General features: G+C 40.2%; 52 protein-coding genes and 1 pseudogene. 1 reads left to right on the plus strand and 52 read right to left on the minus strand.

Translation table 11 applies throughout. From position 1 onward, the window contains the following. Positions 1–324 precede the first annotated feature (324 nt). The 52 genes and pseudogenes from J0N78_RS11940 to prfA all read right to left on the minus strand — a co-directional run bounded on the left by J0N78_RS11940 (position 325) and on the right by prfA (position 55,478). Positions 325–990, minus strand: coding sequence for a 3'-5' exonuclease (locus J0N78_RS11940; protein WP_209123331.1), 666 nt, complete (start codon positions 988–990; stop codon positions 325–327). A gap of 856 nt (positions 991–1,846) precedes the next feature. Next, positions 1,847–2,812 (minus strand): agmatinase, encoded by a 966-nt coding sequence (gene speB / locus J0N78_RS11945; RefSeq protein ID WP_209123332.1) that lies wholly within the window; start codon positions 2,810–2,812, stop codon positions 1,847–1,849. Positions 2,813–2,825: 13 nt separating this feature from the next. Beyond that, positions 2,826–4,151, minus strand: a complete 1,326-nt coding sequence (locus tag J0N78_RS11950; RefSeq protein WP_209123333.1) for an aspartate aminotransferase family protein — start codon at positions 4,149–4,151, stop codon at positions 2,826–2,828. A gap of 27 nt (positions 4,152–4,178) precedes the next feature. Next, positions 4,179–5,546, minus strand: coding sequence for a YjiH family protein (locus J0N78_RS11955; protein WP_209123520.1), 1,368 nt, complete (start codon positions 5,544–5,546; stop codon positions 4,179–4,181). Positions 5,547–5,666: 120 nt separating this feature from the next. Further along, positions 5,667–7,025, minus strand: a complete 1,359-nt coding sequence (locus tag J0N78_RS11960) for a sigma-54 interaction domain-containing protein (RefSeq protein ID WP_209123334.1) — start codon at positions 7,023–7,025, stop codon at positions 5,667–5,669. A gap of 506 nt (positions 7,026–7,531) precedes the next feature. Beyond that, positions 7,532–8,209, minus strand: a complete 678-nt coding sequence (locus tag J0N78_RS11965) for a class D sortase (protein ID WP_374193907.1) — start codon at positions 8,207–8,209, stop codon at positions 7,532–7,534. Continuing rightward, positions 8,202–9,206 carry a processed acidic surface protein gene (locus J0N78_RS11970; RefSeq protein ID WP_209123335.1) on the minus strand — a complete coding sequence of 335 codons (1,005 nt, stop codon included), beginning with the start codon at positions 9,204–9,206 and terminating at the stop codon, positions 8,202–8,204. Before J0N78_RS11970 ends, J0N78_RS11965 begins: the two co-directional genes overlap by 8 nt. Positions 9,207–9,697: 491 nt before the next feature. Then, positions 9,698–11,632 carry a DUF294 nucleotidyltransferase-like domain-containing protein gene (locus J0N78_RS11975; protein ID WP_209123336.1) on the minus strand — a complete coding sequence of 645 codons (1,935 nt, stop codon included), beginning with the start codon at positions 11,630–11,632 and terminating at the stop codon, positions 9,698–9,700. After that, a complete protein-coding gene (locus J0N78_RS11980) occupies positions 11,613–13,274 on the minus strand; it encodes a sodium:solute symporter family protein (protein WP_209123337.1) in 1,662 nt (553 codons plus the stop codon). Before J0N78_RS11980 ends, J0N78_RS11975 begins: the two co-directional genes overlap by 20 nt. A gap of 484 nt (positions 13,275–13,758) precedes the next feature. After that, positions 13,759–14,061, minus strand: coding sequence for a DUF4212 domain-containing protein (locus J0N78_RS11985; protein WP_209123338.1), 303 nt, complete (start codon positions 14,059–14,061; stop codon positions 13,759–13,761). Between the two features lie 394 nt (positions 14,062–14,455). Next, on the minus strand, positions 14,456–14,632 hold the full coding sequence (locus tag J0N78_RS11990; protein ID WP_209123339.1) for a hypothetical protein: 177 nt from the start codon (positions 14,630–14,632) through the stop codon (positions 14,456–14,458). A gap of 738 nt (positions 14,633–15,370) precedes the next feature. Further along, entirely contained in the window at positions 15,371–16,198 is an 828-nt protein-coding gene (gene spoIIQ, locus J0N78_RS11995; protein WP_209123340.1) for a stage II sporulation protein SpoIIQ, read from the minus strand. Positions 16,199–16,478: 280 nt separating this feature from the next. Beyond that, complete coding sequence (locus J0N78_RS12000) at positions 16,479–17,117, minus strand: HD-GYP domain-containing protein (protein ID WP_209123341.1); 639 nt, start codon at positions 17,115–17,117, stop codon at positions 16,479–16,481. 320 nt (positions 17,118–17,437) lie between these two features. After that, a complete protein-coding gene (gene spoIID, locus J0N78_RS12005; RefSeq protein ID WP_209123342.1) occupies positions 17,438–18,463 on the minus strand; it encodes a stage II sporulation protein D in 1,026 nt (341 codons plus the stop codon). A 402-nt stretch (positions 18,464–18,865) separates the two neighbouring features. After that, entirely contained in the window at positions 18,866–20,191 is a 1,326-nt protein-coding gene (gene murA / locus J0N78_RS12010; protein ID WP_209123343.1) for a UDP-N-acetylglucosamine 1-carboxyvinyltransferase, read from the minus strand. A 41-nt stretch (positions 20,192–20,232) separates the two neighbouring features. Further along, positions 20,233–20,958 carry a YwmB family TATA-box binding protein gene (locus J0N78_RS12015; protein ID WP_209123344.1) on the minus strand — a complete coding sequence of 242 codons (726 nt, stop codon included), beginning with the start codon at positions 20,956–20,958 and terminating at the stop codon, positions 20,233–20,235. Between the two features lie 109 nt (positions 20,959–21,067). Then, positions 21,068–21,298: a DUF1146 family protein gene (locus J0N78_RS12020; RefSeq protein WP_209123345.1), complete on the minus strand. Its 231-nt coding sequence runs from the start codon at positions 21,296–21,298 to the stop codon at positions 21,068–21,070. Between the two features lie 700 nt (positions 21,299–21,998). Then, entirely contained in the window at positions 21,999–23,501 is a 1,503-nt protein-coding gene (gene nuoN, locus J0N78_RS12025) for an NADH-quinone oxidoreductase subunit NuoN (RefSeq protein ID WP_209123346.1), read from the minus strand. Between the two features lie 6 nt (positions 23,502–23,507). Beyond that, positions 23,508–25,019 (minus strand): complex I subunit 4 family protein, encoded by a 1,512-nt coding sequence (locus J0N78_RS12030; protein WP_209123347.1) that lies wholly within the window; start codon positions 25,017–25,019, stop codon positions 23,508–23,510. Further along, positions 25,016–26,887, minus strand: coding sequence for an NADH-quinone oxidoreductase subunit L (nuoL, locus tag J0N78_RS12035; RefSeq protein ID WP_209123348.1), 1,872 nt, complete (start codon positions 26,885–26,887; stop codon positions 25,016–25,018). Before nuoL ends, J0N78_RS12030 begins: the two co-directional genes overlap by 4 nt. Positions 26,888–26,906: 19 nt before the next feature. After that, the gene (gene nuoK, locus J0N78_RS12040) at positions 26,907–27,221 is read right to left on the minus strand and encodes an NADH-quinone oxidoreductase subunit NuoK (RefSeq protein WP_209123349.1); all 315 of its coding nucleotides are present in this window, start codon (positions 27,219–27,221) and stop codon (positions 26,907–26,909) included. Further along, a complete protein-coding gene (locus J0N78_RS12045; protein ID WP_209123350.1) occupies positions 27,218–27,730 on the minus strand; it encodes an NADH-quinone oxidoreductase subunit J in 513 nt (170 codons plus the stop codon). Before J0N78_RS12045 ends, nuoK begins: the two co-directional genes overlap by 4 nt. After that, complete coding sequence (gene nuoI, locus J0N78_RS12050) at positions 27,727–28,152, minus strand: NADH-quinone oxidoreductase subunit NuoI (RefSeq protein ID WP_209123351.1); 426 nt, start codon at positions 28,150–28,152, stop codon at positions 27,727–27,729. Before nuoI ends, J0N78_RS12045 begins: the two co-directional genes overlap by 4 nt. A 111-nt stretch (positions 28,153–28,263) precedes the next feature. Continuing rightward, positions 28,264–29,265 (minus strand): NADH-quinone oxidoreductase subunit NuoH, encoded by a 1,002-nt coding sequence (gene nuoH, locus J0N78_RS12055; RefSeq protein WP_209123352.1) that lies wholly within the window; start codon positions 29,263–29,265, stop codon positions 28,264–28,266. Then, positions 29,265–30,365: an NADH-quinone oxidoreductase subunit D gene (locus J0N78_RS12060; protein WP_209123353.1), complete on the minus strand. Its 1,101-nt coding sequence runs from the start codon at positions 30,363–30,365 to the stop codon at positions 29,265–29,267. The genes nuoH and J0N78_RS12060 overlap by 1 nt, the downstream gene beginning before the upstream one ends. A gap of 3 nt (positions 30,366–30,368) precedes the next feature. Continuing rightward, positions 30,369–31,238, minus strand: a pseudogene (locus J0N78_RS12065) (NADH-quinone oxidoreductase subunit C); the annotation flags it as partial. Beyond that, the gene (locus J0N78_RS12070) at positions 31,220–31,738 is read right to left on the minus strand and encodes a NuoB/complex I 20 kDa subunit family protein (protein WP_209123355.1); all 519 of its coding nucleotides are present in this window, start codon (positions 31,736–31,738) and stop codon (positions 31,220–31,222) included. The gene J0N78_RS12070 and the pseudogene J0N78_RS12065, both read right to left, overlap by 19 nt. Next, on the minus strand, positions 31,729–32,106 hold the full coding sequence (locus J0N78_RS12075) for an NADH-quinone oxidoreductase subunit A (RefSeq protein WP_209123356.1): 378 nt from the start codon (positions 32,104–32,106) through the stop codon (positions 31,729–31,731). Before J0N78_RS12075 ends, J0N78_RS12070 begins: the two co-directional genes overlap by 10 nt. Before the next feature lie 938 nt (positions 32,107–33,044). After that, on the minus strand, positions 33,045–33,449 hold the full coding sequence (locus J0N78_RS12080) for a F0F1 ATP synthase subunit epsilon (protein WP_209123357.1): 405 nt from the start codon (positions 33,447–33,449) through the stop codon (positions 33,045–33,047). Between the two features lie 100 nt (positions 33,450–33,549). Next, positions 33,550–34,962 carry a F0F1 ATP synthase subunit beta gene (gene atpD / locus J0N78_RS12085; RefSeq protein ID WP_209123358.1) on the minus strand — a complete coding sequence of 471 codons (1,413 nt, stop codon included), beginning with the start codon at positions 34,960–34,962 and terminating at the stop codon, positions 33,550–33,552. Between the two features lie 179 nt (positions 34,963–35,141). Beyond that, the gene (locus tag J0N78_RS12090; RefSeq protein WP_209123359.1) at positions 35,142–35,999 is read right to left on the minus strand and encodes a F0F1 ATP synthase subunit gamma; all 858 of its coding nucleotides are present in this window, start codon (positions 35,997–35,999) and stop codon (positions 35,142–35,144) included. Between the two features lie 60 nt (positions 36,000–36,059). Further along, positions 36,060–37,568, minus strand: a complete 1,509-nt coding sequence (atpA, locus tag J0N78_RS12095) for a F0F1 ATP synthase subunit alpha (RefSeq protein WP_209123360.1) — start codon at positions 37,566–37,568, stop codon at positions 36,060–36,062. A gap of 21 nt (positions 37,569–37,589) precedes the next feature. Further along, positions 37,590–38,138 (minus strand): F0F1 ATP synthase subunit delta, encoded by a 549-nt coding sequence (locus J0N78_RS12100; RefSeq protein ID WP_209123361.1) that lies wholly within the window; start codon positions 38,136–38,138, stop codon positions 37,590–37,592. After that, complete coding sequence (gene atpF / locus J0N78_RS12105; protein ID WP_209123522.1) at positions 38,120–38,584, minus strand: F0F1 ATP synthase subunit B; 465 nt, start codon at positions 38,582–38,584, stop codon at positions 38,120–38,122. The genes J0N78_RS12100 and atpF overlap by 19 nt, the downstream gene beginning before the upstream one ends. A 143-nt stretch (positions 38,585–38,727) precedes the next feature. After that, positions 38,728–38,940 carry a F0F1 ATP synthase subunit C gene (gene atpE, locus J0N78_RS12110; RefSeq protein ID WP_209123362.1) on the minus strand — a complete coding sequence of 71 codons (213 nt, stop codon included), beginning with the start codon at positions 38,938–38,940 and terminating at the stop codon, positions 38,728–38,730. 104 nt (positions 38,941–39,044) lie between these two features. After that, positions 39,045–39,758: a F0F1 ATP synthase subunit A gene (gene atpB / locus J0N78_RS12115; protein ID WP_209123363.1), complete on the minus strand. Its 714-nt coding sequence runs from the start codon at positions 39,756–39,758 to the stop codon at positions 39,045–39,047. Positions 39,759–39,764: 6 nt separating this feature from the next. Beyond that, positions 39,765–40,148, minus strand: a complete 384-nt coding sequence (locus tag J0N78_RS12120; RefSeq protein ID WP_209123364.1) for an ATP synthase subunit I — start codon at positions 40,146–40,148, stop codon at positions 39,765–39,767. Further along, entirely contained in the window at positions 40,145–40,375 is a 231-nt protein-coding gene (locus J0N78_RS12125; RefSeq protein ID WP_209123365.1) for an AtpZ/AtpI family protein, read from the minus strand. Before J0N78_RS12125 ends, J0N78_RS12120 begins: the two co-directional genes overlap by 4 nt. A 385-nt stretch (positions 40,376–40,760) precedes the next feature. Continuing rightward, positions 40,761–43,046: a S8 family serine peptidase gene (locus J0N78_RS12130; RefSeq protein WP_209123366.1), complete on the minus strand. Its 2,286-nt coding sequence runs from the start codon at positions 43,044–43,046 to the stop codon at positions 40,761–40,763. Between the two features lie 688 nt (positions 43,047–43,734). Then, positions 43,735–44,880 carry a non-hydrolyzing UDP-N-acetylglucosamine 2-epimerase gene (wecB, locus tag J0N78_RS12135; RefSeq protein WP_209123367.1) on the minus strand — a complete coding sequence of 382 codons (1,146 nt, stop codon included), beginning with the start codon at positions 44,878–44,880 and terminating at the stop codon, positions 43,735–43,737. Between the two features lie 22 nt (positions 44,881–44,902). Next, a complete protein-coding gene (gene upp / locus J0N78_RS12140; RefSeq protein WP_209123368.1) occupies positions 44,903–45,532 on the minus strand; it encodes a uracil phosphoribosyltransferase in 630 nt (209 codons plus the stop codon). Positions 45,533–45,750: 218 nt separating this feature from the next. Beyond that, positions 45,751–46,992 (minus strand): serine hydroxymethyltransferase, encoded by a 1,242-nt coding sequence (glyA, locus tag J0N78_RS12145; RefSeq protein WP_209123369.1) that lies wholly within the window; start codon positions 46,990–46,992, stop codon positions 45,751–45,753. Positions 46,993–47,179: 187 nt separating this feature from the next. Beyond that, complete coding sequence (locus tag J0N78_RS12150; RefSeq protein ID WP_209123370.1) at positions 47,180–47,755, minus strand: TIGR01440 family protein; 576 nt, start codon at positions 47,753–47,755, stop codon at positions 47,180–47,182. 21 nt (positions 47,756–47,776) lie between these two features. Then, entirely contained in the window at positions 47,777–48,217 is a 441-nt protein-coding gene (rpiB, locus tag J0N78_RS12155) for a ribose 5-phosphate isomerase B (RefSeq protein ID WP_209123371.1), read from the minus strand. A gap of 35 nt (positions 48,218–48,252) precedes the next feature. Next, positions 48,253–49,548, minus strand: coding sequence for a methyl-accepting chemotaxis protein (locus tag J0N78_RS12160; RefSeq protein WP_209123372.1), 1,296 nt, complete (start codon positions 49,546–49,548; stop codon positions 48,253–48,255). Between the two features lie 50 nt (positions 49,549–49,598). Then, complete coding sequence (locus J0N78_RS12165) at positions 49,599–50,042, minus strand: low molecular weight protein arginine phosphatase (protein WP_209123373.1); 444 nt, start codon at positions 50,040–50,042, stop codon at positions 49,599–49,601. Between the two features lie 119 nt (positions 50,043–50,161). Continuing rightward, positions 50,162–50,674, minus strand: coding sequence for a manganese efflux pump MntP (locus tag J0N78_RS12170; protein ID WP_209123523.1), 513 nt, complete (start codon positions 50,672–50,674; stop codon positions 50,162–50,164). Between the two features lie 234 nt (positions 50,675–50,908). Beyond that, positions 50,909–51,952 carry an L-threonylcarbamoyladenylate synthase gene (locus J0N78_RS12175; protein WP_209123374.1) on the minus strand — a complete coding sequence of 348 codons (1,044 nt, stop codon included), beginning with the start codon at positions 51,950–51,952 and terminating at the stop codon, positions 50,909–50,911. Between the two features lie 341 nt (positions 51,953–52,293). Continuing rightward, complete coding sequence (locus tag J0N78_RS12180) at positions 52,294–52,731, minus strand: GNAT family N-acetyltransferase (protein ID WP_209123375.1); 438 nt, start codon at positions 52,729–52,731, stop codon at positions 52,294–52,296. Between the two features lie 89 nt (positions 52,732–52,820). After that, positions 52,821–53,450, minus strand: a complete 630-nt coding sequence (gene spoIIR / locus J0N78_RS12185; protein WP_209123376.1) for a stage II sporulation protein R — start codon at positions 53,448–53,450, stop codon at positions 52,821–52,823. 92 nt (positions 53,451–53,542) lie between these two features. Then, a complete protein-coding gene (gene prmC / locus J0N78_RS12190; RefSeq protein WP_209123524.1) occupies positions 53,543–54,394 on the minus strand; it encodes a peptide chain release factor N(5)-glutamine methyltransferase in 852 nt (283 codons plus the stop codon). A gap of 13 nt (positions 54,395–54,407) precedes the next feature. Further along, positions 54,408–55,478, minus strand: coding sequence for a peptide chain release factor 1 (prfA, locus tag J0N78_RS12195; RefSeq protein ID WP_209123377.1), 1,071 nt, complete (start codon positions 55,476–55,478; stop codon positions 54,408–54,410). Between the two features lie 296 nt (positions 55,479–55,774). Here prfA and J0N78_RS12200 point away from each other — a divergent pair, with 296 nt between their 5' ends. Continuing rightward, on the plus strand, positions 55,775–57,121 hold the full coding sequence (locus J0N78_RS12200; RefSeq protein ID WP_209123378.1) for an FAD-dependent oxidoreductase: 1,347 nt from the start codon (positions 55,775–55,777) through the stop codon (positions 57,119–57,121). Positions 57,122–57,671 lie beyond the last annotated feature (550 nt).

Genomic DNA, 57,671 nt, shown 5'->3' on the forward strand with positions numbered 1-57,671 from the left:
ACAAGAAAAGCGGAAGCGTCCGTTTAGCGGCGTATGGACTGGAGCCCCACCGTATGAGATAAAGGAAACACATCGAACGGTAGTGAGGCGATGTTGACTTATCGTAAGGAGGGGGAGCGAAGTCCACTAGACGCTGGGCGCTGCAGCTAGACAAGAAAAGCGGAAGGTGTCTGCTTATCGGCGACAAGCGCTGGAGGACCAGCAATTAGTGTCCTGCTTTTGGACACGTTTAATGGACCGAAGCGACCTCGAGCCGATGACACCTGCAGCTAGACAAGAAAAGCGGAAGCCCCCGTTTAACGGCGTATGGACTGGGGCCCACCGTTAAAATTGGAGGACGCGATTGCGATTGTTTGCGTCAGTGACTTGAACAAGATCGGCAAGCGTCGTCTTCCCGCGCTCTTCTAACAGGCGGAGAAGCTCAACAAAAAGGTAGGCTGTCGTTAACGCATCACCGATTGCACTGTGGCGCTCATAAATATTTGTGCCAAACGACCTAGCATAATGCTCTAAATCACGCATATCCCAGGACGGACATAAATACCCTAGCATGTCGAGGGTATCGATATATAGTGGCTGCTCAAATGTATACTTCGACCGTTGTAATTCCTTGCGTATGACCATGACATCAAAGCTTAAGTAATGTCCGACCCAGCCGCCACTCTTTGTATTCTCAATGAATTGAAAAAAGGATTCGATCGCTTCCATCGAGCTCGGTGCTTCGTCCACATGGTGTTGAGCGATTCCCGTCAATTCAGTGATTTCAGGTGGGATGTCTCTTTCTGGATTTACATATGTTTGAAATTGATTGTCAGTTACCATTAACCCTTTTACCTGTACAGCGCCAATTTCAATGACGCGGTCCTTGGCTCCAACGGCAAACCCGGTTGTTTCCGTATCAAACACGGTAAAAGAAAGGTCGCGTAACGGTGTATCGAGCGAAGGCTGTTGGTCTAGCTGGTAATGCAATAACTTCTTTTTCCAGAACATAAACAATCTCCCCTTATTTATATCTACTTTTCTATTAATCTTATTGAAATGTTAACTTCCTTTAGACATCCTTCAACATGAATGCTCAGTTTCTTAATCTACTCTTATATGAAGATAGTCAGTTTCATAGCTTTTTTACTGGAGCAAATATTTTTTGAGGTAGTTTTGAAGTAATTATTTCCATAGCAATGTTTTTGTGTTATGCGACAATGATAATGATTACATTTTACCGAATTTTCTAACTCTTTTCCACTGTAAAACACTATATTTTATTAATTCTATCCCCATAAAGGCGGGGTATCTCAAAAGGGAAAAACGCCCCTTTACCCCCATTTCTTTATCCATTAGTTTCGATTAAAAATAACTAGTTTTTTCTCCATCATTTCTTCAATTGCATATTTTAGCCCTCCTCTTCCTATTCCGCTTTCTTTGCTCTATTTTCAACTTAGTCTCATTTATTTTTAAGTTTAGGTCATTTATTTTCAACTTTACCCGACTTATTTTCAAGTTCGCCTCATTTATTTTCAACTTTTCACCATTTAAAGATTTCTCGACAAAAAGATACAAATTTCGCAATCTGGACCAAGTAAGAAAGTGTGCTTTTGACTAACGCAATCGAAGTTGAAGCGACCTCGAGTGGATAGGTGCTTGTCTAGACATCATATAAAAAGTGATACTACCTTATCTTTAAACAAAAAATACCACAGCCATTATAACTGTGGTACGTAAAATTTATATTTGCTTATCTTTTCTACTACGTAAATAAAGCCTCTAAAGTCTCTCTTATGCTCTAAGGGAATTTACCGATCATTGAGTACTATATATGCTCTGTGCCCCCTCAAACCTTACTACTCTACTACTTACTAGCCATTTCTAGCGCAGCACGCTTTTTCAGCGCAACTAAACTAATCATTTCAAAAGCAACGGCAGAGGCAAGGCCCGCTGTAATTTCTGTCGGGTCAAATGCAGGCAGAACTTCAACTAAATCAAAACCTACAATATTCAAACCTTTTAAACTACGAACATACTCTAGTGCTTCATGACTCGTCGGTCCTGCAACTTCTGGTGTACCTGTCCCTGGTGCATATGCTGGATCTACAAAATCGATATCGAAGGTTACAAATACGGGACTTTCTCCCCCAACGCGTTCATGAATCCGTTTGATGACATTTTCTTGACCAAGCTTTCTCATTTCACTCATTGTTATGACTTCAAAACCGAGGTCGCGTGCATCTTGAATACAATCTGGGCCATACAACGGACCGCGCATCCCAATCTGAATCGAATGAGCTGTATCAATCAAGCCCTCTTCTACGGCTCTACGAAAAGGAGTACCGTGCATATATTTTTCTCCATAATAATTATCCCATGTATCCCCATGTGCATCAAAATGAACTAAAGATATCGGTCCGTACTTTCTAGCAAAAGCCCGTAAGTTCCCTAATGAAATCGAATGGTCTCCGCCGATTATTATCGGGGTAATTCCTTTTTCTACGATTGGCATCAGTCCTTCAACCATGTTGTCATATGTCCGGTGTATATTACCTGGCACTACATCAATATCGCCATAGTCAACTCCAGAACAGTAGTCAAAAATATTAATATCCTGGTCTGGATTATATGGACGAAGAAGAACAGAGGCGTTTCGTACATGCTGCGGGCCGTACCGTGTTCCTACACGGTTTGATGCAGCCGTATCAAACGGTACACCAACAATTACAAAATCTACATCTTCAGTTGTTTGGATATTCTCTAATCTCATAAATGTCCGTACCCCTGTAAAGCGTGGAGATAGAGAGGAATCTTTTGGCTGATATTTCATATTACAAAACTCCTTACCCTTTTATTAAGTATTCATTTTTATAGGTGCTAATTGCCTTATCTAGCATCTTTATCCCTGTATCCACTTGTTCTTTCGTTACACTTAATGGCGGGATCATTCGAATGACTTCTCCTTCATTACCACAAAGATAAAACAATACCCCTTCCTGAAGCGCTAAGTCTAATATACGTAAAACCGCTTCTCCATCAGGTTCTCCTGTTCGCGGATTAATGATCTCAATTCCTATCATTAAACCCACACTGCGAATACTGCCAATTAAATCATGCTTTTGTTTCAATGCTTCTAGTTTCTCTCTAGCATAAGCTCCAACTTCTCTAGTGTTACGCAACAGATCTTCTTCCTTCATTACCTCTAACGTTGCTAATGCAGCTGCACAAGCAATAGGGTTACCTCCAAAAGTAGTACCATGGCTGCCAAGCGGCCACTGCTGCATTAATCGATGATTAGCAACCGTTGCACTAAGCGGTAATCCAGAGGCAATCCCTTTAGCAATCGCCATAATATCAGGTGTTACATCAAACGTTTCTGCAGCAAACCAATGTCCAGTTCTGCCAAAACCTGTTTGGACTTCATCAAAAATTAATAGAATTTGATGCTGATCACAAATTTCTCTTACTTTTTTCAGCCATGATTTTGGAGGAATAATATATCCGCCTTCTCCTAGGACGGGCTCTAAAATAACACAAGCAACTTCCTCTGGTGATACATGATGCTTAAATAGATTTTTAAAGTCTTGTTCAAGCTGTTGAACGGCTTCCTCTTCTACTACTATTCCGTTTGTCTTTTTCAACTTACTAGGGTTAAAATAAGGAACTTGATAGGTTAGTCCATTCGGCTGTAAAAATTTACGATACTTACTTTTTGAAGTGCTTACGCTAAGCGAGCCTTGCGTTCTTCCATGAAAGCAACCCGTAAAGGAAACAACATAAGGTCTTTTTGTAACGAACTTCGCTAATTTCAGTGCCCCTTCAATGGCCTCGGTTCCACTATTTGCAAAAAAGAAACAATCCAAGTTTCCTGGTAAAATATCAGCTAGTTCATCGGCCAATCTTAAAATAGATTCATATTGAATAACACCGATCGGGCCGTGAACAAGGGTGTCGGCCGCATCCTTAATGGCTTGGACCACCTTTGGATGACGATGACCTACATTTGTTACAGCGATTCCAGATGTAAAATCTAAATATTTTTTCCCATCCAAACCCCAGTAGTAACACCCTTCTTCTTTAACTACAGGTAAATTCGGATGGTCCTTTGCCATACTAGGCGCTAATCTGGTAGATAATTTTTTGGTTAGATGACCCCAATTCTCTGACATTCTTCTCTACTCCCCTTTTCTATTGTTTTAGAAGAAAAAAAAGTGTGCCATGAAGACGATGATCGGCAAAGTAATAATCGTACGTTGTAGGAAGACGATAAATAAGTCAAGCAAGCTTAAAGGAATTTTTGAGCGTAATAATAAAATACCAATTTCAGACATATACACTAGTTGGGTTAATGAAATAGCAGCGATGACAAATCGTGTTAATTCACTTTCTATCCCACTACCAACGACAGCCGGTAAGAACATATCCGCAAAACCAACAAGCATTGCAGGAGCTGCCTGTGCTGCTTCAGGAATTCGCAGTAACTCTAAGATCGGTATAAATGGATACGAGATAAAATTAAAAATCGGTGTAAATTCTGCAATGACTAATGCAATCGTTCCAAGTGCCATAACTAACGGAATTAGCCCAAACCAAATATCAAGCACGTTTTGGAAGCCTTGTTTCACAACAAATCCAGCACTCTTTACTTCGGATGCCTTAGATACTGCTTTTTCATAGGCCCACCTTCTCCGAGACACACCTTCTGGTACCTCTTCAGAAATTTGCTTTCCTACTGGCTCGTAATACGTATCCTCCTTACGAGATAGCGGCGGAATTCTGGGACAAATAATGGCTGCAATCAGACCTGCAACAATAACAGTGAAGTAAAATTGTACAAACATGTGATCTAATCCGATAAAGCTTATAACAACTAAGCTAAATGCAATCGATGCGACAGAGAAGTTCGTAGCAATAACTGCTGCTTCACGCTTTGTATAATATCCTTCTTCATATTGCTTCGTTGTAATCAAAACTCCAACTGTACCACTACCCATCCAAGATGCAGCCGCATCAATCGATGAACGACCTGGAAGCTTAAATAGAGGTCTCATCACTTTCCTTACTGTCGTTCCTATAAAGTCCATAAGCCCAAACTGTAATAATAATGGCATGAGAAGACCAGCAAATAAGAACCAAGTCGTTAATACAGGTACTAAGTCATAAAGCACGACACCACCCGTATAATCGTCCCAAATAAAACCCGGCCCGAATCCGTATAGCACCATTAAAGCAAACAAAGCACCTAACACTCGCATAGAAAGCCAAAATGCCCCAACATCAAACAAGCTATTGAAAAAATCTGAATCCTTGATCCATGTTGGCTTTGCAAGTTTTGCAACTACTGATAAAACAACAGATAAGACTAAGACAACAGTCATAAACTGTGGTATAAAAGGTGCAAACACGCCTAAAAAGAGCTCTGCTAATATACCTACTCCAATTGTCCATTTGCCATCATAGGGAACAGGAACTAAAAAAAGAAATAGACCGAATAAGGAAGGAATGATAAATTTCATCTTATTAATGGTCGTCATTACTTCCTGCTGTTCAACTACAAATTCCATTTGTTTCTTTTTAGCCTCCAAATTCAACACCTCACCTTTTTTATAATCAGCCACGTACAAGTGTCATTCTTAGATGCAATACGCTTACTATTTATCAATGCAATTCCTGTGCCATTTTCGTTATATTTTATATTTTTTGAGTTTTCTTACTACTGAAGGTTGACTAATTCCTAAAGCTTTGGCAATTTGTACTGTCGTCTTATATTCTTTTTTAGCTTGTTTTAACATTTGCTTTTCCACCTCATCCATCACTTCTTTTAAAGTTTGTTTCGATGGATCAACAATCGGTTTATGCTTATAGGATTCTGGTAAATCATCAATAGTAATAATGCGAGAAGCTGAAGTAACGACTAACCTTTCAATCAAATTAATTAATTCTCTGATGTTCCCCTTCCACGGATGCATAAATAGTTGCTGTTTGACGGCATCATCCAGTACTCGCTCTCTATTGTATTTACTTGAAAAGTGTTGAACAAAATGCTCGATCAAAGGTAAAATATCGGACGTTCTTTCTCGCAATGCCGGAATGTAGATTGGTACAACATTTAGCCGAAAATATAGGTCCTCCCGAAATCCTCTCTCTTCGACTAGTTTCTCTAATGCACGATTGGTTGCCGCTATTAACCGGAAATCAACCGTCCTTTGTTTAGTTCCTCCAATCCGGTAAAATTGCTTTTCTTGAATGAATTTCAATACTTTTACCTGTAGTGGCAATGATAGCTCTCCGATTTCATCTAAAAATAAAGTTCCACCTTCTGCAAGCTCTGCTAAGCCTGGCTTTCCTTTCTTATTTGCACTCGTAAACGCACCAGCTTCATAACCGAAAAATTCCGATTCAAATAGTGATTCTGGTATCGCCCCGCAGTTCACTTCAATAAAAGGCTTGTCCTTTCTCGGACTTTCTTTGTGTATCATTTTAGCTAGGTGCGTTTTACCAACACCAGACTCGCCAAGTAGAAGGACATTAACATCGACCTCTGCTACTTGTTTTGCAATAGAAATACACTTTTTCATTTTGTGGGAGTTGCCAATAAAACCCTCACTATTCAATTGTTGATTTCTCAGTATTTCTAACTCATTTTTTACTCGTTCCATTTCCCCTTCCATTTCCATTAAATAATTTCTCATCTTATCCATTTCCGTAATATCGTGTGAGTAAGAAGCAATTCTCCATACGTTCCCGTCATCATCAAACACAGGAACTCCAGTAATCAATAGCTTTCTCCCCTTGTTTGTCGTTTGAATGACATTGACTCTGTCCCTCTTCTCTATAACCAACGGAGTTACAATCGGTGTAAAGACCCCTTCCTTTTCAAAATCATAAACGGATAAACCAACGATGTCCCGATCCTCTACCCCATATAAAGCTTTTGTGACTTCACTCACTTTCAAAATGATCCCTTTATTATCAGTTACTAATAAATCATCTTTTAAGGCTCGAAGAATTAATTCGCTTTCATTAAGCTCCCACTCTTTCAAATAAAAAACCTCCTACTATTTATTTTTGAATATGAATATTCAATAAAATTAGAATTATCAATATGTTTGTTGAATATTATAATACTATTCCATTTTAAATACATTATTTATTTTTGAATAGATTAGAAGAGCCAATTATTTATGTGTCTACATAATTGGGAAATCAAAAAAAAAAAACGCTTGTGACTCCCTAGGCGAAGGCACATGCGTTTGCATATATCGGTCTAATTTGATATATATCAGTCTAATTTCAAATTTATCGGTCTAATTCCGATTTTATCAGTCTAACTCCGATTTTATCGGTCTAATTTCAAATTTATCAGTCTAATTCCGATTTTATCAGTCTAATTTCAAATTTATCGGTCTAATTCCGATTTTATCGGTCTAATTTCAAATTTATCAGTCTAATTCCGATTTTATCAGTCTAATTTCAAATTTATCGGTCTAACTCCGATTTTATCAGTCGAACTCAATTGGTAAGAAGCTATACGCATAATCTTCCACCACTAACCCACTTGCGGACCAAACTTCACGCTAAGATCCGACTTTACTAAATGGGCAATGAGGACATAACGTTCGGGTGCTGAGCCTACAAATTGAAAGGGGTAGCAGGTCGTGACGGTCAGCGTTGCTCGTGGTTTTGGAACGATTACCGTGCGATCATCTTCATCGACGATACGAACTTTGTTGATTTTATACGTAAACTTACCCGCAGTTGTCGTTACGATCAGCTCATCTTGTTCACCGACTTGACCGAGCTTGCGAAAAACCGTATCACGATGGCCTGATAAGACACTATTATCCGGTTCCCCTGGCAACACACTTCCTAGAAAATGCCCGACACCTCGCTCTAGCTCATCTTCATCTGTTCCATGGTAGATGGGTAACGTCGCTTGGAGCCTCGGAATATAAAGCTCGCCGATTAACTCGCCTTGCTTTGGACGTTCTGTATAAAGTGGATCGCTTTCTTCAATGGTATCTTCACTTGCCGGCTGTTCAACAGGAGCAACAGTCTCCCGCTTAACCTCATTTACCTTGTACAGCCCATATCCTTTTATAAAGGTAAAGGCATTTGTCGTCGTGAACCAAAGCCCACCAACAAACAGAAGAATGCTAACAGACAGAAGAAGACGTGTCATCCGCCTTCTCCTCTTTTGATTTTCTCGCATCATCGTCTTATGCACCTTTTATTTTCATACGACGATAGATCAATCCAGCAGCTAACATCATACTAAGTCCGATGAGGCCATTCTGCATAGAATTAGAAGCCGTCTTTGGCATTTTTGCCCCTTTTTCCGTTTGGACGTTTTCAGGCGCTTTTTGAACAATTTCTGCTACTTCTTTTAAATCTTCTGTTGGCTGTTTTATTAATTCTGACCCGAACATTTCGGCTGTAATGATCATATCCGCTAAAAATTCTCCGTCAAAATTATACAGCTCTATTAGTAAGTTATAGCCTTCTAAACTTTCAAGCGTAATTAACGTTTGCAGTGAAATTGGTTGTTTACTTGCCTTATCTTTTCCCACAATGAGGAAGTACTGTGCATCAAGTTCAAATAAATCCATCATTTCTGAATAAATCGCTAAAATTTCGGCAATTTCTTCCGCAGTAAGCTCTGTTGCACTTTCAAAGTCTGGAAGAACCAATGCCCGCTCTTCTAAATTTAACAGTCGTTCTTCAAAGGCAGGGTTGTCCAAATCAAGTATTGAAAAATGGTCAAACAGAGCTTCCAAATCCTCGTTAGATAAGTCAAACTCCGCAAATAGCGCTTCTAATTCAGCAAGAATCTCTTCCCAACTAACGTCTTCAAAGTTGATGTAAAAGTCTATCGCATACTCAAGGTCATTAATGAAAACATAGTCTTCTAATGTTTCCCCGTATTCTTCTAAAATCATCGTTAATTCCTCAAGTGTAAGTTCGTATAGATCAAGTAACGCTTGTAAGTTGTCTTCGTCGATAATTGGGCCAAGAAATTCAATTAATTCTTCTACAGAGTCAAAATCAGTTAATTCCAATCCGTGATGGATCATTAGTTGCTCTTCAAGCTCATCTTGCGTCAACCCGATTTCTAGTAAGTATTCAGCTAGCTCGTCCTCATTGAGTGCTGCATTACTTACTGTTGGAAATAAAATAGATAGTACTAATACGATAGTTGCCAAAGCCATGACGATACGCTTCAATTCGTTTTCCTCCTAAAATAAAATAACTTACTTCATATTTTAATATAGGCGGTAAATTAGTATAAAAAAAGAATTGTAAAAAAATAGAATCCGTATATAATTATATGTCATATTTTTGAAGTGGATACATGAAGTTACTTTTAATAGACAAAGCTCGAAGAAGTAATATATGAAGGTAGAGTCAGTAAGAAAAGGCGGTGAATTTTGTCACATACTGTCGAGAAATCGATAAATGACCTAAAGTTGAAAATAAAAGCTATAAACTTGAAAATAAACGTCACATACTTGAAAATAAACGCCACATACTTGAAAATAAACGATCTGAACTTAAAAATAAACCACTTAAAATTGTTAAAAATCGTCATATGTGCACCATAATCAGCAAAACAAAATATTCTATCATTTCCTCACGCACAAAAAGCCAGCACAAAAGCTGACTTTTTAGCTGTTTCTATATTATATGGATAGCTTCTTAACCCCTCATGTGTTTTTTATAGCATCCCAAAGGCGCCAAGTGTTTGGTTTTGCAGGGAGCGAATAGTTTTCAAGGCGATCATGAGCTCTTCTTTGTCGCGTGAGCGCAAATGGGTAAATTTAACTTCGCTCGTGCTCTCTTCTTTACGAAGATACCTTCCCCACGCTTGTTCTACTCTAATGTTTAACACCACGCCATAAGCGAAGCGGATGTCGTCTGCCATTTCAGGTGAAAAGATATTTTGTTTGACGAGTGCATCTAACCGTTGCATCGGTGTTCCTTCGATGATCCCGTGATGAACCGCTAAAATTTGCAAGCAGTGGTGAAGAGGAAAGAGCGCATGTTTCTTAATATCAAGCGAGTCTCGCCGCAATCCAAATAAAGCGCGGATAGGGTGGTCCAGCGTCGGAACAGGGTGCTCTCGTTCTTGCTCTGCCATCCGGTATAGATATATCCGCGACCTAGCCGCTTGGTCGCTAACCATTTTTACAAACTGATCATGAAGAGTATCGTCTCCGTATAAAAAACGGAACGACATAAAATTATGTCCTAGTAACACATTATCATTCGTTGCCCGAAGCGCCCACCCTCGTAAACGTTCTTGCCACGTTTTTAGTGTACCGCGCCAGCTCAGTTCATTGGCCATCATTTTCCCGATACAAAGCTTATATCCTGCCGTATGGAGATGATCGACCATTTCTTGACCGAGCAATGCAAAATATGCTTCTACTTTTTCTATTTCATCACCGGCAGGATTGGCATAGACGAGAAAGTGATCTTGATCCGTCAATAAAAACTGTTCCCCTCGACCACCGCTGCCCATTTGAAACCAGCAAAATGGAACAGGGGGCTTACCCTTTCCTTTCGCCTCCAGCGATTCAACAGCTAAATCTACACAATGCTTGACTAGACGATCGTAGAGCTTTGTAATAATCTCCAACGTATGAACCGTTGAAATTTCATCATTAATCAGTTGACCGAGCACATCATAGATGGCACTTTTTACCGTTGGCAAGCTAGACAATGTCGACTGCTCAATTCGTTGGATAATTTCCATCGAGCCGCGATTTTTCTTGCGTAGGAGATCCGATAACGTCACCATTCCGATCACTTTTCGATTGTCTTCTACAACTGGCAAATGCTTCACTCCATTTAATAAGAAGCTAGACATCGCTTCATAATAGTAGGCGTATCGTGAAATCGTGACTGGGTTCGCTGTCATGACATCCGTCGCTTTTAACGGAGCTTCATTACTACTCGCGACAACGCGTTGGACAAGATCTTTTTCTGTTATAATCCCGATTAAGTTCCCGTCATTATCAGTGACAACGACTGAGCTTGACCTATGATCGACCATTTTTTTTGCTACCGCTTGAACAGTTTCATCCCTCACAACCGACACCACTGGTTCGTTCATTAAATCTTGGATCCGACGAATAAAAGGGTCACTCTCTCCCCACTGGTTTGCTAGCTTCACCTGTTCAGCTAAAGACCCGTAAATATCACGTAAGCGGACCGCTACTTGGCGAAGAACAAAATCGCGAACACCTCCATCATCCCAGCGCGCTTCCACGACAGTGTAAGGAATTTGCAAGCAGTAGGAATCTTCAACCGCGCGAACTTCGACGGTATATTTAGCGACATGGGGATTCGGTTCCCCTAAAAAATCGGCTAAGCTTGAAAAACCAATCATATCACCAGTTTGCAAGACTTCGAGCACCTCTTGCTGAAAAAGGCCATCATCTCCTTGAACATACACCTCTGCCATTCCTGATAAAATAAGAAGAAGCCCTTCTCGTGGCGTTTTCGAATAAAGGACTTTTTCCGCTTTGCTATAATGCTTTAATGTGCATTTTTCCATTAAGATTACAAATTGAGAATCAAGCACCCCTTGAAACAAAGGGTGCTTGTGAATTTGTTCAAATAAATCTTTATTTTCCAACCGATTCATCCATCCATACCTCGCCATCTTTATAAGTCATTTGCTCCGGGTAACGTAGGTCGATGACTTCATCTTGGATGCGCTCTGATGGTGCTGCTGTTGCTTTAGACACTAAATACGTTACTAGTAAGTTCACCGGAACACCGATAATACCAGCTCCTGTATCTAGTATACCAAAAATGGTAATTCCTTGACGAGCGAGAAGAATGTACGTAATTGTGACAATTAAACCAGAAAGCATACCGGCAATTGCCCCTTGAGCGTTACAACGTTTCCACCATACCCCTAATAAAAGAACCGGGAAGAACGTTCCGCCTGCTAATGCGAAAGCCCATGCAACAATTTGCGTAATAACACCAGGTGGGTCTAATGCTACAATACCTGCAACGATAGTTGAAAGAACGATCGCCCATCGTCCTGCTGCTAGACGTCTCTTATCACTCGCTTGTGGGTTCATTAAACGATAGTAAATATCATGAGCAAACGATGAAGAAATCGTAATCAACAGACCACCTGCCGTTGATAATGCGGCTGCCATCGCACCCGCTGCCACAAGACCGATCACAAACATTCCTAAGTTTGCAATTTCTGGTGTTGCCATTACGACGATATCATTACTAATGACGATCTCTTCCCATTGAAGAACTCCATCGCTATTTGCGTCAGCGACTTGAAGTCGTCCTGTATCAACCCAATTTTTTGTCCAGGCAGGTAAGCTATCAATTGGGCTACCAGCTACTTGAGTCATTAGGATAAAACGAGAAAATGCGGCGTACGCTGGTGCTGATAAGTATAATAACGCAATAAATAAAAGCGCCCAAGCTCCACTCCAGCGTGCTGCCTTCATCGTTGATACCGTGTAGAAACGAACGATAACGTGTGGCAGCGCTGCTGTACCAACCATTAAGGTAAATAAAAGCGCCATAAACTGAGCTTTGTCACTTTCCGTGAACGGGGCAAAATACTCACTGATCCCTAGCTCTCGATCAAGTTCACCTAATTGTGTAACAACATTACCATATGATAACCAAGGTAATGGATTATTTGTAACTTGTAATGACATAAATACGATCGGAATAATGTAAGCAATGATTAAAATAATGTACTGTGCAACCTGCGTCCATGTAATCCCTTTCATCCCACCGAGTGTAGCATAAACGGCAATTATGACTACCCCGATCATTGTTCCATACATTGCATCAATGTTTAAAATACGCCCTATAACTACCCCTGAACCAGAAAGCTGCCCAATAATATAAACGAATGAAATAATAATTGTCGCAATCGCAGCGATTAAGCGAGCCGGGTTACTATCAAAACGGTCGCCGATAAACTCTGGTACCGTGTAACGACCGTATTTACGTAATTGTGGTGCGAGTAAAAACGTTAAAAATAAGTATCCACCAGTCCAACCCATGATGTAGGCTAAACCATCGTACCCTAAGATCATGAGTGTACCAGCCATCCCAATAAATGAAGCTGCACTCATCCAGTCTCCACCGATCGCCATACCGTTCCAGAATGGCGGTACACCGCGACTTGCTACATAAAAATCTGATGTTGCTTTCGCACGATTATAAACAGAAATACCAATATAAAGTCCGAACGTTGCAATGATCATCAATATCGAAACGAGTGATTGAGAATCCATATGCTTCCCCCCTATAGGTTAACAAAAATTCTATTTAGTCTTTTCATTTGTTCCATCAAAATGAGTTCTTTACATTTCTTTAGGCTCTTTTCTCAAAGATTGTTGTTTTTAGCTTTTGGACCGTAAGCCAAGCGGATGCTTGGCTCTTCACGCATAGCGTGAAGATTTTGAAAATAAAATAGCCGTTCAGACAAATGAATTTGTATGAAAAGCCTATTTTATTTTCAAAAAACGGTCCAAAAGCAACAAAGTTTACGAAAACAGCCTTTCTTAAGACAATCTTAAGGATGATTTCGTGGAGGCTGTACTCAGGCGTGTCAAAAGCTAATAGTGAGCTCCAATCATAAGTAGTAGGAGGAGGAGTGCCACGTAGCTTCTCACGTACGATGCCTGACGCCTGCTTGAGAGCCAGCCCCACTTTTTACTACTTTTTTAGAAAGGTTGCTTCGACTGAACACGGGGTCAGTGGCTGAACAGATGAAAATTAGTGGTCAAGTGCTTTTCCAGCACCAATGCGAGTGTTTTGTTCTTCATCAATACCAAATTTCTTATCAATACGATCACTTACAATTGCATTAACAAATAGTAAAACGACGAAAGTGACTACTGCTCCTTGTGCCCCCATGTAGTAGTGGAATGGCATTCCCATAAATGTTACGTTGACGAGAGATTCTGCAAGCGTAACCACTCCAAAAGAAGCTAAACCACCAATGAGTAAACAAATAAGCACAACTTTATTTCTCGCCTTAAAGTATGCATCTGCAACAGACTTATCGATTTTTTTCATGTTCTCACCTCCTTTAATTAGTTGATAGACCATTGGTTTACTAGTTTTTGTAATCGCTTACAAATCACTTGGTTTATTGACTTTTTTCGAGTTCTCCATTATGTGCATGCAAAGCAATTGTACTTTGTTTAGATTATGGCAACTCGATTAGCGGCCTTACAATACATGCTTACAATGTCGACAAATAATAAAAGGTGTTTTCTTTTTGGCGATTTTCATATTGATGACATAAACGATGAGGATAAAGGATAATAAGATCGGGTGAAAAAGATAGCTAAAGATGAGAGAGACTATGATGGGTAAGACCGATAAAAACGTGAAATATTGCCATTTATTCATCACGACTGTTTCGTTGCTACTGCATTTCTTACAGTTCGTTTTATTTGTCATGCTATCACCTTAAACTGACGAGGAATTTAACAGTTTCCCAAAACGGAAGCGGCACCATAGCAATTTGTACGATCATGTATACAAAAATTGCAGCAAACGGGATTGATAGGAGCAGTGGCTTTTTTTTGCGGAAAGCAAATATAAAGCTGAACAAAGTAATAAGTAAAAAGACATAAATCATGATCACTTTTCCTCCTTAAATTATTAACTCATTAAAAACTGACCGACTATTCAGCTTTTCTGATTATATGTTGAAGACAAACTTTTGACTAAGTTCGAGTAAAATTTTTGATTGAGATCGTGTCTAAGATGTAGTAGCTGAACCACTGTTTAGTCGTATTAAATTTCCACTAACCCCTCCCACCAATAAAGCATCACTTGCAAATAAATAGCGCTCTTTATGTGTTCCACAACAGTATGTAATCGCTATCATTTCTGAGTAGTAATAAAAAACTAGCATTTGTAGTTTCCTGAATCCACTATGTTGCTCTCATGGGTGTCTTCTTTTCTAAGGTGGGGTTTGTGAATGAAATGTTATTACATAACAGAAGTTTTATCGTATTACTAAGAAGAATTCGTTTTGTTCAGCCTTTATTTATTGTTTTATAGTACACATTATTCCAAATTTTCAGATACCTCGTCAACTGTTTTTTGTAATTTTTTTGTAAAATTTTTCATGTTAATCTCGTAACCGTTGATAGATTAACTTTACATAAGAAAAACGTAAGGTGTCTGCTTATCGGCGACAAGCGCTGGAGGGCTAGCAATTAGTGTCCTGACTTTTGGACACGTTTGATGGACCGAAGCGACCTCGAGCCGATGACACCTGCAGCTAGACAAGAAAAGCGCAACAGGCACCTTTAACACATTACATCGTTAAAGGTGCCTGTCACCACATTACTTATTTAATTTATTTACTTTATTCTGGTTTTACTTCTTCTTCATCTTCATTTTTCTCTTTGTCGTCTTCTACGTCACTTGTATCATCATCTTCAGCGCTTGCGATGTCTTCATCCATTCGATGGTTTTCATCGACTAACGTTTCAAGAGATTGGTTAAAGTAGTCTAAAGGATTAACCGCTTCTCCGTTATGACGAATTTCAAAGTGAGCATGAACATCTGCTTCAGCATTGTACAAGTTACGTCCAGCACGGCCAATAATGTCACCTTGCTTAACTGATGAGCCTTCTTCCACTTCTAAGCCTTCTAAACTGTGATAATGTGTAATTACACCATTATCGTGATTCACTTCAATCACATACCCGAGTAAAGGATCTTTTTCAGCTTTTACAACCGTTCCACTTAGTGCAGCGGTTACTTCAAAGCTTTCGCCATTTTCCTTCGCTAAATCAATACCTTTGTTTTGGTAATACATGTTATTGTAATAAACTAAAGCGGCTTGTTGCTCTTCAGCTGTTGCATTGTAGTCATAAAAGTATCCTACAATATCAACTTCACTTTCGTTTGCTACTGGCATCTTGATGACTTCATTTGCACTTGTAACTGTTACAGCTTCACCTTCTTGCACTTCGATTCCATTCTCAGATGGTTGTGTCACCCCTGGTGGATCTGATTCTAAAGCTGTGTTATCTTGATTTTGCATGAAGAAAAAAGCACTAAGTACGATTGCAGCAGCTCCTAAGTAAACAGCCGGTAACATCCATTTCTTACGTAAGAAACGTTGAACATTGAATTTCTTCACTTCATTTGATTGTTTTGAAGATGTTTGTTTTTCTTCATCTCTCATTTGATCATCACCTCAGCAACCATTCTGATCAAAATCAAGAAATTATATACATTTTCTAAAAAAACTTTTTCAGATTATTTTTCGACAAACGATTTCATATTATGCATGATTTCAAAAAAAATTTTAGGATGGATTATTTTGTGTATTTTTGAGCAATAGTTTTCGTACCTTTTATCTCGCTTCCTGTATCTATGGATTGTTAGTTGTAACTAAGGAAATAAACTAGTACAAGGCTAATGATGACTTTTGGGGATAGTTTTTGTATATTAATAATGTTAACTTAGAACGATTTAAAAACTTCTTTCATCAGGAATTTATCTTCTGCCCATACTTCAGGTGCTGGCAACTTTAAGTCATTGACGAGCAAAGTAAACTTGTCCACGAGATCGCCGTCGAATTGAGTCCACGAGCATCTTTTTAGCTCATTTAATGCCTCTTCAAATGAAAGTGTGCGGCGATTGTAATTTCTTCTATCAATCGTCATCGTGTCAAACGCATCGCAAATTCCAATAATCCGACCTTGGATCGAAATTTCTTCCGCTTTTAAACCACGGGGATACCCCTTACCGTCCCAATGTTCATGGTGATCGCGTACAAAAACAGCTGCACGTGGTAGACCGAGCGTTTTCCTTAAGATATTGTTTCCAATTACACTATGGGCTTGTATGATTTGATATTCTAATTCATCTAGCTTCGTTGGCTTTAATAAAATTTCTTTCGATAACCCAATTTTTCCTATATCGTGGAGGAGCGAGGCAATTCTCATGTCATCGTCATGACAGCCTACGATTTTCGACAGTTGCTCAGAAAAATTCATGACCCTTAATGAATGGTATTTAAAAATACGCAACACTTCATTGTCTTGTGAAATTTTATTAAATAATTCTTCCGCTTGTGACGACTTTATCATCGATTTCATTGGGAATGCCTCCCTTTTACTTTCTTCTTATCAAAAAATATCGTTCTATTATATCACTATTATACAAAAAATGGTATATATCTAAGTTGAAAAGTTTAAAAATTCACAAAATGATGTATTTGAGTCATTGTGAGGACACACGATCCTTTATTTTTAAAATATCTTGGTTAAATAGGGGCTCGTTTATTCTACCAAAACAGACCGCAGACATATGTCTACGGCCCTAGTTATACTTATATGATTTCTATTTCATGTCACCTGCTTTTTCGGTTACGCAATTCCGACGTAGCTAGTTGAACTCCCGCTGCCTATGCAGCCGGTTAGTCTTTCTTAACAACAAGGTCACCAATATACGGATCAACTGGTGAAACGGATACACCTTGATAGTAGTGTTCGATGATATCTTGGTACGACTTTCCTTCTTTCGCCATACCATTTGCACCGTACTGGCTCATTCCAACACCATGGCCCCAGCCTTTTGTCTCTATAACGATTTGATTTCCTTGTCGGTACCATTTGAAGTCACTTGAATCCAGTTCGAGCTTTTCTCTTACATCACGACCGGTTAACTTTTTTCCATTAATGTTCACGGTAGCAACTCGTTTTCCATCGGTTCGGTTAATAATTTGCCCAACTGAGCCATCTGACGGCAGTTGAACTTCTAACTTTTGTTGGAATTCACTGACTGAAAAAGTAGTTGTTGCCGTAAATCGCGGTGAATTGGCATCCCACGGACTTGCGACACTACGTAAGTATGGATAGGCATTTTGCCAATAGTCTTCAGAGTTCTCCGTAAAGCCATTACTAGTTGAGAAAAAGGCGGCGGTGATCGGACTTCCATCAAATGTCAATACTTGACCTTGTGTTGACAAGACTGCTTCACGAATACGGTTGATTCTCCATTCAAAATCACTACCCCATTCTTCTTTCAGCTGTTCTTGATTTTTGTACACTTGATGATGAACGGTATCCGTAACGGTCGCTCCTTCTGGTAAAGCAAAATCACTTGGTTCAAGCATTTGCTTTAAAATATACGTTCTAGCGGTCAGCGCTTGAGCCTTCAAAGCCTCAATTTCAAACTCTGCTGGCATTTCGGAAGCCACTACCCCCATCACATATTCCTCGAGTTGGACTTCTTCAATCTTACTCTCTTTTGCTCGGTAAACTGAGACGGAGACTGGTGTAGTGTCTTCTAGCCGGATCTCTTGTCCCGTACCTGTTGAGGCGGCGGTTTCAGCTGGTGTTGTCATTTGAAGATTTTCTGATGAAAACATGATGACGAGCATAGCAGGTAACCCTACAATGATGCTACATAAAATAGTCCCAATAATTATTAATCGTTTCATGCCAAGCCCCCAGTACATAAACTAAAACTTCCACCAGCGCTTCCCACTGATGGTGCTTTACATCATTAACACTAGAAGAGCAACATGATACTCTACCAGTCGTGATGTCAGGTTATTTTTTCCTCTTTACTGATTTTATGCAGGCTTGGCTTAAATTAGAACTAATTTTTCAATTTGATTACAAATTATAGTTTTTTACATATTCTTTGAATAATTTAATATATTTTTAAAAAATTCTGTTAATAATAGTTCTAAAACACTTTACAAATTAAAGAAGGATAATAATTACACAAATGGAAATAATATTATAAGACTTGAAACAGTGTAAATCTTGACAATAATAACCGAGCTATAAAATAAATAAGGCGCCTTACACTTCATAGCATAAGACACCTTCTCATTTTAAACAAGGTTCGTATTCATTTTCAATGGTGCAGGAACGTCTTGGTTTTGAACTTCTTCTTCAATAACCTCTTCGATACGCTCAACGTTTGCACCTAGCTGTCTTAGTTTACCGGCGAGATCAACGTAACCACGATCAATATGTTTTAATTCAACAACACGTGTTACACCATCGGCAACTAACCCAGCAAGAATAAGAGCCGCACCTGCTCGTAAGTCGGTTGCAGAAACTTCTGCGCCTTGCAATGAACTAGGTCCACTAATAATTGCAGATCTTCCTTCAATTTTAATATTGCCATTCATGCGACGGAATTCTTCCACGTGCATGAATCGATTTTCAAATACGGTTTCCGTAATGACACTCGTTCCGTTTGATTTGAGAAGTAGTGCCATCATTTGTGCTTGCATATCCGTAGGGAATCCTGGATGAGGCATCGTCTTAATATCGATTGGCTTCAGCTGTTCGGGACCAATGACCCGAATGCCGTTTTCCTCTTCGATAATTTCAACTCCCATTTCTTCCATTTTCGCAATAAGTGGGCGTAAATGCTCAGAAACCGCTCCTTCAACAAGGACATTCCCACCTGTAATTGCAGCAGCTACCATAAACGTTCCTGCTTCAATCCGGTCTGGAATTACCGTGTGGTCGGCTGCGATTAATTCATTTACACCTTCGATACGAATCGTTCCTGTTCCTGCTCCGCGCACTTTTGCTCCCATGGCATTTAAATAATTAGCCAGGCAAACGATCTCAGGCTCTTCTGCAGCATTTTCAAGTACTGTTGTACCTTCTGCCATTGCAGCGGCCATCATAATATTTTCAGTTGCCCCTACACTTGGGAAATCTAAATATATTTTTGCCCCTTTTAAACGGCCATCGATTTTTGCTTCAATAAAACCATTACCGATTTCAACTACTGCTCCCATCGCTTCGAACCCTTTTAAGTGTTGATCAATTGGTCTCGATCCAATTGCACATCCACCTGGCAAAGCGATTCTTGCATGACCCACGCGAGCTAGTAATGGTCCCATCACTAGGAAGGAGGCACGCATTTTTCTTACATATTCAAAGGGTGCTTCAATTTTTAATGGCTTTTCTGCTTTTACAGAAAATGTGCCATTCTCATAGGTCACATCAATATTTAAATTTCGTAAAACTTCCTCCATCGTGTATACATCAGCCAAAGATGGCACATCATATATGTTGCTAGTGCCACGGCTAGCGAGAATAGATGCAGCGATTACTGGTAAAACAGCATTCTTAGCTCCTTCCACTTTTACAGAGCCAGAGAGCTGCTTACCGCCTTGGACAATAATTTTTTCCAACGTATTCCCCTCCGCGTCTTATTTTCAGCGTCTCTAATATATCAATATTCAGTCGTAATTATTGGCGTTCCAATTGTTATGGTTGTCTTAGCGCCCAACGTGGGATCTTGTCTTAACGCAACTTGCAAGTTCATGTTGTTACCGTTCGTATCGATAGAGTGTACCCATTGTCTATTATATGCAGAGATTGATACAAAAGTTTCTTCTTTTAATTCTTCAACTTTTTCAGCTGAGAACTTTTTTATTATCTCAGATCCGAATTCATACATCGATCTTTGTAATAATTCATCGCGGTGTCCTGTTACGGTTGTAAATACAGTAGGGGTTTCTACATATAACTGGTCAAGGCGTTCTTGAAATAACGAAGTAATTGTCTCTACATCTTGTGGTTTACCTTTTCCCATAAATTCATAAATGAGGTACATGGAGTAATGTTCTTCTAGAGGGTAAGCTAGAACAGTGAGTTGTTCAAATTCGGTTGTTCCAGTCACTTTCCAATGCTCATTATGCTTCCAATTGCTTGTTTCCCATTGAAAGCTTTGCTGTGAAGTCATCAATTCATTGAGTTTCTCTTCGTACTCATCGATACTTGCAACTTCTATTCCTGGCCCTCTCGTGTACAGTCTCCAATCTTCAATTTGAACAGCTTGCTCTTCCATCAAGTGAACAATGTCAACTAGTTGTGTTTGTTCTTTCGTTTCCCCGTGAGTTAAAATACTCATTGTAAATAAAAGAACCAATCCTACAATCGGCACTATTTTTTTCATCTCTCTGTATGCCCCTCTCCGTTACAAATAATTAATTAGTAACATTTTTTCCAATGAGAGGCTATACATACATGGAAGTTACAGTCAACTTTCGACAACTTCACCTGATTTAGAATAAGTATTTCAGCATCGTTGAACCATTAAGATAATCCAAAAAGAAGCTGCTGACTAGATAAGCTATTGCAATCGTTAGTAGGATCATTAATGTTTTAGCCTTCGGACCTTTTGGATCTTTTAAAAAGAGATCAAACTTAAAGGTCTGAAGTGCCCACCATGTGATCACAACGAACATTAGATTAACTGTTATATGTAGCAATCCTTGCATACCAAAGCCATCCATTGTACATACTCCTTTAATGGTCTAAAGATCACTGCATTGTTAACTATACTTTAACTCCCTTTTACGTGAAAAGGGACATTTTACCCAAAGTAAACAAAGCAATGCAACATACATAATACCTGATTTATCGATAAAAATCTACATTTCCGTGGAAATATACATAAAAATACAAAATCGAACCATAATTGATTTTGTCGAAAACCTGATCATTTTAACTAAAGACTCTTCATTCCATTCCACCATTTGCTAAATGACAAATCTAAAATAGCTTTCGTGGGGTTATTCGGTTAGACGACATCCTTGTGTTTGACGTTACATCATTTCTGATTTTTTTGTAGATTTGTTTTCGTACAGTGCATTCGAGCTAATAAGATTATTTACTTTAAATATATGCGAATATTGGCAATATCAGATTTATTTTTTACTCATTTTTAAAAAGATTTTTGTTAAAAGTCATTATTATTGCAGACCCTGTTTCATTTATTAGGGACTAACTCTATTTATTTGGGTCTAATGTAAATTATTTAGGTTTACCTTCATTTATTTGGGTCTATCTCCTTTTATTTGACCTAACTCAAATGATTCAAGCCAATGTACAGGGTTTTTGGCCCCCATTTCTGACATCTTCGAAATTTATGCTTTCTTATTCTTCAAAAAAAAGAACCTCCCAAGCGGAAGGTTCTTCTAAAAAGTAGGATTTTTATACGCGCATGAAAATTTGTGTGAAGTCAAAGTTCGTATTGAAAAAGTCGATCGCTACTTGTGGGACAACCCCTAGTCCAATTGTGGCAATGACAGCGATCACGACAACTATCGATGCTCCAATTGGGACTCTTAATGCGTCTGTTGAAGCAGGTCTTCTAAAAAATATTTGCGTCATGATGCCAAAGTAATAAAAGTAGGAAATGACAGACGTTGCAATCATCACGGAAGCTAAAATGAAATGTCCCGTACTTATCGCTCCGATAAAGATATAAAATTTACCCATGAACCCAGCTGTAATCGGGATCCCTGCGAGTGACACGAGGAACACGCCCATGCCAACAGCAAGCAGTGGCGAACGCTGGCCGAGCCCTGCAAAGCCTTTTAAATCTTCTGTGCCTGCTTCCGATGTAACGAACTGTAACACCGCAAATGCTCCTAAATTCATAAACAGATATACCACTAAATAGAACCAGACATTTTCAAACATAACGATCGATAACGTCGCAAATGGGACTAATAAGTAACCAGCTTGCGCCACACTCGAATACGCAAATAGTCGCTTCACATTCGTTTGGCGCAGCGCCATGACGTTACCGACAATCATCGTTAATCCAGCGATTACTGAAATGTAGATTTGTGTATCTAACAATAAAGGCTGAAGCGAATCAATACCATGCGCCCCACCGAAGACGACTAGTAAAAATCGTAAAATCAATGCAAATCCAGCCGTTTTTGATACGACACTCAAAAATGCAGTGACAGGTGTCGGTGCTCCTTGGTACACATCTGGTGACCACAAATGGAACGGCACCGCAGCCACTTTAAAAGCAAGCCCTACAAAGACTAAGAAAAACGCGAACGCTAACAGAAAGCTATTTTCCAAAACTACTGGATTTTGAAGTGCATCGCTAATTTCAAACAAATTCGTATGCCCCGTAAGTCCATACACATAACTCATTCCGAACAACGTAATCGCCGTCGCCACGCCTCCATTGATAACATACTTAAATGCCGCTTCATTCGATTGGAGGCTCTCTTTACGAAGACCCGCCATGACGTATGACGATAACGACAATAATTCTAAACCGACGAATAACGTGATCATATCAGCACTTGATGCCATAATCATTCCACCGAGTAATGCCGTTAACAATAAGTAGAAAAATTCGCCGCGATATTTGATTTCCTTTTTCCCATAATCGAGACCAATCAATAATACGAACAATGTACCCACTAGTAAAATCAGTTTAAATGCGACTGAAAAAGAATCGAGTCGGTACGTATCGTATAAGATCATTTGAACAGGTGCACCAAGCTGACCGAACAAGAAGATGAGGGCAAGCAAAACGCCACCAACTGCAAACCAGCCTAGAAAATTTTTGTCAACCTTATCCTTCATAAATAAATCAAAGAGTGATAGGAGAGTGGCAACGATCAAAATGGTAAACTCCGGTGCCATAATCCCCCACGGGTAGCTAAGTAGTGTTTCTAAATCCATAATCGTTTACCCTCCTATCCCTGCTAAGATGAATTGTAGTGATGCTTGTAATGGTTCAGCCAACACGCTCGGATACACACCAATTAAAACAATAAATGCTAACAACACAAGCACTGGGATCATTTCAATTGGCCTGATATCTTTAAGCTCTTCCCATTTTTTTGGAGTTGGCCCAAACGTAACATTTAATACAGCTCTAAGTAAGTACACAGCGGTTAAAATAATTCCTAACGTCCCAACAGCTGCAATAATTGGCATTTCTCTAAATAAGCCTAAAAATGCTAAAAACTCACTGATAAACCCAGACATTCCAGGTAACCCTAGCGACGCCATCGCACCGACTAATAGAAAGCCTGAAGCAATTGGCATCGATCGTCCTAGCCCGCTTAAGTTCGCGATCATTGATGTTTTCGTACGCTCATAATACATACCAATTAAGAAGAAAAGTAACGCTGAAATTAATCCATGTGATACGACTTGGAAAATAGCCCCTTGCAAACCGACATCATTTAAGGCTGCTACCCCAATGAGGACAATCCCCATATGAGAAATACTGGAGTATGCTAAAACCATTTTTAAATCGGATTGAATCAGTGCTAAATAGGCACCATATAAAAGATTAATTACCCCTAAAACACCGAGGACAGCTGCCATTTGCGTCACTTGTTCTGGGAAAAAGCCAACCCCTAAACGAATGAGTCCGTAGGCTCCAATTTTTAATAAAATCCCTGAGTGAAGCATAACAATTGCTGGCGGTGCTTGGACGTGTACGCGAAGCATCCAGCTATGTAAAGGGAAGATCGGCAGCTTAACTCCAAAGGCAACGAGTAATGCGACAAGTAATCCCCACTTGATGTTATCTGCTTCAGGTCCAATCATTTGCATGATCATCGTAATTTGATCGATGTTCGTTGTATTTGTAATCACAAACAACGTAACAATCGCAATAAGTAAAACCGCAGAACCTAATCCATTGTATATCAAAAAGCTATTCGCTGCTTTTTCTCGGTCTAAGAAGCCCCATTTTCCAATTAAAAAGTACATCGGGATGAGCGTTAACTCGAAAAACAAGAAAAACAGGAATAAGTTTTGAGAAGCAAATACACCAAGCATTCCGATCTCTAGAAGGAGGAATAACATAAAGTATGCTTTCCAGCCTGCTTTAATTTGAATCACCGAAGCAAGCGCCGCCAGCGTCGACACAACGGCTGTTAACAAAACAAGAACCATCCCAAAGCCATTCAACCCAAGCTCATAAGGAATGGATAAGTTCACCCCGTGAGCTAATAAACCACTGTTACTAAAATTAATCCACTCTCTCGTTTCCACAAATTGATTTCCTGAACCACCTTGATCAAAGCTTGTAAATGCAACAAACGCTAAGATGAGCGGTAAAAATGTTGCTGAAAAACCAATTCCTTTTAACAATTGATGTTGGCCTTTCGGTACAAACGCTAAAATGATGATCCCTACGAGTGGGGAGAAGATGAGTAATGAAAGCAAATATGAATCGGTCATCTGAAGTACCCCCCTGTCACGGTCAAGACGACAAGGATAATGACTAATCCTAGAAATGCCACGGCCCCATACGTTTGGACTTGACCATTTTGTAATCGAGCATTTAATCGTCCGAGCGTATCAGTCATACCGACTACCGCTTGAACCGTAAATTCAATTAAGTATCGCTCGATATATAACATTAAGTAACTTAAGATTGTCGTTCCTCTAACAAAGGTACGATTGTATAATTCGTCAATATAATATTTGTTGTAAAGTAAAATATACATGCTGCTGTCTTGAGCCAGCTTTTCTCGGGAAATAATACCTTTTCCGTAAATTAACCATGCGATAAAAATACCAAGTAACGAAACGAGGATAGCGACGGGCATAATCCAGCCTGGGTCATGCACATCCACATGTCCTCTCGTCCACGGGCTATCACTGAGCCAATCTCCTAAAAACGTTCCGAACCAATGCGTATGAACAAACCCTGAAATGATCGCTAAAATACCGAGTACCGTCATTGGCACCGTCATAATCGCTGGAGACTCATGGACTTTACTTTGATCCGCGCGCGGTTTCCCCGTAAATACCATAAAAAACAATCTAAACATGTAAATCGCAGTTAACAATGCGGTGATCAGCGCAAGCGCAAATAACACGTAGCGCCCGTCTTCAAACGTCGTAAGCAGGATTTCCTCTTTACTAAAGAACCCTGAGAATAACGGGAAACCGGCAATCGCTAAACAACCGATTAAAAATAACACCCCAGTTGTTTTCATCTTACTCCAAAGTCCACCCATTTCCTCAATGCTTTGCGTATGAACCGCATGAATGACACTACCTGCAGCAAGGAACAGCAATGCTTTGAAGAAGGCGTGCGTCATCAAATGGAAGACAGCCGCAACATAACCAGCCGAACCTAAAGCGAGCATCATATACCCTAATTGACTCACTGTCGAATACGCGAGTACTCGTTTAATATCTTTTTGTGTTAACGCAATCGTTGCAGCAAAAATCGCTGTAAATCCACCGATGACCGCTACGGTCGTTAATGCAACTGGTGACGCTGCAAAAAGCGGAAACATCGTCGCTACTAAGTATACCCCTGCCGCTACCATCGTTGCCGCATGGATTAAAGCTGATACAGGTGTTGGACCTTCCATCGCATCTGGCAACCACGTATGAAGTGGAAATTGGCCTGATTTACCGACGGCTCCAACAAAGATGAGGATCGAAATAAGCGTAATCATCCCTTCCGTTAGACCATTGGCATTCACAGCTTCAAAGATGACGGCATACTCAAAGCTACCAACTTGCCAGAATAAGAGGATCATCCCGATGAATAATCCGACATCCCCAATTCTTGTAACGATGAACGCTTTTTTCGCGGCAGCTCTTGCTTCTTCTTTGAAAAAGTAGAACCCGACGAGTAAGAAGGAACATACACCAACAAGCTCCCAGAAAATATAAAGCTGTAAAAGGTTAGGAGAAAGCACTAACCCTAACATTGAAAACGTAAAAAGTCCTAAATAAGAGTAAAACACCGGTACACGATAGCTATCCGTTGCTGTCATGTAACCTTTCGAATACGTATGTACTAAAAAACTAACTAACGTCACGATGACGAGCATTAAGGCATTGAGCTGATTGACTTCAAAGCCCATCGTTATCGTCCATTCTCCAATTGCTAGCCAGTCAAATTGTACTAACACATTATCACCTGTCATTCGCTCAAATAACACGAGGACTGACAAAAGAAATGCGATGAAAGAAAGTGCCATACCTACATAAGCACCGCTTTCCTTCAACCTGCGACCAAAGAGGACGAGGATGACGAAGGATAAGAACGGTAACAGTGGTATTAACCATGCATTTCCCATCATATCTATCACCTGCCCCTTTCTATCGCTTCATTAAGTCCATCTCATCGACATTTACCGTTTTGCGGTTACGATAAAGGGCAATTAAGATGGCTAAGCCTACAGCTGCTTCTGCTGCAGCAACGGTTATAGTAAATAACGCAAATACTTGACCTGTTAAACTAGGTGTTACCCCGTGTACGGCAAACGCAACTAGATTAATGTTGACGGAATTCAGCATCAATTCGATACAAATAAGAACGATCACCGCATTTCGCTTAGTCAGTACACCGAACATTCCTATACAGAAAAGGAGAAGTGCGACAACGAGATAGACCGATAAAGGAATACTACTCATTTTTCACCGACCTCCTCTTCCTCATCACTTTTTGCTAGAGCTACTGCACCAACAAGCGCAACAAGTAATATAACGCCTACCGTCTCAAAAGGGATTACAAACTTCGAAAAAATATCGATACCAATTTGACGAACGTTATTTTCATGAAGGTTTGTCGCTTGTTCACCAAATGAGAGATCGTTAATTCCGATAAACATAATGACAAAGAATACAGCAACGCCAGATAATGCTGCAAGTGTGCGCCATAAACTAACCGAAGCGAGCTTATCATCATGTTTCGTTAGCATGATCCCAAATAACATCACAATCGTTATTGCCCCACCATAGATGAGCACTTGAACGAAGGCGAGAAATTCAGCGGACAATAACACGTAAAACCCTGCAATACTGATGAACGTAAAGGCGAGCGCAATGATGATATGAACGACTTTTCGTAAATTAATCATGAGAACGCCGCCACTAATGGCGATGAGGGCAAGGACAAAGAAAGCGAGTAATTCACCATTCATGCTTTATTTTCCTCCCTCACGTTCGTATCGTTTTCATCGAGCCACTCTAAATTTTTAAACAAGTCATCGCGACTGTACTCCGCTAATTCGAAATTATTCGTCATGACAATCGCTTCTGTCGGACAAACTTCTGTACATAAGTCACATAAAATACAAATCTCAAAATTGATATCGTACGTATCAATAATCTTCCCTTTTTTATTCGGGTCTGGGTGTGGTTTTCCCGTTAATTGAATGCAATCGGTCGGACAAATATTCGCACACTGATTACAGACAATACACTTTTCCGGATAAAACTTCTGTATGCCACGAAAGCGATCCGGCATATCTATCGGTTCATCCGGATAACTTGTCGTCACATTTTTTTTCGTCAAGTTACTAAGTGTGTATTTCAACCCTTTGACTAATCCTTGACCTAACAATGTGATCACTCCTTAGTCGTGATTAAGCGAGTAGATTTAGTAAGAGCTGTTAAAAAGCGTCAATTAATGCCGCTGATCGCCCTCCCAAAACATACTTCTTAAACGTACTTCTTATAAGAAAAATTCTTTCACTATAGCTGTAAGTATAATGTTTAATAACGCAACCGGTAATAAAATCTTCCAAGCAAATTCCATCAACTGGTCTCCTCGCAGTCGAGGAAATGTTCCACGAATCCAAATCATGAAGAAAACAACGGCTGAAAATTTTAAGGCAAACCAAATTACTCCTGGAATAAACCCTAAGAATGGTAACGGATTCCATCCACCTAAGAATAGTACGGTTGTTAATGCCGCCATCGCAAATAAATATACGTACTCAGCAAGCATAAAAAATGCCCAACGGAAGCCTGAATATTCGACGTGGAAGCCGGCAACTAACTCTGATTCTGCTTCCGGTAAGTCAAACGGTGTACGGTTTAATTCCGCTGTCGCTGCAATAATGAATACAATAAACCCAAGGATCTGTGGAATAAAGAACCACAAAGTGGCTTGTGCATTGACAATTTCAATTAAGTTTAGACTTCCTGTTAAAAGAACGACCCCAACGACAGATAATACAAGCGGTATTTCGTAAGAGATCATCTGAGCAGCTGCTCGCATTCCACCCATTAAAGCATACTTATTATTTGATGCCCAGCCACCGGCTACAACCCCAATGGTCGTAATTCCTGAAACGGCGATATAGTATAAAAGTCCAACGCCAATATCTGTGAAATACAGGTTTTCAGAAAACGGAATTACCGCAAGCACGGCAAAAGCTGGTACGAACGCAAGGATCGGTGCTAATACGAATAACGGTTTATCAGCTTTTTTCGGTATCGTATCTTCTTTTAATAAAAGCTTTAAAACGTCAGCAACAGTTTGAAGTAATCCTAATGGACCACCTATACGGTTTGGACCGACACGAAGTTGAATAAAACCTAATACTTTTCGTTCTGCTAAAATTGCATACGTTACAAAACCAAGAACAGCACCTAAAAGCCCTGCTCCTATGGCAAAATAAATTAAAAAGTTTGTCCAACTTGGCGCTGATGTCAGGAGATCATTTATCATTAGCCGTCAACCTCCCCAAGGACAATATCAATGCCACCTAAAATCGCAATTAAATTGGCGATCGGTTGCCCTACTAATAATTTCGGTAAAATTTGCAGGTTATAAAAAGATGGTCTTCTAAACTTTAAGCGATAAGGCTCTTTTTTACCTTGACTTGCAATATAACAGCCAATTTCCCCGCGTGGCGACTCGATTCGTACAAATGTTTCACCTGCTGGTGGTTTAATAATTCTTGGCGTTTTTGCGAGAATCGGCCCTTCACTCGGAAATTGCTCGACAGCTTGCTCGATAATTTTAATCGATTCTTCAATTTCCTTCATACGACACATATACCTTGCCCAGCAATCACCTTTTTCTTCAACAGGAATATCAAAATCAAAGCGATCATAGATTGAATACGGCTCATCTTTACGTAAATCCCAGTTTACTCCTGTTGAGCGAATATTCGCCCCACTTAACGAATATTTGATCGCATCCTCTTTCGTATACGTCCCTACATCTTTAATACGGCTCATGAAAATTTCATTTCCAGTTACAAGGTTATGGTAACCTTCAAGCTCTTTTCGCAAGTATGGAACTAAGTCTCTTACTTTTTCAATCCAGCCTGGAGGGGCATCCCATTTTACTCCACCAACTCGCATGTAGTTAAACGTTAATCTTGCCCCTGAAATTTCATTTAATAAGTTAATAATCATTTCCCGCTCACGAAAAGCGTATAAGAACGGGCTCATTGCTCCGATATCAAGTAAATATGTACCAAACCAGACGAGGTGACTAGCAACACGGCCAAGCTCCATTACGAGAACACGTAAATACTCTGCTCGTTCCGGGATTTCTAGTTCCATCATCGTTTCGACCGCATGACAGATTACATAATTATTCGTCATCGCCGACAAATAGTCCATTCGGTCTGTATAAGGTATGATCTGCGTATATTGGAGGTTTTCCGCAAGCTTCTCCGTACCGCGATGTAAATAACCAATAACAGGGATCGCTTCTTTAATGATCTCCCCATCAATTTTAACAACGAGACGAAATACACCGTGCGTACTCGGATGCTGTGGACCTACGTTTAATAACATTTCTTCCGTACGTAACATTCGTTACACCTCCTCGTCGTGCTGCTCGTAATCTTTTCGTAGGGGATGCCCGACCCAATCATCAGTAAGCATAATTCGTGTTAGGTTTGGATGACCTTCATAGACGATCCCTAGTAAATCATACGATTCTCGTTCTGGCCAGTTCGCCCCATCCCATACGGGAGTAATCGATTCAATCACAGGTTCATCTCGGTCAATTTTTACCTTTAATGCAATGTTTTCTTTTGTTTTAAAAGAATACAAATGATTATACACTTCCATATGTGTTTCGAAATCCGAACCATGATGTTCTGATAAATAATCAAAGGCGAGTAGTTCATTATGCTTTAAAAACTGAGCAAGCTTAAAGTACGTCTCCTTTTTAGCAACTAACGTCGGCACGTCCTTACCTAGTCTATTAATATAGGCATCTTCTAGCATATCTTCGCCTAAATTCTCACTTATAACTTTTAAGTACTTATCAAGTAGCGGTTGATTGGGCGACGCTTGCTCTTGCTCGGTATTTGCAGAAGTAGCTTCATCCGCACTGGCTGCTTTCGCTTTGGCCGCGGCGGCTGCTTTGGCCTTCGCAATTGCGGCCGCTTTCGCTTTCGCCTTTTCATCATCACTATCACCAGCTCCACCAGCCTTCGCGGCAGCAGCCGCCTTCGCTTTAGCCGCGGCTGCTGCCTTTGCCTTCGCTGCTGCGGCGGCTTTCGCTTTCGCATCGTCACCTTGTGCGTCTGCTACTTCTTCCTGTTTTTCACTTGTAACCGCTTCCGATTGATCAGCTTTCTCTTGCTCTTTATCCTTCAGTTTCTTTAATGCTTCCGCACGAGCTTTAGCAGCTGCGGCTGCTTTTGCCTTTTCATCACTCATCGACTGATCACCCGCTTCCCAGTCTTAGCTTCATAGCGGATTTTTTCTTGTAGCTTGTTGATTCCATAAATTAATGCTGCCGGATTTGGTGGGCATCCCGGAATATATACATCTACCGGTACAATTTGGTCAACCCCTTTAACGACAGCATATGATTTTATGTATGGTCCACCTGCAGTCGCACAGGAACCCATGGCAATTACCCACTTCGGTTCTGGCATTTGGTCGTATAAACGCTTTAAAATTGGTGCCATTTTCTTAGTCACTGTTCCTGAAACGATCATACAGTCTGATTGCCTAGGAGACGTTCTAAAAATAACACCAAAACGGTCTTGGTCATAGTGCGATGCGCCCGTTCCCATCATCTCGATGGCACAGCAAGCTAACCCGAAGGTCAATGGCCACAACGAGTTACTTCTAGCCCAAGCTTTCACTTGTTCTAATGTGGTAAAAAAGACGTTACGTTCTAGCTCTTCTCGCTCTGACTTAGTGATGCTATCTAAATTTAGATCCATGTTAACACCTTCTTCTTCCACGCATAAATTAATCCGATTAATAACATAATCATAAAGATGATCATTTCAATTAAAGCAAAAATTCCTAAATAATCGTAAGCCACTGCCCATGGATATAAAAAGACAGTTTCTACATCAAATAATACGAATAATAACGCAAACATATAGTAGCGCACATTAAATTGAACCCAACTACTCCCAACCGGTTCTACACCACTTTCGTACGTCGTTTGCTTTTCCTTCGTTGGATTATGTGGTCGTAAGAAACGACCAGCTGTAAGCGCAACCAAAGGTAATATTATTCCTAACATAATAAAAACGGCTACAACTAGGTAGTTGTTTTGATACAAGTGATAAAGCGGATCCATTTTGCCTCACCTCACCCTCCATGCCATATTCCTTTTCGTTTCTATTGCTCGTGTAAACTCCCGTAACTTCTCGATCTATAAAATGATGACGGATGCTAACACAATGATTAGTCAAACTGCCAACAATTATCATATAAAGAATTTTCCCAATGTTGGAAGCTTCACTATATTTAATCGTAACCATTATAGCAAATCCTATATAGGGTGTCGACTGTCACAAAACTGTAAAATATATTATAAAAAACGATTTGTTTCGGGAACACAACAAAAGAAAATCTACCACATTTTGTAAAACCCATAATACCAGGCATTTCCCAATTTTTACTGCTATTTAATATCTGTTAAACAACTAAAATTTTATTATCTCTATTAGTAAGTATTATACAAAAAATACCTTACAGCTATGATATTTTTCACTTTTTTTCATTATAATTATCAATTGTTTTATGGGGTTGTATCTAAAGTGAGAGGCTTTTTAGGAATCTCTCAAAACTTATCTACTTTTTTGAGTAACAGTTCCATTTTTAAGTAATTTTGTTTTGATTTTTTTAATTAGGCTTCAATCCAAAGACTGCGTTTATATTTTAGTAGTTTCTTCTGGTTTTTTTAGAGTGTTCTAAAGTCTATTTTAAATGTGTTCTCGCTTCTATTTTCAACTTTCGGTAATTTATTTTTAAGTTTTCCTGATTTATTTTTAACTTAGGTGCGTTTATTTTTAACTTTCCCTAGTTTATTTTCAACTTTGCCCCTTTTAAAGATTTCTCGACAAAACCAAACAAAATTCGACCATGTAACTGCTTACTGTACTCCTGTTGACTCTGCTCCTATGGGCCTTACTCCATCAGGTTTTCCACGCATTCTTTGATTAGCTCAACTCCTACTCCGCTTCACATAAAAAAAGCACAAAGAACTCTGTGCGAGCCTTTGTGCTTTTTTACTTATTGTTTTTCGGTAACTCCTAAGCGGTTAACAGCTCTGCGTAATGCAAGCTGGGCACGCTTAAAGTCAATTTCATCTTGTTTTGCTTCGTTAATGCGGCGCTCTGCACGTTCTTTTGCAGCACGAGCACGAGCAACATCGATATCTGATGGCAGTTCAGCAGCTTCCGCTAAGATCGTTACTTTTTCTGGACGGACTTCAATGAAGCCGCCAGTAACAGCAACGAATTGAACATCAGAACCGTTCTTTAAACGAACAGCTCCTATGTCTAGTGGAGCAACTAATGGAATGTGTCGAGGAAGAATACCTAGCTCTCCGCTTTGTGCACGAGCGCTAACCATTTCTACTTCGCCCTCATAAACCGTGCCATCAGGAGTTACGACACTGACAGTCATTGTCTGCATGTAAAACCCTCCTCGAGTAGCAATACGGGTTTGATCTATTTGTATTCGTCAAAAGTAGTGGTGAGTGTTCAAACACCCACCCCTACAGATTCGCCTAAAATTATGCCATTTGTTTTGCTTTTTCAACAACTTCTTCAATACGTCCAACTAGACGGAATGCATCCTCTGGAAGATCATCGTATTTACCTTCTAAGATCTCTTTAAATCCATTTACTGTTTCTTTTACTGGTACATAAGAACCTTTTTGACCCGTAAACTGTTCAGCAACGTGGAAGTTTTGAGATAAGAAGAATTGGATACGACGTGCACGGTGTACGACTAACTTATCTTCTTCAGAAAGCTCATCCATACCTAAGATTGCGATAATATCTTGTAACTCTTTATATTTTTGAAGAGTTTGCTGTACTTGACGAGCAACTGTATAGTGCTCTTCACCAACGATTTCAGGAGAAAGTGCACGTGACGTTGACGCAAGTGGATCTACCGCAGGGTAAATACCCATCTCAGAAAGTTTACGCTCAAGGTTAGTCGTTGCGTCTAAGTGAGCAAACGTTGTCGCTGGAGCTGGATCCGTATAGTCATCGGCTGGTACGTAGATCGCTTGGATCGATGTAACTGAACCAACTTTTGTTGATGTAATACGTTCCTGTAATTTACCCATCTCTGTTGCTAGAGTTGGCTGATAACCTACTGCTGAAGGCATACGTCCTAATAGGGCTGATACCTCAGAACCTGCTTGAGTAAAGCGGAAGATGTTATCAACGAATAGAAGTACGTCGGCACCTTCTTGGTCACGGAAGTGTTCTGCCATTGTTAATCCAGTTAATGCAACACGCATACGTGCTCCTGGTGGCTCATTCATCTGACCGAATACCATTGCCGTCTTCTTGATAACGCCAGAATCCGTCATTTCGTGGTAAAGGTCATTTCCTTCACGTGTACGTTCACCAACACCAGCGAATACTGAAATACCGCCATGCTCTTGAGCGATGTTATTAATTAATTCCTGAATTAATACTGTTTTACCTACTCCTGCACCACCAAATAGACCGATCTTACCACCCTTGATGTAAGGTGCTAGTAAGTCTACTACTTTAATACCTGTCTCAAGAATTTCTGTTTGTGTAGAAAGTTCTTCAAACTTCGGTGCTTCACGGTGGATTGGTGCTTTTTGAACATCTGCGGCAACCGGCTCATCTAAATCGATTGCTTCCCCTAATACGTTAAATACACGCCCTAGTGTAGCTTTTCCAACTGGTACTGAAATTGGAGCACCAGTGTCTAATACATCTACACCACGTACGAGACCGTCCGTAGATCCCATCGCAACTGTACGAACTGTATCGTCACCAAGATGTAAAGCAACTTCAAGTGTTACTGTTACATCAACCGCATTTTTCGTTGAACCTACTTGCTCAACTTTAAGTGCATTATAGATTTCAGGAAGTTGACCGCTTGGGAACTTTACGTCAACAACTGGACCCATAACTTGAGTAATGCGACCTTTATTCATCAGTTTCCCTCCTAATACTTGCTTTTGAAACGTTCATGATCGTTCTTTTTAGGGAAATCGTCGGTTAAGTTCTCACGTCCTATTACGATGAACGGGTAGAACTTAACGACGTAACACCCTACGTATTTTAACTATCTATCAAAAGTTCGATTCAAATTGATAGAAGTCTAATTTATTCGTTATTCAAGCGCTGCTGCACCGCCGACAATCTCGGTAATTTCTTGAGTAATCGCCGCCTGACGTGCACGGTTATATGCAAGAGTTAAGCTATCAATTAATGCTGTTGCATTATCAGTCGCTGCACTCATCGCTGTCATACGAGCACCGAACTCACTTGCTTTCGCATCAAGTAAGGCACCGTAAATTAAGCTTTCTGCATATTGTGGAAGAAGCTGTTCTAAAATGGCTTCTTCTGAAGGCTCATACTCATAAGATGCTTTTGCACCATTAGAAGAAATGTCAGTAAGCGGCAAAACCTTATGTTCCGTTACTTCTTGTGTAATCGGGCTGACAAAATGGTTGTACCAAATATACAGCTCGTCAAAAATCTCATCTGAGAACATTTCTACCGTTGTACGAGCTAGGTTTTTAATGTCATTGAATGAAGGCTGATCCCCTAACCCAGTAATTTCCTGAATGATAGGAAGATTACGGCGTTTTAACAGATCACGGCCAATTTTTCCAATCGCAATGATCCCATACTCGTCTGGAGAACTGTGTCGCTCTTGAATTGTATTTAAAACACCACGAATGATACTTGAGTTATACGCTCCTGCTAAACCACGGTCAGACGTAATAACGATATACCCTGTTTTTTTGACAGGACGCTCTTCAAGCATTGGATGCTTTGCGTCGGTATTGCCAGAAGCAATACTCGCTACAACCTCGCGAATTTTTTCTGTATAAGGAAGGAACGATTTTGCCTTTTCTTGTGAGCGATTCAGCTTTGCAGCAGAAACCATTTCCATCGCTTTTGTAATTTGCCTCGTTTTCTTTGTCGAGTTAATTCGCGTTTTTATATCTCGAAGTGAAGCCACTTTATTTCACCACCTTTTCGCTAACTGGTTTTCCTAGAAGTTGTTCATATTCAAGAACAATTACTTGCTCGTATTGAAGCCTTTTTTGAATTCTTCAATTGCAGCATTTAAATCACTTGCTTCTGGAAGTTTACCAGTTGTACGAATGGTATCTAATAGATCTTTCTTATTGTGCTCTAAGAAAGTAAACATTTCAGACTCAAAACGTCTGATATCTTCAACTGGAACATCATCAAGGAATCCTTTTGTTAATGCATAAAGGATTGCTACTTGCTTCTCAACAGCTAACGGCTCATGTAAACCTTGCTTTAATACTTCAACCGTACGTTGTCCACGGTTAAGCTTCGCTTGAGTTGCTTTATCTAAGTCAGAACCGAACTGAGCAAATGCTTCAAGCTCACGGTAAGATGCTAAGTCAAGACGTAGCGTACCAGATACTTGCTTCATCGCCTTAATCTGTGCTGAACCACCTACACGTGATACGGATAAACCTGCGTTAATCGCTGGACGTACCCCTGAGTGGAATAGGTCAGATTGTAAGAAGATCTGTCCGTCTGTAATTGAGATAACGTTTGTTGGAATGTATGCTGATACATCCCCTGCTTGAGTTTCAATGAATGGTAGTGCAGTAATTGAGCCGCCACCTTTTGCATCACTTAACTTCGCTGCACGCTCTAATAAACGAGAGTGAAGGTAGAATACATCCCCTGGGAATGCTTCACGACCTGGAGGACGACGAAGTAATAATGAAAGCTCACGGTATGCAGATGCTTGTTTTGTTAAGTCATCATACACAACAAGAACGTGCTTACCATTGTACATGAACTCTTCACCCATTGTTACCCCAGCATAAGGAGCTAAGAATAATAATGGAGCAGGTTCAGATGCACTCGCTGTAACTACGATTGTGTAGTCTAAAGCTCCACGTTGACGAAGTGTTTCTACAACACCTGCAACTGTAGATTCTTTTTGACCAATTGCAACGTAGATACAAATCATATCCTGGTCTGCTTGGTTTATAATTGTATCGATCGCAACAGATGTTTTACCTGTTTGACGGTCACCGATAATTAACTCACGTTGTCCACGGCCAATTGGTACAAGTGCATCAATAGACTTGATCCCTGTTTGTAGAGGCTCGTGTACTGATTTACGATCCATTACACCAGGTGCTGGACTTTCAATCGGACGAGTTTTGTTTGTTTCAATTGGGCCTTTTCCATCAAGAGGTTGTCCAAGAGGGTTTACTACACGACCTAGTAACGCCTCACCTACAGGTACCTCCATGATACGCCCTGTACGTTTTACTTCATCGCCTTCACGGATATCCGTAAATGGACCTAAGATGACGATACCGACACTGTTCTCTTCAAGGTTTTGGGCCATACCCATTACACCATTTGAAAACTCAAGTAACTCACCGGCCATAACGTTTTCTAATCCATGAGCAAGGGCGATACCGTCACCAACACGAATTACTGTACCTACGTCAGTCACTTCAATGTCAGATTGGAAGTTTTCAATTTGCTGCTTTATAAGAGAGCTAATTTCTTCAGCTTTGATGCTCATATTGTTCACCCCTATCTTCTTCTAACGATTACCAGCGACTAAATTGCGCTCTAATCGGTCTAACTGGCGTTTGATGCTTCCGTCATAAATGCGGTCACCAATACGAATTTTCATTCCACCAATAAGTTTCGGATCAATAATGTTTTCAATATAAAGCGTTTCTACGCCCACTTTCTTTGCGAACGTTTTAGAAATTTGGACTTTATCTTCTTCTGATAAAGGCTTTACAGTGTAAACTTTCGCCTCTGCGACACTTTGTGCTTCATAAGCTAACTCTTGAAATTTATTAATGAATGGAATAATTAAACTTCCTTTTTTTCGTTCCACCATGATTAATAATGAATTAAGTACATATTCACTTACAGCTTGTTCAAAGCTTCTCTTAATCATTTCTGTTTTTGTTTCTTGCAAAACTTTTGGATGTTCAAGGACAGTACTTAATGTATCTGTTTGTTCAAAAACCGCTTTTACAAGCTGAAGCTCATCACCAATTTGCTTTAGAATACCTTTCTCTTTCGCTAATTGAAAAAGAGCTACAGCATAACGATTCGCTACTGCTTTGTTGCCCATAGCTCTTCGCCTACCTCTTTAAGATATTCTTGAATTAGTTGATCTTGTGCTTTCTCATCTAATTCTTTCTCGATTACTTTCGTAGCAATTAATACTGATAATGATGCAACTTGTTCACGTAAAGCAGTAACAGCTTGTTCTTTTTCACGTTGAATTTCAGCAAGCGCGCTTTCTTTCACACGTTCAGCTTCAGTTTTTGCGGAAGCAACAATTTCTTCACCTTGCTTCGTACTAAGCTTTTTCGCGTTTTCAAGGATTTCTTGTGCTTCTTGACGGGCACGTTTGATTTCCTCACGCTGTTCTTCTAAATATTTTTCGGCTTCTTTACGATTGTTTTCAGCCGTTTCAATTTCATTAGCAATATGCTCTTCACGTTGTTTCATCATCCCCATAATCGGGCCCCAAGCAAATTTCCTGAGTAAAAATAAGAGGATAAAGAATGTCATCAATGTATAGAGGGCGTCTCCCCATGCAATGTTACTAAACACTATGGATTCACTCCTTTCAATGGTTATACAAAAGGAATGGCGAAGGCTCTTTTTTTAGAACACACTCCGCCATTTATTAAACAGTTGCGAACGGCTTCTTATTAGTTACCCATTACTAAGAAAGCAATAACGACCGCGATAATTGGTAATGCCTCTACTAACGCGACACCAATGAACATAACTGTTTGTAATGTATTTTTTAATTCAGGTTGACGAGCAATACCTTCTACTGTACGACTTACGATAAGACCATTTCCTAAACCAGCACCAAGTGCCGCTAAACCTACTGCGATTGCAGCTGCTAAACTTCCCATTGATAAATCCTCCCTTAAATGTATAAAAGTTTTTTTAATAATATTTAAGCTCTTGAATGTAAATTTTTTAGAGCAAAAAATAAACAAATTAACTAAATCAGCAATTAATGATCGTCACTGACTTTATGTGACATATATACCATCGTTAGCATCAAGAAGATAAATGCTTGAATTGCACCGATGAAAAGACCAAACGCTTGCCATGCGATCGTCGGTAAGATACCTGCGAAAAATCCAACCGCACCGCTTGTACCTAACGCAGCCAGTAGGGCTAATAATATTTCTTTTGCATAAAGGTTACCATAAAGACGCATTCCAAGAGTTAACGTGTTGGCAAACTCTTCAATTACCTTTAATGGAAACATAAATTTCATAGGTTTGAAGAAGTCTTTTCCGTACCCTCCAAATCCTTTCATCTTTATGCCATAGTAGTTCGTTAATACGATGACCATCACTGCCAATGTTAAAGTAATAACAGGGTCAGCTGTTGGTGATTTCCACCATAACACATGGTCCTTCGTATGAATTCCAAATGGTATACCTAAAAAGTTAGAGACAAGGACAAAAAGGAAAATGGTAATACCTAAAGCAAAGAAGCGCTCACCAGTCTTCCAGTCCATGTTATTGTTAATAATCCCTTTTACAAAATCAATGATCCACTCAAACACATTCTGCATACCGCTTGGCTTCATTTGAATGTTCCGAGCACTGATAAATCCAATAAGGAATACAATGACTGCAGCAATCGTTATCATCATGACATTGGACATATTGAAAAGGAGACCAAAGATTTCTTTGGTAGGAGCATAATGATCCAAATGATTTCACCTCTCTTCTTGCAATGAACGTATTTTTTGAATAAAAAAATCTAAAAATATGATAAAATAGGTCGACATTAAACCTATTACCACACCGTAAAGCTGGATCGTTTCAGGGTACCTTGTTGCTACGATAACACCGATCGCTGCTAACGCTAATCTCGTTAACGTACCTAAGGAGTACATCTTCCTTCCCTCTTCAACAGCTTGTCCAAAGCGTTTCACTTTACTGAACAAACTCCAAAGAATGAGAAAGCTAAGAATGGTCCCTAAAATGAAGCCTAGAAAAAACGATTCGTAAGGAGTAAATCCCCAACCTAAAACGAGGATAGCCAATAAAAATAAAGTGTACTGAATGTAACGTCTCATATTGGCTGCAAAACTTGTCATGAATCATCTTCTCCTAAAAACTGTCCGAGTAACCGGATTAAACCATACACGCCTGATCCTAATCCTAACAATAACCCGATGATCATAAAAAGCGGGCTCATGTTAAAGTAACTGTCTAACCATCTTCCACCTAGTACACCTACTACTACAGGTCCAACTAAGTACGATGTGATGGCTGTCATTAAAGCCATAGCCCGATAAGGTTTTTGCGGCTTTTGGTTTGCCATAGGCAGGACCTCCATAGACGATTACGTAATATAGTTTTTCATGATGAGGTTTACGTGTTTTACAAAGTAATACGTTTCATATGTATTATTTTTTTGAACTACATGACATGATATGTAAACCTTCTCATTACATCCTTTGTAATCGTACAATAGGGGAAACCTGATGTCAACGTGTTTTACCAATAAAAACACAGGTGAATTATGCTAATTTTAGGTGTTCACACATTTGTCAAATCTCAGTTGTTCGTATTATTATGTTTCCAAAGTTTTACTGTGTTATTCATCAAGTTTTATAATAAATGAGATATATCATAATTTCCTTTTTTTATTTAATATATATTATTTTGGAAAAATTACTTATAAAAATAACCGTGAAGAATTTAAGTTATTCTCCACGATTATTTTTTTCTTTTTGTAGATGGTTTAACTCATCTCCTATAATCACCATCGTCTCTAGTGTATCTTCTTTGCCATCTTGCCTTGCGAAAACGAGCGCTTTGTATATTCCATCCGGCAGCTTAATTCCCTCAAGTTCAACTTCTAATAACCCTCTTCCGATATCTTCTTTTGTATCGAGATACGTAATAAATTCAAATGTATCTGGATCATATAAAGCGATTCCTACTTCTGCTGCTCCACCTGGCAAGTACATCTCGTAACGGTACGTGCTTATAGAGTCGCCTCTTTCAAAGCTAAAAGCCATAACACGCGGGTAGTCAGGTTCTTCGATAAAAAATAAGTAAGGAACTCGTATATCTTCTCTTCCACCTTGAATAACGATATCTCCATGATGAACTCCTTCTTTTAAAACTGCTGGAAAAATATCCATGACGACTTCAACTTCTTTTTTTCCACCTGGTGGAATTTGAAAGGAAAATGGAACCTTCCATTGCACGCCATCAGGGGCATCAAGTGGCGGAGAAACGTAATAGGTATTTTTTTTATGACTATGATTTTCAACAGTTAAAGTTACCTTTTTCACTTCTCGTCGATCATCAGCCGCCCATTTACCAAATGTGACTGCTCCCGGAAGCACGAGCGTATCTGTCTGCACTGCTTTATCTACCTGAATACGCCCTGCTCCTTGTTCGTGAGGCAAATATGGTTTTCCGTCACGATCAACGAGCCGTTTTCCTGTATTCATAAGAGCTGCTTTAATTTGATCTGGCGTCCAATTCGGGTGCGCTTGCTTAATGAGCGCGGCAGCTCCAGCGACATGAGGAGCCGACATACTCGTTCCGTTTAACCCAAGATACCCTTTTGGGATGGTACTATCAATCGATACCCCAGGAGCAACAACATCAGGCTTCACTTCCCAAGTGTGGGTTACTGGCCCTCTCGATGAAAACGGGGCTAGTAAATCTTCTTCGTGACGAAATACCGTCCTCAGCTCTCGTTTGCCTTTCACCTCTAGCTTTTCCTTGAGCCACTCACCATCCTCTTTTGATATGGTCGCTACAGGAAATTGGAGCGGTTCACCGTCGATCGCTCCCATAAATGAGCCTGACGTGTTATTGTAAATAATTAACCCTACGGCGCCGCTATCCATTGCATTTTTCGCTTTTTCAAAAAATGGAATGATCCCTCTTTTCACCAATACAATTTTTCCGTTGACAGCTTCCATTTCTTCTTTTCTACCTAACCCAGCAAAAACAAGACGATGGTCACGACGTAAATTCCACGGGAGTGCTCCCGACATGGCATTTACTGCGATTTCACGGTCTTCACCAAAAATAGTAATGTATGGCGTTTGTAGCGGCGGAGAAGACGCTCCCACTGATATCGCTTTCGTTGACGTTCCCGGCGAACCGACCGTCCACATATTTGGCCCACTATTTCCATTCGACGTAACGGCCACCACTCCTAGCTCTACTGCTCGATCTAGCGCAACACTCGTTGGCCAGTCTGGTCCATTTACAGCATTCCCTAATGAAAGGTTAATGATATCGACACCATCTTCTACAGCCCTTTCAATAGATTCAATCACTTGCTCGGTTGTTCCTTGACCACCAGGACCTAGTGCTCGGTACGCATAAATTTCTGCTTCAGGAGCAACCCCTTTAATTTTTCCATTAGCAGCAATGATTCCTGCTACATGTGTACCGTGGATCGTAATACCGCCTTGTTGCGGAGTTGTTTCCATTGGGTCTTTGTCGTTATCGACAACATCGTAACCACCTTTGAAGTTCGGCTTTAAATCAGGATGACTGTAGTCTATTCCTGTATCGATAACGGCTACTTTTACTCCTTTTCCGGTCAATTTTTCACCAGAACGATCTAGCTGATTACGAATATTATTCGTTCCAATAAAAGGAACGCTGTCATCAATGGTCGTTTGGTACGTCATCACATGATCTACTCGAGCGACCCCTGTCATTTTTTGTAATTTAGGTAAATCCTTTTGTTTTAACTCTAACGAAAACCCATTATAAACGAGTTTAAATCGTTTTCTAACTGTACTTTCAGGAATAGCTTCTTGAACTTCAGTTATGACTTGGTCTATTTTATCTTCACTCACTTCGACCATCACAATCTGATGCTCTTCACCCTTTTCTGCTACGTTCAAAGGTGGTCGCTCTGGAAATTGGCTCGCCTCTGCAGGATATATTGACAGTGCATGGAAAACAAGTTGTACCATAACGATTACAGCAAGCAGCCTACCTTTTTTCATTGGAGCTTCCCCTTTCTCTTCGCATGAATTGTTTATTTAGTATGTAACAAATGGGTAAAATTCATGAATGTGAAAAAAATAATATGGAAAGCGGAAGGTGTTTGCTTATCGGCGACAAGCGCTGGAGGGCCAGCAATTAGTGTCCTGACTTCTGGACACGTTTGCTGGACCGAAGCGACCTCGAGCCGATGACACCTGCAGCTAGACAAGAAAAGCGGAAGCGCCCGTTTAGTGGCGTATGGACTGGAGTACTCCGTATGAGATAAAGGAAACACGGGGAGCAGCAGCGAGCCGATGTTAACTTATCGTAAGGAGGAGAGCGAAGTCCACTAGACGCTGGGCGCTGTAGCTAGACATTAACAAAAGCGGAAGCGCCCGTTTAGCGGCGTATGGACTGGAGTACTCCGTATGAGATAAAGGAAACACGATGAACGGTAGTGAGGCGATGTTGACTTATCGTACGGCGGTGAGGGAAGTCTCACTAGGCGCTTGCTAGACATCCTAAAATTTATACTCTCTAATTATTTAAAAAGAGACCCCATGTTCACCTCCACGCACCCGAAAACATTCGCACAGCATTTTGTACGAGCGTTGTATTGTTAAGTGCTAGAAGGTAATGGTAGTCTCTAAACTTAAATATTTTTGATTAGTGATTTTTGATTAGATTGCAATATTTTCGTCCGGCTTTTTACGTTTGAAATGGCAGAGGACGTGTTTCATTTTTTTTAAAATGATATAGGATGGCATCCACTATCCGCTTTGACGCATTTCCATCACCATATGGATTAGACGCTTTCGACATTTGCTCATATACTGCTTTGTCTGTCATCAGTTGTTTAGCTAGTGAATAAATTTGTTCCTCATTCGTTCCTGCAAGCTTTAAAGTACCTGCTTCAATTCCTTCAGGACGCTCTGTTGTATCACGAAGGACTAAAACCGGTACGCCTAATGATGGCGCTTCTTCTTGCACACCGCCTGAATCGGTCAAAATAAAATGAGCTCTAGATGCAAAGTTATGGAAATCTAATACTCCAAGCGGCTCGATGAGATGAATTCTTGGGTCATTCCCTAATATTTCATCAGCAATTTCTCTTACAACTGGATTTAGGTGAACAGGATAAACTACTTGCGCATCGTCATGTTCCTCAACAAGGCGTTTGATGGCTCTAAACATATTACGCATTGGCTCACCTAAGTTTTCTCTTCTGTGGGCTGTAAGAAGAATGAGACGATCGTTACCAAGATTTTCTAGTACCGGATGTGAATATGTATCATTTACCGTTGTTTTTAGCGCATCAATCGCTGTATTTCCTGTAACGAAAATTGATGTTTCCTCTTTATTTTCATTTTTTAAATTTGTTGCGGACTTTTCTGTTGGAGCAAAATGCAAATCAGCGATAACACCCGTTAATTGTCGGTTCATTTCTTCTGGGAAAGGTGAGTATTTATTCCAAGTACGCAATCCCGCTTCTACATGGCCAACAGCCACTTGATTATAAAGCGCTGCAAGACTCGCTACAAATGTTGTTGTTGTATCACCATGAACTAAAACGATGTCGGGTTGTACTTTTTTAATGACATCATCTAAGCCTTCTAATGCTTTTGTTGTAACTCCAATTAAGGTTTGTCTCGCTTGCATAATGTTTAAGTCAAAGTCTGGTTTGACGTTAAAAATCTCAAGGACTTGATCTAACATTTCTCGGTGTTGTCCTGTCACTGTGACGATTGACTCGATTTGTTCACGGTGCTTTTCTAATTCTAAGACGAGCGGGGCCATTTTTATTGCTTCTGGCCTTGTTCCGAATACAGTCATTACCTTCACTTTGTTTTGCATTTTACTCTCTCCTCATACTCTTTTATTTCGTTCCAAACAAACGGTCGCCAGCGTCTCCAAGTCCAGGGACGATATAACCTTTTTCATTGAGTTTTTCATCGAGAGCAGCTAAATAAATATCGACATCTGGGTGGGCTTCTTTAACGATTTCTACACCTTCAGGCGCTGCGATGAGGCACATTAATTTGATCGTATTGGCTCCGCGTTTCTTCAAGCTATTAATCGCTTCAACTGCTGATCCTCCTGTTGCTAGCATCGGATCAATCACGATAAACTCACGCTCTTCAACATCAGCCGGTAATTTTACGTAGTACTCGACAGGTTGAAGTGTAACAGGATCACGGTATAACCCAACGTGTCCTACTTTCGCTGCTGGGATGAGGCGTAAAATCCCGTCTACCATCCCAAGTCCTGCACGTAATATTGGGACAAGTCCTAATTTTTTACCCGCAATCAACATCGATTTTGCTGGACCGACGGGTGTCTCTACCGTTACTTCTTTTAGTGGAAGATCTCTTGTTATTTCAAATGCCATAAGTGCTGCGACTTCATCGACAAGTTCACGGAATTCTTTTGTTCCAGTTGATTTATCACGAATATACGTTAACTTATGCTGAATGAGGGGATGATCAAATACAAATACTTTACTCATTATAATAGCTCCTTTTCAAATGGTCTGACGAGCATGTTCATCCATGTATTATGTAATCACTCTTGAAAATTCTACAAAAAAAAACAAAAACATTCAAGCACAGTGTCGAGAGGTAGGTGTCAGGCACCTTTATCACAATAACGTGTTAAAAGTGTGGCACTTCCATCCATATAACATCTAACACCGAAAAAGGCTGCCCTAAGGACAGCCTTTACTTCTTATAGGTTTGGATACATTGGGAATTTTTTAGTTAGCGCATCAACACGTGCACTTGCTTCTTTTAGCTTGTCTTCGTTATCGATGTTTTTCAATGTAAGAGCCATGATTTCCCCTAGCTCGTCCATCGCTTCTTCATCTAAACCACGTGACGTTACTGCTGCTGTACCGATTCGAATCCCACTCGTCACAAATGGACTTTCTGGATCAAACGGAATTGTATTTTTGTTCGTCGTAATTCCAACTTCATCAAGTGCATGTTCTGCAACTTTTCCAGTTAAGTTTAAGCTTGTAAGGTCTAACAGTAAAAGATGGTTATCTGTACCACCCGATACGAGCTTAATGCCCTCACTCGTCAGTTTCTCCCCTAAACGCTTCGCATTCTTAATGATGTTTTCCGCATACGTCTTAAACTCAGGTTGTAACGCTTCACCGAATGCTACTGCTTTAGCCGCGATCACGTGCATTAATGGACCACCTTGAATACCAGGGAAAATCGATTTATCAATTTTCTTTCCGAACTCTTCTTTGCATAAAATCATTCCGCCACGAGGTCCACGTAATGTTTTATGTGTTGTAGTCGTCACGAAATGAGCGTGCGGTACTGGGCTTGGATGTAAGCCGGCAGCAACAAGTCCTGCAATATGCGCCATATCGACCATTAAATATGCGCCTACTTCATCTGCAATTTCACGGAACTTTTCAAAATTAATCTCACGTGGATACGCACTCGCACCTGCTACGATTAGCTTTGGCTTATGTTCTTTTGCAAGCTCACGGACTTTATCATAGTTAATCGTTTGCGTCTCTTGATCTACACCGTACTCAACGAAATTGTATTGGACACCACTGAAGTTTACTGGGCTTCCATGCGTTAAGTGACCACCGTGAGAAAGGTTCATCCCAAGAACAGTGTCACCTTGTTCTAAAATCGTAAAATAAACTGCCATATTTGCTTGTGCACCAGAATGTGGTTGAACATTAACATACTCTGCACCAAAAATTTCTTTTGCACGGTCGCGAGCTAAATCTTCAACAATATCAACATATTCACAACCACCATAGTAGCGGCGGCCAGGATAACCTTCTGCATATTTGTTTGTAAGGACTGAGCCTTGAGTTTCCATAACAGCTTCACTTACAAAGTTTTCAGAAGCAATCATTTCAATTTTATCTCGTTGTCGCCCTAACTCTTGCTGGATTGCTTCAAATACTTTAGGATCTTGATTTTTTAACATTTCCATCATTTATACCCCTTTCAGTAGCTACCAATCTTCGTGTTTTCGGTTAATACTTTCAAATTCAATTTTATTCTACCACGAATATACGACAAAATCCGTACTTTTTTTACAAAAACATGTTCGACCGTCGGAAATCACGAAAATCTCGATCGATTTTCATACCCCTAATTCAATATTATGCTCCAAAAAATCAAAAACAATCTTCACGAGTACCCAGTTCCTTGTAAACTGCTCGTGCTCCACCAATTAGCTTCGGTCGAGTTTTCGCTAGCGTAACATGCGCTTCTCCAACCGAGCGAATCGAGCTTCGTAACGGTACAGCTACCCGCTTTAAATGCATCCCAATTAACGTGTCGCCAATATCAATCCCAGCATCAGCTGCGATCGTTTCAACAACTACTGCTTGCTTCATCATACGATAAGCGTGAGCCGCCATTGATCCTCCTGCCCCTTTTACAGGAATGACCGATACTTCTTCCAAACGAAACTCTTTTGCCGTTTCTTTCTCAACAACAATGGCACGGTTTAAATGCTCACAGCATTGGAAGGCTAAATGGACCCCTGTACGCTCCTTGAATTGAGCAAAAGCGGAAAAGAGGACTTCACTTACACCCTCTGATCCGCTCGTTCCAATTTTTTTGCCGATGACTTCACTCGTACTTGTCCCAATGACAAGAATATGCTCAGCTGATAAAGGCACTTCCTCATTTAACTCTTCTAACACCTGCAGAATATCCTTTTTGATTTGCTCCATCAAATCGGCCATCCTGTGTACACCTTCTCTCACTTACTGATTTTCATACTCTTTAATTTTATTTACGCGACGCTCATGTCTTCCGCCTTCAAATTCGGTTTCAAGCCAAACCTTTGCAATTTCACGCGCTAGCCCTGGTCCAATCACACGCTCACCCATCGCTAAAACATTACTATCGTTATGCTCACGCGTTGCTTTTGCACTAAATAAATCATGAACAAGTGCACAACGTATTCCCTTTACTTTGTTCGCTGCAATCGACATGCCAATGCCTGTCCCGCAAACTAAAATGCCACGGTCAGCCTGCCCGCTAGCTACCTGTTCTGCTACAGGAAGTGCGTAATCCGGAAAATCTACTGAGTCTGTACATTCGCAGCCGACATCTTCAAACTCAATGCCCATATTACCCATTAATTGCTTAATTTCTTCTTTGATATTAACACCGCCATGATCTGAACCTATGACTACTTTCATCTTATTTCCCTCCATTTATTACATTTAAATATAATTTATGTTGAAAATTTTTCAATTGTTGCTTTTAATTTTTGAGCTTGGCCATTTAAAACTTGTGCCGTCGCTGCAACTTCTTCTATAATCATCGTTTGCTGCTCCGTTGCTGTTGCAACTTCTAAAGCGCCTGCAGAGGTTTCTTCTGCAATGGCAGCCACTTCTTGCGTTTCCTGTGTCGTTGACATAATGGAGCCGAGCTGATTATCAATTAACTGAGAAATATCATGAATAGCTTTTGATACTTCTAATATTGATTTTTCCATCAAACCAATCGCTTCATTTGTTTGTGTCCCTTTTTCTGATTGCTCATTAGCCACTTGGACTTGACTTGTAATTTGCGTTACGACATTTTGTACTTCATGCTGGATATCTGTAATAAGCTTTGTAATTCCTTGGACAGCTTTAGAGCTTTCATCGGCTAACTTTCTCACTTCGTCGGCAACTACAGCAAAGCCTTTTCCTTGTTCTCCTGCGCGCGCTGCTTCAATCGAAGCATTTAATGCTAATAAATTCGTTTGTGCCGCAATATCACCGACTAAAGAGATGATTTCCTCTACTTGCCTTGCTTGATGATTTAATCGTTCCACCGCTGTTAATGAATGTCGATTATCTTCTGCTAGCTTTTTAATTCCATTGACAAGATGATTAATCACCTGACGGCTATCCGTAAGCTTTTCAACCATATGTTCTGCCGAAGTTTTTGATGCTACTGCGCGATCTTGAACTTGCATGGCGATCGTTGAAACATCCTCCATCGACTCCGCTGTATTTTGAATCGCATTTGCTGATCCTTCTGCACCTTTTGCAATTTCATCAATCGTTCGTCCAATATTTTCTGCTTTTTCTGAAGCTAATTCTGAAGCATTTGTAATTTCTGATACTTTTTGATTTGTTTGTTCAAAGTTTTCTTCAATATCTTTAACCATGCCACGTAGGCTTGCCAACATCTCATTAAACGCCAATCCAAGAGCACGAATTTCATCGTCAGACTTAGAAATAGTAACATCAACTTTAATATCACCTGCAGCAGCTTTTCTTGCGGCTTCTTCAAGTTCGTGAAGCGGCTTCGTAATAAGTGGTGCTGCTAAAAAGCCTAAAATCCCACACCAGATAACCCCTAAAATTAATGTAATGATGATAACAATTTCTGAATTGACATTTAATATTTCTTGTAAATAATCTGCTAAAAAGAAAATAAAAAATGCACTTGTTCCATATGTAATAAAAGCGAGTCCACTTATTCCCAATACTAACTTCTTCCGAATACTATATCGATATGTTTTCTTCTCTTCCACCCGGCACACCTCTCGCTCAAAAAATACGATTTACTTTATTTACTCTAAATTTACTTTTTTTTACTCCATAACTTGTCCAACATCATTTCAATTTCATTTGCTGTAACGCGATATTCATCAACAGATCCCCCAAATGGATCGACTACATCCCCTGCTAATCCATTTTCCCCCAAGGCATATTCTTTTAATGTAAAAACTTTCTCCAGCATGTTTGGATAATGACTAATGATCCATTGTTTATGATTTTCTGTCATCGTTAAAACGACGGTCGCCCACTGTAACAACTCTGGAGATAGCGCTTGTGAACGGTGCTCACATGAAATACCACGCTCTTTAAGCACTTCTTTCGTCTGTTCACTCGCTTCATTTCCCGGGACAGCATAAATACCAGCTGATTGTACTTCGAGCACCTCTTCAGCCTTGTGCTTTAATATTGCTTCTGCCATAGGACTTCTGCACGTATTTCCTGTACATATGAAAAGTACTCGCTTCATAGAAATCGCGTATCCTTTCTTGCGTATTTTTTACGCAGTTGTTAGGTAGTTATTTGAGTTTTCTTTTTATTTTACCACAACTTTCTAATTTTCAATATCATTCTTCATTCGATCTATGTCTATGGTAGAAATAACTTAATTCCAAAGCCCATTAAGATTAATCCACCTAAAAGTTCGCCATAAGAGCCAATCATTCCTTTAAAATGGGAGCCCATGACTAAGCCGGTCCAAGATAAGAGCATACTCATTAAACCAAATGCAGCGACAGCTATCATTGTTTTCGCTCCTAGCATTCCAAGACTAAGGCCGGCTGAAAAACTATCTAAACTTACGCTTAAGGCAAAAATAAATAATCCTAGTCCAATAGGCTTGATTCTGTAATCACTATCTTCACGTAAAGACGAGACAGCCATCTGCAACCCGATAATAAGAAGAAGCCCTCCACCTAAGTATGTCGCAAAAAGACCAAAATAATTTGAGACGAGCTTTCCAGTAAGTATCCCTAGCAAAGGCATAATCATATGAAAACTGCCAATCACTATTCCTATTTTGAACATTTGGCGATACCGTAGTCCGACCATTCCCATACCTAATGCAACTGAAAATGCATCCATCCCAAGTGCTGATGCCATAATGACTAAAGTGATCCACTCTGCTCCCACCGCGACCAACTCCTTGTCCGTGCTACTTCAATGTATGCACGTCCAAAGAAAAATAGACAAAGGAATTTAGGTGAGCTAATGAATTCAAATGTGCATGGTAAAAGGGAAAGTACCTTTCACAACCCGAACATCCATGTTCGATTCTAACTTGAAACACCTCTCGTTCAATCCCGTCTTGATTTGGTTCGGTTTAGACTTCATTTTTCACAAAAAACGTTTACCCGCTGCTTTTTCTAACCGATTCATAATCGCAACACCGACGCCTTGCTTCGGAAATGTTTCAGCCAAAATCATATCAATATCGTGTTCATCAAACTTTCGCAACGTCTCATACAAGTCACTTGCCACAGTCTCTAAATCCTCACGATATCCACAAGGTAAAATAAGATCCGCCTCGTATTGATCGACATGCTCATGTGTCGTCATTACGCCGACGCGCTTTCCTTCCCGTCGAAGTTGATCAACAAATCCTTGTATTCTTTGTGAGTGATCAACGACTAAATACATCTCCGCATTCGGTGCATAGTGAGTGTATTTCACACCTGGCGACCGCGGCGCACTCCCCTCTTCGAAAAGAGCAGGGTCAACTTTCACCGGACCGACCACTTGTTCAAGCTGATCTTTCGTAATTCCCCCTGGACGTAGGATAACAGGGACTACTTCTGTACAATCGACAACCGTCGATTCGACACCAACACCCGTTTTACCACCGTCCACAATGCCTTGAATTTTCCCACTTAAATCATGCTTTACATGCTCAGCTGTTGTCGGGCTCGGTTTTCCAGAAACATTAGCACTAGGTGCAGCTACTGGTACAGCAGCTTCTTTTAATAATGCTAAAGCGACAGGGTGATCAGGGATGCGTATTGCAATCGTAGGAAGGTTAGCAGTCACTCGAGAGGAAACCGTATGCTTACTCGGTAAAATGATCGTTAATGGACCAGGCCAGAACGCATCCATTAACTTCTCTGCAAGTAACGGTATAGTAGAAACTAACTCCGCTAATTGGTCTTTTGACGCAATATGAACGATAAGTGGGTTGTCATTCGGTCTACCTTTTGCACGAAAGATTTTTTCAATCGCACTCTCCATTAAGGCATTTCCACCAAGACCATAAACCGTTTCTGTGGGAAACGCTACGACCTCACCTTTTTTTATCCACAGCGCTGCTTCCTTGATTTCATCGGCTTTATGTAAGTGATCTGATTTTTTATCCACAATCCAGTACACAGTTTGTTTATTACTCACGATTTATCCACCTCGTCTTCTATTTTCCATTACTTTTAATAATTATGTCAAACAAAGTCGAAAAACGCTGTAAAATCAACGGTTTCCTCTTTGAGATTTTTCCATTATTCGTCCATAAAGAAAAAGTTATCCACTCTTTGTGGATAACCTGTGCATAACTTTATGGATATTCACCATTTTTCAACTGTTTTTTTAACAGTAACCTCACGTTGTCCACATGTTGATGATAAGAAAAGCGCAAGCGCCCGGTTAGCGGCGTATGGACTGGAGCCCCACCGTATGAGATAAAGGAAACACGACGAGAGTCATTGAGGCGATGTTGACTTATCGTAATGATAGTATTATAAATCGAGGGCCATAAGTTTTGTTACCCCTTTTACATATTGCCTAAAATGAGGTGAGTTTTCGACATGTTCTGGGATCTTTTCATCTTCTATAATTTCAAATCCTAAGTACTCAAAAAATGCTAAGGAACGGTGTGTGATTAAATAAAGTGTTTCCATCTCTTTTTGTTTCGCATAAGCTAAGGCAATTTCTAAAAAGTCGAGACCTATTTTGGCATTCCAATGTTCTGATTTGATGACGAGTGACCGTAATAGTCCATCATTTCCGATTGGTTCAATTCCTACCGTACCAACAATTTCTTTTTTGTCCGTTTCAACTATTAAAAAGTGATCGAGCCTTTTTTCTATGCCTTCTTCCGACAAACCTGCTTTCGCTACTAAACGTTGAATCGGTAACAAATCCTTTGTTTCAGCAATTCGTATAACAATCGACACGAACTCGTCCTCCCTTTAAAAATCAGTTGTCTCTTTATTACAACCATTTATATGAGAGGAATCTAGCATTTATTCTACTTATTCTACTATTATGCTGTAAACCAGCTTTTGATTGTATCAAATAGCTCTATCACAAAAAACTTCACTTCCACTTCCTTTTCCTCAACTTCTTCAGTCTCAACATCAACATTATCCACATTTTCACCTTCATGCTCCACCGCATCACCATTTGAAAAGTCTAAAAAGCATAATGGTGGAAATAAGACGCACCACCAGTTCTCACCATTTCCACTACCCAGTGTAATCAATACTGCATCGTACTCACCTGCAGGATATACTAGATGACCGTAAAGTTTCGTTGGAAACTGAACTCTATTAAACTCAACATTAAATGATTGATTGATTCCATTGTTTGCTAGTTGTTTCGCAACAATCGCTTCGATTTCGTCTAAATTGGCTTCTATCACATCTTTTGCTTCAGCCATAGAGTCAATATCCAATACCCAATCGGTAATTGTCGCATTCACTTCATCGCGAATGTCTCTTTTTAGCATTTGATCTTTAATCGCATCACTATTAGCTAAAATACGTAACCGGATCGCATCCTCTTGGCTGACTTCTTCATGAAAAGATGCAGCTGCTATATAATTTTGTGCTTCCCAATTCATTACTAGAATAAAAACAAAGAATAATAGATAAAAAAGAACTTTAAAATTCATATAAGTGCTCCCACCTTTCTATACGAACAGTGTCGTCAAGGTGAGGCACTTTTAAACGAGAAAATTTTCGACAATTTTACCGACTTTAGACTCTACCATTCAGCAAAAACCATTCGATCTTTCCCGTTAATATCTAAAACAACTTCGATATGGGCTGTCGGTAGCTTGTCTTTTAAAAGTTGCAAAACCGCTTCGCCTTGTCCTGCTCCAATTTCGAAGGCGATCATCCCACTTTCACCTGTCACTAAAGGAATTTCTTCAGCAAGCCGTCGATAAAAAACTAATCCATCCTCACCACCATAGAGGGCACTCGCCGGTTCCTTTTCACTGACGTATAGCGATAACGTAGGCTGGTCAGAAAGTGGAATATAAGGTGGATTCGAAACGACGATATCGACCGTTTCCTTCGCTCTGATAAGAGGCTGGAGCAAGTCTCCTTGAAGCCATTCGACTTTAGCGTTTAAATGCTTGCCATTTTCTTTTGCAACTTTCAGTGCCGCTTCTGATATATCTATCGCCTGCACTTGAAGCTTCTCGCACTCTAATGCGAGTGTAATGGCAATCGCCCCACTTCCTGTACCGACATCAACGACTTTTAAAGTCGATCGATCTAGATACTTAATGTTGATCCGTTGAAGAAGGCCATGTACGAGCTCTTCGGTTTCTGGCCTTGGAATTAAAACATCTTCATTGACGATAAACGTTCGCTCATAAAATTGCTCGACACCCGTTAAGTGCTGGACAGGTGTACCATTCACGTATTCATGAATATCGCGGGTAAACCGTTCTTGTTGTTCCTCTGTCAGCTCTTCGTGCATCGACAAGTAAAACTGTGTGAGGTCTTTTTGCAAATGATGACGTAACAATATTTGTGCAACAGGCTGCTCTAAGTTCCGCTCTTCTAAAAAAGAAGAAGCCCAGCGGAGGGCTTCGTGTACTTTCATTAGCTGTGTCATTTTATTCATCAGCCTTTTTCATTAGATCCGCTTGCTCCTCCACGATAAGAGCATCGATAATTTCATCAAGTTTTCCTTGAAGGATTTGATCTAATTTTTGTAACGTTAACCCAATACGATGATCCGTTACGCGGCTTTGTGGAAAGTTATACGTACGAATACGCTCAGAACGGTCACCCGTACCGACCGCAAGCTTTCGGTTTTGTGAATACTCCGCTTGTGCTTCTTGCTGGAACTTATCATAAATACGGGCACGAAGAACTTTCATTGCTTTTTCTTTATTTTTAATTTGCGACTTTTCGTCCTGACACGACACAACAATTCCTGTCGGTAAGTGAGTTAAACGCACCGCTGACATTGTCGTATTAACACTTTGTCCACCAGGACCACTCGATGCAAACGTATCGACACGAATGTCCTTCTCGTGTACTTCGACTTCGACTTCTTCTGCCTCTGGTAATACAGCAACTGTCGCCGTTGATGTATGAATGCGTCCGCCTGATTCGGTTTCTGGAACACGCTGTACACGGTGAGCACCGTTTTCATACTTTAGCTTTGAATAAGCACCTTTACCATTGATCATAAAGATGACTTCTTTAAAGCCACCAACACCTGTTGTGTTCGCTTCCATGACTTCCGTCTTCCAGCCTTGCGTTTCCGCAAAGCGGCTGTACATACGATATAAGTCACCCGCAAATAAAGCAGCCTCGTCTCCACCAGCAGCTCCGCGAATTTCCATAATAACGTTTTTGTCATCATTCGGGTCTTTTGGAAGTAGGAGAATTTTTAAACGCGCTTCAAGGTCCGTTTGCTGCTTGCTTAATTCGCTAATTTCTTCTTTGACCATTTCGTGCATTTCGTTATCAAGCTTTTCTTCAAGCATTGCTTTTGCTTCCTTATACTGCTCCACAACGCTTTTATATTCACGATACGTTTGTACCGTTTCTTCAAGATCCGCTTGTTCCTTCGAGTATTCACGCAATTTTTTCGAGTCATTGATAATATCTGGGTCGCTTAACATTTCATTTAATCGATCATATCTGTCTTCTAGTGATTGCAGACGTTCTAACACACGCTTCACCTCATTATTTCAGTCCATAACAGTATAATTATAGTATAAGCAACCTCCCGAGTCAAAATGAGTATGAATTTTACCTACATATCGGCGGAAACTCAAGATTTATCGGTGAAAATTAAAATTTATTAACATACTTACAAATATATCAACGTTATTTAAAAATATATTGACAAAACTGAACTCTCGCACTACATCATCCTGATAGAAATCCATCTCCTTCCGAACATTCGGTTTCCCTTTTCATTTATAGGGAATAGTAACAATGAAAATTAGATTTTGAGGTGTTGCAAATGAAGTACGTGATCATTGGTGGCGATGCTGCTGGGATGAGTGCCGCCATGCAAATCGTTAGAAATGAAGAAAACCCTACAATCATAACGCTAGAAAAAGGAGGATATTACTCGTACGCTCAATGCGGACTTCCATATGTTACTGGTGGGCATATTCCGTCAACAGACAAGCTGATTGCGAGGGATGTTGATACATTTCGAAATAAATATGGTATTGATGCTCGTACGTTTCACGAAGTCCAACATGTTGACACTAAAAATAAGACGGTCAGCGGAATTCATCACGAAACAAATGAAAGCTTTTCACTCCCATATGATAAGCTGCTCATTGCAACGGGTGCTGATCCGGTCGTACCAAATTGGGAAGGTAAACAATTAATTGGGATCCATACAATCAAAACGATCCCAGACATCCAGCAACTCCAAGCGCAGCTTACGAATGCTGTAAAAAAAGTGACGATCATCGGGGGCGGATACATCGGGCTCGAAATGGCTGAAAATCTTGTCGATGCCGGCCTTGACGTCTCCATCATCGAACAACAAGATCAACTCGCTACCATTTTCGATGCAGATATGGCCAATTTCATTCACGAAGAAGCCGAGAAACACGGAGTTCATCTATACCTTAACGAGTCCGTACAATCTTTTGCTGGCACAGAAACAGTCCAAAAAGTGATTACGGACAAACAACAACTCGATACAGATCTCGTCATTGTCGCAGTCGGTACCGCACCAAATACTCGCTTTTTAAAGGAAACTGACTTACACTTTTATCTAAATGGGGCCATAATCGTTGATCCATACATGCAAACCAATATTGAAGACATATGGGCTGCTGGCGACTGCGCCACACAATACCACCGAATTAAGGAAAAAAATGATTATATCCCCCTAGGCACTCATGCGAATAAACAAGGACAAATTGCTGGTCTTAGTATGGCTGGAAAACGACGAACGTTTAAAGGTGTGACGGGTACTTCAATCCTAAAATTTTTCGATCTTGCTTTAGCGCGAACAGGACTCAATGAAAAAGAGGCAACAGATCTTGGGTTTCAATATGCAACCATCGTCGGGGAAACCTTGCATATTGCTGGCTACTACCCTGATCCTAAACCAATGCAATTGAAGCTCCTTTATGAAACCTCAACAAATCAACTGCTCGGGGCGCAAATCATCGGTGAACACGGTGTCGACAAGCGTATCGATGTTCTATCTGTCGCCTTATACCACAAGATGACCATTTCGGAATTAGAAGACCTAGATTTAGCGTACGCCCCACCATTTAACGGTGTATGGGACCCTGTTCAACAATTAGCGCGCAAGAAGCAAAAATCATCACAAAAATAAATTAGAATGCAGCATATATCAATAAGAAAAGCGGAAGCGCCCGTTCACCGACGTACGGACTGGACTGAACCGCAGGAGATAAAGGAAACACGGAGAAGCGCCAGCGATCCGATGTTGACTTATCGTACAGAGGTGAGGGAAGTCTCGCTAGTCGGTGGGCGCTGCAGCTAGACAAGAAAAGCGGAAGGTGTCGCTTATCGGCGACAAGCGCTGGAGGGCCAGCAATTAGTGTCTTGACTTTTAGACACGTTTGATGGACCGAAGCGACCTCGAGCCGATGACACCAGCAGCTAGACATCCTCGAAATTTACACTCCTTTATCCTTGAACAAAATCACTCTACGATGAATGAAGTCTCAAGTGAAGATGATCACTTGAGACTTTATTCTGTTTTATTTTGGCTGTTTTCGTAAACTTTGTTGCTTTTGGACCGTTTTTTGAAAATAAAATAGGCTTTTCAAGACAAATTCATTTGTCTGAACGGCTATTTTATTTTCAAAACCTTCCGCTATGCGTGGAGAGCCAAGCATCCGCTTGGCTTACGGTCCAAA

Source organism: Alkalihalobacillus sp. BA299 (genome assembly GCF_017745675.1).
Lineage (GTDB): Bacteria > Bacillota > Bacilli > Bacillales > Bacillaceae_F > Alkalihalobacterium.

Excerpts from the sequence above, each read along its gene's own strand:
- glyA (WP_209123369.1), bottom strand. The coding sequence starts at position 46,992 with ATGGAAATGTTAAAAAATCAAGATCCTAAAGTATTTGAAGCAATCCAG.
- J0N78_RS12070 (WP_209123355.1), bottom strand. The coding sequence starts at position 31,738 with ATGGATCTAAATTTAGATAGCATCACTAAGTCAGAGCGAGAAGAGCTA.
- J0N78_RS12080 (WP_209123357.1), bottom strand. The coding sequence starts at position 33,449 with ATGCAGACAATGACTGTCAGTGTCGTAACTCCTGATGGCACGGTTTAT.
- J0N78_RS12150 (WP_209123370.1), bottom strand. The coding sequence starts at position 47,755 with ATGGCCGATTTGATGGAGCAAATCAAAAAGGATATTCTGCAGGTGTTA.
- J0N78_RS11980 (WP_209123337.1), bottom strand. The coding sequence starts at position 13,274 with ATGGATTCTCAATCACTCGTTTCGATATTGATGATCATTGCAACGTTC.
- atpD (WP_209123358.1), bottom strand. The coding sequence starts at position 34,962 with ATGAATAAAGGTCGCATTACTCAAGTTATGGGTCCAGTTGTTGACGTA.
- atpE (WP_209123362.1), bottom strand. The coding sequence starts at position 38,940 with ATGGGAAGTTTAGCAGCTGCAATCGCAGTAGGTTTAGCGGCACTTGGT.
- J0N78_RS11975 (WP_209123336.1), bottom strand. The coding sequence starts at position 11,632 with ATGAATCGGTTGGAAAATAAAGATTTATTTGAACAAATTCACAAGCAC.
- atpF (WP_209123522.1), bottom strand. The coding sequence starts at position 38,584 with ATGACATTCTTTATCCTCTTATTTTTACTCAGGAAATTTGCTTGGGGC.
- nuoL (WP_209123348.1), bottom strand. The coding sequence starts at position 26,887 with ATGATGGGAAATGCATGGTTAATACCACTGTTACCGTTCTTATCCTTC.
- J0N78_RS12170 (WP_209123523.1), bottom strand. The coding sequence starts at position 50,674 with ATGGCATCAGCACTTGGGATGGATGCATTTTCAGTTGCATTAGGTATG.
- J0N78_RS12130 (WP_209123366.1), bottom strand. The coding sequence starts at position 43,046 with ATGAAAAAAGGTAGGCTGCTTGCTGTAATCGTTATGGTACAACTTGTT.
- rpiB (WP_209123371.1), bottom strand. The coding sequence starts at position 48,217 with ATGAAAGTAGTCATAGGTTCAGATCATGGCGGTGTTAATATCAAAGAA.
- J0N78_RS12120 (WP_209123364.1), bottom strand. The coding sequence starts at position 40,148 with ATGACAAGTTTTGCAGCCAATATGAGACGTTACATTCAGTACACTTTA.
- J0N78_RS12015 (WP_209123344.1), bottom strand. The coding sequence starts at position 20,958 with ATGAAAAAAATAGTGCCGATTGTAGGATTGGTTCTTTTATTTACAATG.
- J0N78_RS12100 (WP_209123361.1), bottom strand. The coding sequence starts at position 38,138 with ATGGGCAACAAAGCAGTAGCGAATCGTTATGCTGTAGCTCTTTTTCAA.
- J0N78_RS11990 (WP_209123339.1), bottom strand. The coding sequence starts at position 14,632 with ATGATTTATGTCTTTTTACTTATTACTTTGTTCAGCTTTATATTTGCT.
- spoIID (WP_209123342.1), bottom strand. The coding sequence starts at position 18,463 with ATGAAACGATTAATAATTATTGGGACTATTTTATGTAGCATCATTGTA.
- J0N78_RS11940 (WP_209123331.1), bottom strand. The coding sequence starts at position 990 with ATGTTCTGGAAAAAGAAGTTATTGCATTACCAGCTAGACCAACAGCCT.
- atpA (WP_209123360.1), bottom strand. The coding sequence starts at position 37,568 with ATGAGCATCAAAGCTGAAGAAATTAGCTCTCTTATAAAGCAGCAAATT.
- spoIIR (WP_209123376.1), bottom strand. The coding sequence starts at position 53,450 with ATGAATTTTAAAGTTCTTTTTTATCTATTATTCTTTGTTTTTATTCTA.
- J0N78_RS12200 (WP_209123378.1), top strand. The coding sequence starts at position 55,775 with ATGAAGTACGTGATCATTGGTGGCGATGCTGCTGGGATGAGTGCCGCC.
- nuoK (WP_209123349.1), bottom strand. The coding sequence starts at position 27,221 with ATGAGTAGTATTCCTTTATCGGTCTATCTCGTTGTCGCACTTCTCCTT.
- spoIIQ (WP_209123340.1), bottom strand. The coding sequence starts at position 16,198 with ATGAGAGATGAAGAAAAACAAACATCTTCAAAACAATCAAATGAAGTG.
- J0N78_RS12125 (WP_209123365.1), bottom strand. The coding sequence starts at position 40,375 with ATGGCAAACCAAAAGCCGCAAAAACCTTATCGGGCTATGGCTTTAATG.
- J0N78_RS11955 (WP_209123520.1), bottom strand. The coding sequence starts at position 5,546 with ATGGAATTTGTAGTTGAACAGCAGGAAGTAATGACGACCATTAATAAG.
- wecB (WP_209123367.1), bottom strand. The coding sequence starts at position 44,880 with ATGCAAAACAAAGTGAAGGTAATGACTGTATTCGGAACAAGGCCAGAA.
- J0N78_RS11950 (WP_209123333.1), bottom strand. The coding sequence starts at position 4,151 with ATGTCAGAGAATTGGGGTCATCTAACCAAAAAATTATCTACCAGATTA.
- J0N78_RS12020 (WP_209123345.1), bottom strand. The coding sequence starts at position 21,298 with ATGGATGGCTTTGGTATGCAAGGATTGCTACATATAACAGTTAATCTA.
- J0N78_RS12060 (WP_209123353.1), bottom strand. The coding sequence starts at position 30,365 with ATGTTACGTACGGAAGAAATGTTATTAAACGTAGGTCCACAGCATCCG.
- J0N78_RS12000 (WP_209123341.1), bottom strand. The coding sequence starts at position 17,117 with ATGAAATCGATGATAAAGTCGTCACAAGCGGAAGAATTATTTAATAAA.
- J0N78_RS11985 (WP_209123338.1), bottom strand. The coding sequence starts at position 14,061 with ATGAAAAAAATCGATAAGTCTGTTGCAGATGCATACTTTAAGGCGAGA.
- speB (WP_209123332.1), bottom strand. The coding sequence starts at position 2,812 with ATGAAATATCAGCCAAAAGATTCCTCTCTATCTCCACGCTTTACAGGG.
- J0N78_RS12030 (WP_209123347.1), bottom strand. The coding sequence starts at position 25,019 with ATGACCGATTCATATTTGCTTTCATTACTCATCTTCTCCCCACTCGTA.
- nuoH (WP_209123352.1), bottom strand. The coding sequence starts at position 29,265 with ATGATAAATGATCTCCTGACATCAGCGCCAAGTTGGACAAACTTTTTA.
- upp (WP_209123368.1), bottom strand. The coding sequence starts at position 45,532 with ATGAGTAAAGTATTTGTATTTGATCATCCCCTCATTCAGCATAAGTTA.
- prmC (WP_209123524.1), bottom strand. The coding sequence starts at position 54,394 with ATGAAAGTACACGAAGCCCTCCGCTGGGCTTCTTCTTTTTTAGAAGAG.
- J0N78_RS12045 (WP_209123350.1), bottom strand. The coding sequence starts at position 27,730 with ATGAATGGTGAATTACTCGCTTTCTTTGTCCTTGCCCTCATCGCCATT.
- J0N78_RS12075 (WP_209123356.1), bottom strand. The coding sequence starts at position 32,106 with ATGGATCCGCTTTATCACTTGTATCAAAACAACTACCTAGTTGTAGCC.
- nuoN (WP_209123346.1), bottom strand. The coding sequence starts at position 23,501 with ATGGATTTAGAAACACTACTTAGCTACCCGTGGGGGATTATGGCACCG.
- J0N78_RS12165 (WP_209123373.1), bottom strand. The coding sequence starts at position 50,042 with ATGAAGCGAGTACTTTTCATATGTACAGGAAATACGTGCAGAAGTCCT.